The sequence below is a fragment of the Corallococcus sp. CA053C genome (assembly GCF_003611675.1).
GTDB lineage: Bacteria > Myxococcota > Myxococcia > Myxococcales > Myxococcaceae > Corallococcus.
The window spans coordinates 1-43,270 of sequence record NZ_RAWA01000032.1 but is presented as its reverse complement, the minus strand read 5'-3'; the positions used below and the strand labels follow the sequence as shown (position 1 = coordinate 43,270).

Annotated in this window: 34 protein-coding genes; 17 read left to right on the top strand and 17 right to left on the bottom strand. The window is 70.0% G+C overall.

From position 1 onward, the window contains the following. Positions 1-31: 31 nt before the first annotated feature. Together D7V97_RS06810 and D7V97_RS06805 are read right to left on the bottom strand one after the other, a co-directional pair. The gene (locus D7V97_RS06810) at positions 32-916 is read right to left on the bottom strand and encodes a hypothetical protein (protein WP_120609778.1); all 885 of its coding nucleotides are present in this window, start codon (positions 914-916) and stop codon (positions 32-34) included. 162 nt (positions 917-1,078) lie between these two features. Beyond that, positions 1,079-2,212: an aminotransferase class I/II-fold pyridoxal phosphate-dependent enzyme gene (locus D7V97_RS06805; protein WP_120609777.1), complete on the bottom strand. Its 1,134-nt coding sequence runs from the start codon at positions 2,210-2,212 to the stop codon at positions 1,079-1,081. A 170-nt stretch (positions 2,213-2,382) separates the two neighbouring features. Here D7V97_RS06805 and D7V97_RS06800 point away from each other — a divergent pair, with 170 nt between their 5' ends. Together D7V97_RS06800 and D7V97_RS06795 are read left to right on the top strand one after the other, a co-directional pair. Further along, positions 2,383-2,886: a peroxiredoxin gene (locus tag D7V97_RS06800; protein WP_120609776.1), complete on the top strand. Its 504-nt coding sequence runs from the start codon at positions 2,383-2,385 to the stop codon at positions 2,884-2,886. Between the two features lie 49 nt (positions 2,887-2,935). Continuing rightward, positions 2,936-3,979, top strand: coding sequence for an SDR family oxidoreductase (locus tag D7V97_RS06795; protein ID WP_120609775.1), 1,044 nt, complete (start codon positions 2,936-2,938; stop codon positions 3,977-3,979). A 28-nt stretch (positions 3,980-4,007) separates the two neighbouring features. Here the strand turns inward: D7V97_RS06795 and D7V97_RS06790 are convergent, their stop codons facing one another. Beyond that, on the bottom strand, positions 4,008-5,117 hold the full coding sequence (locus tag D7V97_RS06790) for an MJ1255/VC2487 family glycosyltransferase (RefSeq protein WP_120609774.1): 1,110 nt from the start codon (positions 5,115-5,117) through the stop codon (positions 4,008-4,010). 72 nt (positions 5,118-5,189) lie between these two features. Here D7V97_RS06790 and D7V97_RS06785 point away from each other — a divergent pair, with 72 nt between their 5' ends. Together D7V97_RS06785 and D7V97_RS06780 are read left to right on the top strand one after the other, a co-directional pair. Continuing rightward, entirely contained in the window at positions 5,190-5,477 is a 288-nt protein-coding gene (locus D7V97_RS06785; RefSeq protein WP_120609783.1) for a hypothetical protein, read from the top strand. 90 nt (positions 5,478-5,567) lie between these two features. Beyond that, entirely contained in the window at positions 5,568-6,467 is a 900-nt protein-coding gene (locus D7V97_RS06780; protein ID WP_120609773.1) for a LysR family transcriptional regulator, read from the top strand. A gap of 38 nt (positions 6,468-6,505) precedes the next feature. On the opposite strand, the gene rsmB is transcribed toward D7V97_RS06780, so the two are convergent. The 4 genes from rsmB to D7V97_RS06760 all read right to left on the bottom strand — a co-directional run bounded on the left by rsmB (position 6,506) and on the right by D7V97_RS06760 (position 10,425). Beyond that, positions 6,506-7,822: a 16S rRNA (cytosine(967)-C(5))-methyltransferase RsmB gene (gene rsmB / locus D7V97_RS06775; RefSeq protein WP_120609772.1), complete on the bottom strand. Its 1,317-nt coding sequence runs from the start codon at positions 7,820-7,822 to the stop codon at positions 6,506-6,508. Then, positions 7,819-8,793, bottom strand: a complete 975-nt coding sequence (locus tag D7V97_RS06770; RefSeq protein ID WP_199728725.1) for a type II 3-dehydroquinate dehydratase — start codon at positions 8,791-8,793, stop codon at positions 7,819-7,821. The genes rsmB and D7V97_RS06770 overlap by 4 nt, the downstream gene beginning before the upstream one ends. A gap of 67 nt (positions 8,794-8,860) precedes the next feature. After that, the gene (gene fmt, locus D7V97_RS06765) at positions 8,861-9,796 is read right to left on the bottom strand and encodes a methionyl-tRNA formyltransferase (protein WP_120609771.1); all 936 of its coding nucleotides are present in this window, start codon (positions 9,794-9,796) and stop codon (positions 8,861-8,863) included. Positions 9,797-9,834: 38 nt separating this feature from the next. After that, the gene (locus D7V97_RS06760; protein ID WP_120609770.1) at positions 9,835-10,425 is read right to left on the bottom strand and encodes a signal protein; all 591 of its coding nucleotides are present in this window, start codon (positions 10,423-10,425) and stop codon (positions 9,835-9,837) included. 104 nt (positions 10,426-10,529) lie between these two features. Here D7V97_RS06760 and D7V97_RS06755 point away from each other — a divergent pair, with 104 nt between their 5' ends. Continuing rightward, a complete protein-coding gene (locus D7V97_RS06755) occupies positions 10,530-12,125 on the top strand; it encodes a HEAT repeat domain-containing protein (RefSeq protein ID WP_120609769.1) in 1,596 nt (531 codons plus the stop codon). On the opposite strand, the gene D7V97_RS06750 is transcribed toward D7V97_RS06755, so the two are convergent. Next, positions 12,106-14,304, bottom strand: a complete 2,199-nt coding sequence (locus D7V97_RS06750) for an FUSC family protein (protein WP_120609768.1) — start codon at positions 14,302-14,304, stop codon at positions 12,106-12,108. The two genes, D7V97_RS06755 and D7V97_RS06750, sit on opposite strands and share 20 nt — an antisense overlap. Positions 14,305-14,647: 343 nt before the next feature. Between D7V97_RS06750 and D7V97_RS06745 the strand changes: the two genes are divergently transcribed. After that, a complete protein-coding gene (locus D7V97_RS06745; RefSeq protein WP_120609767.1) occupies positions 14,648-16,438 on the top strand; it encodes a M4 family metallopeptidase in 1,791 nt (596 codons plus the stop codon). A 56-nt stretch (positions 16,439-16,494) separates the two neighbouring features. Here the strand turns inward: D7V97_RS06745 and D7V97_RS06740 are convergent, their stop codons facing one another. Then, positions 16,495-17,529 carry an aldo/keto reductase gene (locus D7V97_RS06740; protein ID WP_120609766.1) on the bottom strand — a complete coding sequence of 345 codons (1,035 nt, stop codon included), beginning with the start codon at positions 17,527-17,529 and terminating at the stop codon, positions 16,495-16,497. Positions 17,530-17,757: 228 nt separating this feature from the next. On the opposite strand from D7V97_RS06740, the gene D7V97_RS06735 reads away from it, so the two are divergent. From D7V97_RS06735 to D7V97_RS06720, 4 genes are all read left to right on the top strand, one after another. Further along, on the top strand, positions 17,758-19,509 hold the full coding sequence (locus D7V97_RS06735; RefSeq protein WP_233582551.1) for an ABC transporter ATP-binding protein: 1,752 nt from the start codon (positions 17,758-17,760) through the stop codon (positions 19,507-19,509). Next, the gene (locus D7V97_RS06730) at positions 19,506-21,317 is read left to right on the top strand and encodes an ABC transporter ATP-binding protein (protein ID WP_120609764.1); all 1,812 of its coding nucleotides are present in this window, start codon (positions 19,506-19,508) and stop codon (positions 21,315-21,317) included. The genes D7V97_RS06735 and D7V97_RS06730 overlap by 4 nt, the downstream gene beginning before the upstream one ends. A 159-nt stretch (positions 21,318-21,476) precedes the next feature. Next, positions 21,477-22,256, top strand: a complete 780-nt coding sequence (locus D7V97_RS06725) for an SDR family oxidoreductase (protein ID WP_120609763.1) — start codon at positions 21,477-21,479, stop codon at positions 22,254-22,256. Between the two features lie 51 nt (positions 22,257-22,307). Beyond that, positions 22,308-23,186 (top strand): aldo/keto reductase, encoded by an 879-nt coding sequence (locus tag D7V97_RS06720; RefSeq protein WP_120609762.1) that lies wholly within the window; start codon positions 22,308-22,310, stop codon positions 23,184-23,186. A 73-nt stretch (positions 23,187-23,259) separates the two neighbouring features. Here D7V97_RS06720 and D7V97_RS06715 read toward each other — a convergent pair whose 3' ends face one another. The 3 genes from D7V97_RS06715 to D7V97_RS06705 form a co-directional block, all read right to left on the bottom strand. After that, positions 23,260-23,697, bottom strand: coding sequence for a hypothetical protein (locus tag D7V97_RS06715; RefSeq protein WP_120609761.1), 438 nt, complete (start codon positions 23,695-23,697; stop codon positions 23,260-23,262). Continuing rightward, the gene (locus D7V97_RS06710) at positions 23,670-25,130 is read right to left on the bottom strand and encodes a GNAT family N-acetyltransferase (RefSeq protein ID WP_158623296.1); all 1,461 of its coding nucleotides are present in this window, start codon (positions 25,128-25,130) and stop codon (positions 23,670-23,672) included. Before D7V97_RS06710 ends, D7V97_RS06715 begins: the two co-directional genes overlap by 28 nt. Before the next feature lie 78 nt (positions 25,131-25,208). Beyond that, positions 25,209-25,805: a TetR/AcrR family transcriptional regulator gene (locus D7V97_RS06705; protein ID WP_120609759.1), complete on the bottom strand. Its 597-nt coding sequence runs from the start codon at positions 25,803-25,805 to the stop codon at positions 25,209-25,211. Between the two features lie 84 nt (positions 25,806-25,889). On the opposite strand from D7V97_RS06705, the gene D7V97_RS06700 reads away from it, so the two are divergent. Together D7V97_RS06700 and D7V97_RS06695 are read left to right on the top strand one after the other, a co-directional pair. Then, entirely contained in the window at positions 25,890-27,467 is a 1,578-nt protein-coding gene (locus D7V97_RS06700) for an FAD-dependent oxidoreductase (protein ID WP_120609758.1), read from the top strand. Positions 27,468-27,544: 77 nt separating this feature from the next. Next, positions 27,545-28,906, top strand: coding sequence for a spondin domain-containing protein (locus D7V97_RS06695; protein WP_120609757.1), 1,362 nt, complete (start codon positions 27,545-27,547; stop codon positions 28,904-28,906). A 176-nt stretch (positions 28,907-29,082) separates the two neighbouring features. Here D7V97_RS06695 and D7V97_RS44020 read toward each other — a convergent pair whose 3' ends face one another. After that, entirely contained in the window at positions 29,083-29,289 is a 207-nt protein-coding gene (locus tag D7V97_RS44020) for a hypothetical protein (protein WP_147444713.1), read from the bottom strand. Between D7V97_RS44020 and D7V97_RS06690 the strand changes: the two genes are divergently transcribed. Then, positions 29,258-32,107: a hypothetical protein gene (locus D7V97_RS06690; RefSeq protein WP_120609756.1), complete on the top strand. Its 2,850-nt coding sequence runs from the start codon at positions 29,258-29,260 to the stop codon at positions 32,105-32,107. The genes D7V97_RS44020 and D7V97_RS06690 overlap by 32 nt on opposite strands. A 12-nt stretch (positions 32,108-32,119) precedes the next feature. Here the strand turns inward: D7V97_RS06690 and D7V97_RS06685 are convergent, their stop codons facing one another. After that, on the bottom strand, positions 32,120-33,520 hold the full coding sequence (locus tag D7V97_RS06685; RefSeq protein WP_233582550.1) for an LETM1 domain-containing protein: 1,401 nt from the start codon (positions 33,518-33,520) through the stop codon (positions 32,120-32,122). Positions 33,521-33,717: 197 nt separating this feature from the next. Further along, positions 33,718-34,599 (bottom strand): metal-dependent hydrolase, encoded by an 882-nt coding sequence (locus D7V97_RS06680; RefSeq protein ID WP_120609780.1) that lies wholly within the window; start codon positions 34,597-34,599, stop codon positions 33,718-33,720. A 222-nt stretch (positions 34,600-34,821) separates the two neighbouring features. Between D7V97_RS06680 and D7V97_RS06675 the strand changes: the two genes are divergently transcribed. From D7V97_RS06675 to D7V97_RS06660, 4 genes are read left to right on the top strand one after another with little or no spacing between them, the layout of a single operon-like run. After that, positions 34,822-36,675 (top strand): HSP90 family protein, encoded by a 1,854-nt coding sequence (locus D7V97_RS06675; RefSeq protein WP_120609779.1) that lies wholly within the window; start codon positions 34,822-34,824, stop codon positions 36,673-36,675. After that, the gene (locus D7V97_RS06670; RefSeq protein WP_120609755.1) at positions 36,672-37,784 is read left to right on the top strand and encodes a hypothetical protein; all 1,113 of its coding nucleotides are present in this window, start codon (positions 36,672-36,674) and stop codon (positions 37,782-37,784) included. The genes D7V97_RS06675 and D7V97_RS06670 overlap by 4 nt, the downstream gene beginning before the upstream one ends. Before the next feature lie 32 nt (positions 37,785-37,816). Then, positions 37,817-38,191 carry a hypothetical protein gene (locus D7V97_RS06665; protein ID WP_120609754.1) on the top strand — a complete coding sequence of 125 codons (375 nt, stop codon included), beginning with the start codon at positions 37,817-37,819 and terminating at the stop codon, positions 38,189-38,191. A gap of 16 nt (positions 38,192-38,207) precedes the next feature. Then, positions 38,208-38,678 (top strand): DUF6714 family protein, encoded by a 471-nt coding sequence (locus D7V97_RS06660; protein ID WP_120609753.1) that lies wholly within the window; start codon positions 38,208-38,210, stop codon positions 38,676-38,678. Between the two features lie 20 nt (positions 38,679-38,698). Here the strand turns inward: D7V97_RS06660 and D7V97_RS06655 are convergent, their stop codons facing one another. Both D7V97_RS06655 and D7V97_RS06650 read right to left on the bottom strand, forming a co-directional pair. Continuing rightward, the gene (locus D7V97_RS06655; RefSeq protein WP_120609752.1) at positions 38,699-39,163 is read right to left on the bottom strand and encodes a hypothetical protein; all 465 of its coding nucleotides are present in this window, start codon (positions 39,161-39,163) and stop codon (positions 38,699-38,701) included. A gap of 32 nt (positions 39,164-39,195) precedes the next feature. Then, positions 39,196-41,523 carry a Tex family protein gene (locus D7V97_RS06650; RefSeq protein WP_120609751.1) on the bottom strand — a complete coding sequence of 776 codons (2,328 nt, stop codon included), beginning with the start codon at positions 41,521-41,523 and terminating at the stop codon, positions 39,196-39,198. Between the last annotated feature and the right edge of the window lie 1,747 nt (positions 41,524-43,270).

Sequence of the window (43,270 nt, the reverse complement as noted above, 5' to 3'; positions counted from 1 at the left end):
CGCCGGAGGGGGGCGGGGGAAGCCGTGCAGTCTAGTACGCGTACGTGACGACGTCCTCGCGCACCTTGGAGACGATGCCGCCCCAGTTGCCGTTGGCGTAGTGGTTGTACGCCTCGCCGTCGTCACGCAGGGAGACGGTGTGGAAGCTCCACTTCGCCCGGCCGTCGCTGCACGCCGCCGTGCCCGTGTTCAGCGTGCCGCCGCAGAACCAGTCGCCGGGGTTGCAGTAGGACCCGTTGCCGCTGCCGGACACGCCACCCGTGGAGTGGTAGGCCACCGCCTCGTCGTCCTGGCCCGGGAGGATGCCGGAGTACAGCGTGCCCTTGGAGCCGGCGAACATGTAGAACCAAACGTTGCGCGTCGTGTTGTGGTTGAACATGGCGCGCGCCGTCGTGGTGACCAGGTCGCTCACCACCGGATCGCTCACCGCCCAGTCGCCGTGGTCCGCCAGCTCACTGCCGCCGCCCGCGCCGGACGCGATGTCCACCCACTTGATGTTCCAGCCCGTCTGCGTGGAGCCGTCCAGGTTGCCGCACTCGCCGTTCGCGTTGGGCGTGGCGTTCTTCTTCGTGCGTGCGCTGCCGCCGTACAGCGACAGGGCGTAGCCAATCTGCAGGTCACCGGCGCTGTGCGCGGCGATGTAGCACCAGTTGCTGCCCGTGCAGAAGCAGTCCAGCGCGTTGCGGATCCGGTAGTTCTCCGTGCCGATGCGCTGCGAGCCGTTCCAGTTGACCGCCTTCTTGTTCACGCCCGCCGCGGTGCTCGCCGGCCCCCAGTTGCTGAAGTCGTTGTAGTTGCCCGCCTGCGTGTTGCCGCCGTTCTTGCCGTGGATCCACAGGGTGTAGTTCGTCGCGGCGGCTTCGGTGCTCACCAGCAGCGTCACGGCGGCCACGGCCGCACCCATCAGCGTCTTCATCGAGGTGTGTCTCCAAGGGCCTCTCGCGCAGACGAGAGGGCTTTCGCACGGCCCCAGACCGAGCGAGGGGACGACCAGTCTAGAAGCCGATTTCCAAGAAAGCGATAACCCGACAGCCCTGCTGTCATGGGAAGAGCTGACGCACTGCGCCGGCCTGGAGCGTCAACCCAGGGCCTCGACGCCGCCGTCACGCACGAAGCGCTCCAGGCGCCCCAAGGCTTCCGGCAGGTTCGCGCGACCCAGGCCCAGGCGGAAGTGAGCGCCGGGGAAGCCATACACATCACCGGGCAACAGGAGCACACCCTCGCGGGCGATGAGCGCTTCGGTGAAGCGGGCCACGGGGAGTTCCCGCACGAGGCGCGGGAAGGCCACGCTGCCGGCGCGCGGGCGCACCCAGTGGAAGGTGTCCGCGTGGCGGGCGAAGAAGGCGTCCAGCAGCGCGAGGTTCGCGGTGAGCAGGCCCCGGCTGCGCGCCAGCACCTGCTCCTTCGCCTTGAGGGCGATGAGGGCCAACAGCTCGCTGGGGGCGCTGTTGCAGAGCGAGGTGTAGTCCTTGAAGGCGCGGCAGCGGGCCAGCAGGTCCGCGTCCCGGCTCGCGAGCCACCCCACGCGCAGCCCCGCGAGCCCGAACGCCTTGGACATCACGCCCAGGCTCACGCCCCGGGGAAAGCACGACGCGGCGGGCGGCAGCGTGTCCTGCGGGTCGTACTCCAGCAGGCGGTACACCTCGTCGGAGAAGAGCTGGATGCCGCGCGCTTCGCAGAGCGCGCACAGGGCCTGGAAGGTGGCGCGGTCCGGCAGCGCGCCCGTGGGGTTGTGGGGGAAGTTCACCACCACCACGCGCGTGTCGGGGCGCAGCGCGGCCTTCAGCGTGTCCAGGTCCAGCGCCCAGCCCGTGTCTTCACGCAAGGGCAGCAGCGTCACCTCCGCGCCGGTGGCGCGCGCCACCTCGTAGAGGGACTGGTAGCCCGGCCAGGTGACGACGGCGTGCGTGCCGGGGCCCAGTTGGACATTCATCGCCACGAAGAGGGCTTCCTGCGCGCCCGCGAAGGTGAGGATGTCGTCGGGCGTGAGGCCCGGGTACATCCCGGCGATGGCCTCGCGCAGCGCGGGCAGCCCGGGCGTCTCCGTGTAGCCCAGCGTCAGGTTGTCCCAACGCGCGCGGTCCTCCGGCGTCGCGAGCGCCAGCAGGTCCGCCATGCGCCAGCCCTCCACGTCGGAGGCGCACAGCAGGTAGGGCGCGGCGAACTCCCAGCGCGCGAAGTACCGCTCCAGTTCGAAGTCGGGGATGTGCATGACGTCCTTCACGGGAGGGCCGCCTGCCCGCCTGGGGGAAGGGCGAGCCATGGGCCTTTGCCGGACGGCCGAGCGGACGGGCGCGCAGCCGGGAGCCGCCGGTGGGCGATGCATAGCTTCCTGTCGCGACCCGTTGAAGCGCTTTCCCCGCTTTCCCATAGGGAGCCCGCATGGCCTCGACGAAGATCCCCCTCACGCTCCTGGACCCGGATGGCGGCTGGGTGAACGCCCCCGTCCATGTCTCGGAGCTCGATGGACTGCCCATCCTCCTGCACTTCTGGACCATGGACTGCGCCGACTGCGCCGCGCAGTTCGAGGCCGTGAACCAATGGATTGTCGACTACGGGCCGCGCGGCCTGAAGGTCATTGGCGTGGACGTCACCCATTCGGAGACGGAGCTGCGCGACACCAACAAGGTGGAGGGCTTCGCGCGCGAGCACGGCCTGCGCTACCCCATCGCGGTGGATGACGGCTCGATGGCGAAGGCCTACGGCGTGGACAAGCACCCGGCCTTCCTCCTCTTCGGTCCGGAGGGCCGGCTGACCAACCGCGCCACGGGCAAGGACGCGCTGCGCCGCATCCGCGCGCTGCTCAAGGACCTGCCCCAGCAGGGCCCCGCGCTGTCGGGCGAGGTGTCCGACGAAGAGGAAGCCCAGGCCCCGGCCGGGGCGTAGCGCGCGCCCGGGCCGCACCCTTCCACTTCTTCCCTTCTGGAGTCGCACCATGGCTGAACGACGTCACACCGAGCGAAAGGGCCTCTCCCTGGGCACGCTGGCCGCGGGCATGGGGGCCGCGGCCGTGGGCGTGCGACGCATGCTCCGGCCCCGCTTCAGCTTCAAGGACCGCACGGTGGTCATCACCGGCGGCTCACGCGGGCTGGGGCTGGTGATGGCGCGCCTGCTGTTGCAGGAGGGCGCGCGGGTGGCCATCTGCGGCCGCGACGGCGAATCGCTGGAGCGCGCCCGCGTGGAGCTGGAGCGCGGCGGAGGCGAGGTGCTGGCCCACCGCTGCGACGTGCGCGACCAGGTGCAGGTGGAGGCGATGGTGGGCGCGGTGCACGCGCACTGGGGCGCGGTGGACGTGCTCATCAACAACGCGGGCATCATCATGGTGGGCCCCCTGGAGTCCATGACGCTGGAGGACTTCGAGGAGGCCATCGACGTGCACCTGTGGGGGCCTCTGTACACGACGCTCGCGGTGGTGCCGGAGATGAAGCGGCGCGGCGAGGGCCGCATCGTCAACATCTCCTCCATTGGCGGCAAGGTGAGCGTGCCGCACCTGGTGCCGTACTCCGCCAGCAAGTTCGCGCTGGTGGGGCTGTCGGACGGGCTGCGCACGGAGCTGGCCCAGGACGGCATCCGCGTGACGACGGCGTGCCCGGGCCTGATGCGCACGGGCAGCCCGCGCAACGCCTTCTTCAAGGGCAACCACGAGAAGGAGTACGCGTGGTTCCACGTCAGCGATTCGACGATGGGCCTGTCGATGAGCGCCGAGCGCGCGGCGGGGAAGATTCTCGATGCGTGCCGGAGGGGTGACGCGGAGGCCCTGGTGGGCCTGCCCACGAAGCTCGCCACCGCGGGCCGGGCCCTGGCGCCCAACCTCACCGCGCTCCTGCTGGAGTCCTTCAACCGCTTGCTGCCCCAGGACAGCGACACGGACCGTCACAAGGGCAGCGAGAGCGAGACGCCCATCACGCGCTCGTGGCTCACGGAGATGAGCCGCCGCGCGGCGGAGCGCAACAACGAGAACGAGGTGTCCCTGCACTGAAGAAGGCCGGGACACCCGCGGCGCGCGACTACGCCTTGCCGTCCATCTCCGCGAGCTCCATGCGCCAGTGGCCGCGGTGCTCGTAGGCCTGCGCGAGCTGGTCGTTGAGGGCCGCGAGCATCTTCACGTTCCCGTCCTGCTCGTAGCCCTTCAAGGCCTCCGCGCAGGCGGGCACGCGCTGGAGGAACGTCTTCAGCGCGTCCAGGCTCAATTCCTTCACATACATCCCGTACCCCAGCTTCTCCAGGTACAGGGCATTGAGGACCTGTTCGAACTGGCCGCCCACGGGGATGCTCAAGAGCGGCTTGTGCAGGTAGACGGCCTCGCTCATCAGCGTGAAGCCGCCGCCGGCCACCACCGCGCGCGCGGTGCGCAGGTCGTCGATGAAGCCTGCCTCGCTGAAGGGCCGGTAGGTGAGGTTGCCCTCCACCACGTCCTCCTTGAGGTCGCGGCGCAGGCCGTAGACGCGGCACGGGACGCCGGACTGCTTGAGGATTTCGGGCAGGTGCGTGTTCGTCGTCGCCGTCTGGTAGACGAGCAGGTGCTCGCCCGGCTCCGACTTCGCCGCGATGATCTCCGGCCGGAGGATGGACGGCGCCAGCGTGGTGCGGCGCTTGCGCAGGGGCGGGTAGAAGAACGTCGTGGCCAGGTAGTGGAAGGCGCCGGGCAGCTTCGCCTTCACGATGGCGCGCGAGGCCTCGAAGCTCTCCTCGTGGCCGGCCAGCATGGCGGGGTCGTGCTGGCAGCGGTTGATGACCTGCATGTTGTCCACGCTGATGACGGGCAGCCGGTGGTTCTTCGCGAACAGGTAGCTGAACGTCTCGAAGTCGCTCACCACCACGTCCGGCTTGAAGCCCTCCACCAGGTCGAAGTACTGGCGCACGTTCTGCGGCCAGCCCTTCACGGCGCCCTGCAGGTTCTGCAGCACCGTCTGCCACTTCTTCACCGAGTTCCCCTCGTACGCGATGGTCAGGCCCCAGATGCCGTGCACGTTCTGGAAGCGCTGGGACAGGTAGCTCTGCGCCCGCCCTGACACCACGATGTGGACCTCGTGCTCCTTCGTCAGCGCCTCGAGCAGCACGCGCGAGCGCGTGGCATGGCCCATCCCTTCGCCGACGACCCCGTACAGGATTCGCATGGTCCGGAAGCATACGCTGTGGACGCCCTCCACCGCCCCGTTTGGCCCGCGTCGGTGCTACGCCTCGCGTCCATGTCCTCCCTCCCCTCCTCCCGGGGTGCCGCCCTGCTGCGCGCCGCGTCGCTCGGCCTGGTCGCCGGCCTGCTCCTGGGCGGGCTGGCCCTGCTGGCCCTGGGCGTGAAGGGCGTCTTCGTCCCCGCGGACTGCGCCGGCCTGTCCCCTCCCGAATGCCAGCTCAACCGGGAGACCGACCGCGACCTCGGCCGGGTCCAGACGCTCTCCGGCGGAGCGCTCGTCGCCCTGGGCTCCGCCCTCTTCGCCCTCACCCGCCCCCGTCCCCCAGATGCGCCCGAGCCCTGAACCCGGCGCACAAGCAGGCACAGACAATCCCCGTAGTGCTACTAATTACTACTGGCCCGGCCATTAGGTTTGAGGGTAGGAGACGGCCTTATGCAGCTCGAATCATTGAAGATGTTCTGTGACGTGGTGGAGACCGGCTCGTTCTCTCGCGCCGCGCAGCTCAACCATGTGACCCAGTCGGCGGTGAGCCAGCAGATCCGCGCGCTGGAGAACCGCTATGAGCAGAAGTTGCTCTCACGCAGCGCGCGGCAGGTGACGCCGACGCCCGCGGGCGAGCGCCTGTTCCGGGGCTGCAAGGAAATCCTCGCGCGCTTCGCGGAGGTGGAGCAGGAGATCCGCGAGCAGGCCACGGAGGTCCAGGGCGCCACCACGGTGTCCACCATCTACTCGGTGGGCCTGCACGAGCTGAACGCCGTGCAGAAGCAGCTCTTGAAGACGCACCCCAAGGTCAACATGCGCCTGAACTACCGGCGCAATGATCAGGTCTACGACGACGTGATTCTGGGCGCGGCGGAGATTGGCATCGTGGCCTACCCGCAGCCGCGCGCGGGCGTGGACATCCTGCCGTTCCGCGACGACAAGCTCGCCGTGGTGTGCGCGCCCAACCATCCGTTCGCCACCAAGGCGAAGGTGAGCGTCACCGCGCTGTCGGGCGTGCCCTTCATCGCCTTCGACCGCGAGGCCCCCACGCGCAAGGCGTTGGACCGCCTGTTCCGCGAGAAGAACATCGACATCAATCCGGTGATGGAGATGGACAACGTGGAGACCATCAAGCGCGCGGTGGAGATGGGCCTGGGCGTGGCCATCCTCCCGCTCGCCACGGCCCACGCGGAGATCAAGGCGGGCACGCTGGTGGCGAAGCCCTTCGCCGAAGGGCCCGTGTCGCGCCCCATCGGCCTGCTCATCCGCAAGGGCAAGTACCTGGACCGCGCGTCCGCCGCCGTGCTGGAGGCCTTCAAGCAGGCCGCCCTGATTCCGCACGACGACTGACGCATCACCGCACCACGAACAGCAACCCCGGCGCGCGCTCAGTACATCTTGCGCAGCCGGGCGGCGAAGAAGCCGTCGTAGCCCTCTGGACCCGGCAGCGTGCGCAGATACGCCTGGGCGAGCGGCAGCTTGAGGCCCGGCAGCACCGGCGGCTCCGCGGTCCACTCCGGGTGGCTGCGCAGGAACATCTCCACCTGGTCCTGTCCCTCCTGCGGCTCCGGCGTGCACACCGCGTACACGAGCAGGCCCCCGGACGGCACCGCTTCCTGGCAGTTCTCCAGGATGCGCCGCTGGAGCGTGGCCAGCCGCGACACGTCCTCCTCCTTGCGGCGGTAGCGCAGCTCCGGGTGCCGGCGCAGCGTGCCCAGCCCCGTGCAGGGCGCGTCCACCACCACCGCGTGGAACTCGCCCCAGGCTTCCGGGAACGGCTCCGACGCGTCGTGCGCGAACGCCTTCAGGCGGCCGGACAGCCCCAGCCGCTGGGCCTCCGCTTCAATCTTCCGCAGCTTGTTGGCGTGCAGGTCCACCGCCACCACGTCGTGCGTCTCCGCTTGGTGACAGGCCTTGCCGCCCGGCGCCGCGCACGCGTCCAGCACGCGCGCGGACTCCGGGATGTGGCCGTAGACACCGACGAGCTGCGCGGCCTCGTCCTGCACCTGCCACAGCCCTTCGGAATAGCCGTACAGGTCCTCCACCCGGCCCACGGGCGGCAGGATGATGCCCACGGGCGAGGACTCCGTGGGGCGCGCGTCCACGCCCACTTCCTTCAACTGGGCGAGCAGCGCGTCGCGCGTCACCTTGGACGTGTTGGCGCGCACCACCACCGCGGGCGGCAGGTTGTTGGCCACCAGCATGGCTTCGGCGCGCTCGCGGCCGAACTGGCGGATCCACCGCTCCACCAGCCAGCGCGGGTGGCTTTCGCGAATGGACAGGTACTCCACCGGGTCCTTCTGCGAGGGCAGCGGCGCGGACGGCAGCTCCGACAGCTTGCGCAGGATGGCGTTGGTGAAGCCCGCCGCGCGCGCGAGCCCCACGTCCTTCAGGGCCTGCACGGTCTCCGCCACGGCGGCGCGGGCGGGCACGCGGGTGTGGAAGAGCTGGTAGGCGCCCACGCGCAGCGCGGCCAGCACCTTGTCCTCCAGCGCATCCAGCTTGCGGTCCGCGAAGCGGGTGATGGCGTAGTCCAGCGCCATCTGCCGCCGGGTGGCGCCGTACGCCAGCTCCGTGACGAGCGACGCGTCGCGTGGGTCCTTGGGCGGGTGTTCGGAGAGCGCCGTGTCCAGCACGACGTTGAGGTAGGCGTCCGTGGCGCGCACGCGCGCGAGGATGTTGATGGCGAGGGTGCGGGCGTTCATCCTTCTTCCAGCCGGGTCATCAGATGCACCAGTTGCTCGTCCGTCATCCGCGTCGCGGGCAGATGGGACAGGGTGAGGCTCTGGAGGCTGTCCTCCAAGAGCTCGCGGTGGCCACTCTCCGCGGGTTCGCCACGCTGGACCTGCTGATACTTCGCGCGTGCCCAGGTGGCCAGCTCCGCTTCACTCATCCGTCCCGCCAGGCGGTCGGCGATCTTCTGGCGCACGAGCGCGCGCGTGAGCAGGTCCGACGCGGGGGTGGCCCCCGCCTTCGCCGCGCGCCCCAGCGTCTTGCCCGTCCGGCCCTCCGACTTCGCGTCGGACGACGAGGACGTCTTGCGGCCCAACGTCTTCAGCGGCCCTCCCGCCTCCGCCGTGCGCGCCAGCGAGCGCGCGGGCGCCGCCAGCCGCGTCAGGTCCGTCGCGCCACCCTTGAGCGGGTGCACGCGGCCCACCAGCTTGGGCGTGGGCCGGGGCGCGGCCTCCGTCGGCTCCGGCTCCGAACCGGCGCCCTTGCCCTTGCGGCGGCCCAGGGTCTTCACCGGCCCGGGGATGGCGGGGTGGAAGATGCCGCTGGAGAACGTCTCCAGCGCCTGGAGGTAGGGCTCGAAGCCGTGCAGCCCCAGCACCTGCATCGCGCACGCCTCGGCCACCACGGACTCGCGGGCGGGCGGCTTGAGCAGCACCTCGATGGCGGGCAGCCCCACCGCCTCCAGCGCCTCCTTCAGCGCGTAGGACGTGAAGAGGCCCGCCGGGTTGATGAGGATGCCCTCCACGTTCTTGCGCTCGGCGTGCAGCGTGTCGATGAGCACGCCCTCGTGGTTGGACTGGACGATCTTCAGCTCCAGGCCCAGCGCCTTCGCCTTCGCGCGCAGCGCGGCGTCCAGGTCCGACAGGCGTCCCCCGGCCGCGTCCTCGCGCTCGCCCAGCAGGTTGAGGTTCGGACCGTGCAACACCAGCAGCTTCATGCCCATCGACAAGACTCCCAGGCCTTCCAAGACCGCACGACGCGAAGATTCCACATGGCGCTCGGGGGCGCGCTCATGACGTGAACGGCTGACTGCCCGGCTGCAATTTGTGGCCGGAGAGGAAGTCCGCCGCGCGCATCACCCGCTTGCCCTCCGGCTGGACGTCCAGGAGGACGAGCGAGCCCTCGCCGCACGCCACCTCCAGGCCCTCTGGCCCCGCGGACAACACCGTGCCGGGCGCGCCCTTTCCCGCGGCGGGCCGCATGCGGTGCACCTTGAAGACCTTGCCTCCCAGCAACGTGTACGCGCCGGGCCATGGCGTGAAGGCGCGCAGCCGCCGGTCCAGCTCCACCGCGGATTTCGTGAAGTCCAGCTTCGCGTTCTCCTTGTCGATGATGGGCGCCAGCACCATGCCCTCGGACGGCTGGGGCGTGGGCGCCAGCTCCCCGCGCAGGTAGCGCGGCAGGGATTCCCGCAGGAGATCGCCGCCCAGCGCGGCCAGCTTCGGGTGCAGCGTGGCGCTCGTCTCGTCCGGGGCGATGGGCAGCCGCTTCATCGCCAGCATGGGGCCGGTGTCCAGGCCCTCGTCCATCACCATCAGCGTCACGCCCGTCTCCGCGTCGCCGTGCGCGATGGCCCACTGGATGGGCGCGGCGCCCCGGAAGCGCGGCAGCAGCGACGCGTGCACGTTGACGCAGCCCTTCACCGGCAGGGCCAGCAGGTCCTTGGGGAGAATCTTGCCGTAGGCCGTCACCACGCAGACGTCGGGCGCGTACTGGCGCAGCTCTTCTGAAAAGGGCGGCGTGCGCAGCTTCTGCGGCTGGAGCACGGGGATGCCCTTCTCCAGCGCGCGCTCCTTCACGGGCGGCGCGGCGAGGGCGTTGCCCCGGCCCTTGGGCTTGTCCGGCTGGGTGACGACGGCCACGACGTCACCCACGTCGAAGCAGGCCTCGAGCGACGCCACGGCGAACTCGGGCGTGCCCATGAAGACGATGCGGGGTCGGCTCATTGTGAGGGGAGTCCCTTGGGGAAGAGGAAGGGCGGCCTTCAGGCCACGGACTTGAAGGCACCGGACGGCGCGGACGCATCCACCGCCTGGCGCTTGCGCGCGCGCAGGGCCTCCAGCGTGGACAGGGCCTCGCGCACCTCGGGCGTGGTGCCCAGGGGCTTGAGCACCTGGAGCGCCTGCTCCAGCGCCAGGGCCTCGTCGGCCTCGCGCTGACGGATGCGGTCCACCGCCTCGCTGAAGCGCCCGAAAAAGGCCCTCAATTCGTCCTTGCGCCGCAGGGGGCGCAGGCGTGGATAGCGGCCGGCCGCGAGCGCCGCGACGTACAGGCTCATCACGTGGACGGGGCCCGCCACACGGTGCGTGAACAGCAACCCGAACAGGCCGAGCGCGATGCCCATGCCCACGGTGCCCGCGCCGGTGAGCCACCAGAGGGATTCGGTGCCTGACAGTCCGCCCTCCTCCGCCATCCCCTGGACCTGGAGTGCGAGCACACCGAACAGAAGCATGCTTCCCGCTCCCATCCCCGTCAGCAGCAGGATGTATTTGAGCTGGAACTCACGGTCGAGCAGGTAGGTCCGGCGCAGGAGGTTCGGACGCGACGCGTTACGACTGTCTTCGGCGAGGGCCATGTCGTTGACCAGCGTACCCCAGGAGTCGGTAGAGGTTTGCGTCCTTTGACGTGTCGGAACTACACCCGACAGCACGCGCTGACTTTTGGACGCAAAGGAGCCCCATGTCCCGCTCACTCGTCGCCCTGTCCCTCGCGGTGTCCTGCCTCACGCTTGGAGGCTGCAAGAAGGAGGACCCCACCTCGCCGGAGTACTGGCAGTCCAGCATGGAGGGGGCGAAGCGGCCGGATGACCGGGTGCGAGTGATTGAGTCGCTCCGCACGTCGGGCAACGTCAACGAACAGTTCCTGCCCATGCTCCACGCGAAGCTGTCGTCGGAGCGCAAGCCGGAGGTGAAGGCGGCGGTGGCGCGGACGCTGGGGGATTTGCACCACCCGTCCTCGCTGGAGCCGCTGACGGCCGCGTTGGATCCGTCCGCGAGCGACGCGTCCGAGCAGCAGGTGAACAAGGCGGTGGTGACGGCGCTGGGCAAGATTGGCGACGCGCGCGCGGTGCCGTCGCTGGTGCCGCTGTTGCGCAGCAAGGACAACTACACGCGCATCGAGGCCGTCCAGGTGCTGGGCGCGCTGAAGGCGAAGTCCGCGGTGGAGCCGCTCATCGCGATGGCCACCGACGAGGCAGCGGAGCCCTTCCTCAACAAGAAGGCCATTGAAGCGCTGGGGCAGATTGGCGACCCGCGCGCCATCCCCGCCCTGCTGCGCACGCTGACGAAGGAGCGCCGGGGCGTATCCTTCTACGTGGAGAGCAGCTTCGCGCTGTACCAGCTGGGCACGCCCGCCGCGGACGCGCTGCTGCCGGCGCTGGAGGGCAAGGACCCGGAGCTGCTGTCGTGGGCCAAGGCCCAGGGCGTCAACCCGGCCAGCTACCCGATGAAGGCCGCGCAGGTGCTGGGCGACCTCCGGGAGAAGCGCGCGGTGCCGTCGCTGGTGAAGCAGCTGTCGTTCACGCATTCGGATCCGCAGATTCAAGCGCTGGTGCGCATGCAGGCGGCGGACGCGCTGGGGCGGATGCGCGCCCCGGAGGCGGTGAAGCCGCTCAGCGCGCTCGTGGCCGAGCCGGACCCCACCGTGCGCGACGTCTACGTGCGCGCGCTGGTGATGGTGGGCAGCCGCGACGCGCTCCCCGCGCTGGAGAAGGCGGCGGGCAGCCCGGACTGGTACGCGCGCGAGGTGGCGCTCAAGGGCATCGCGCTGCTGGGGGATGCGCGGGAGCAGCCGGTGCTCGCGAAGCTCGCGGCCGCGGAGCCCGCGCGCACCGCGTCCGATTGCAAGGTGACGGGTGAGGAGGGCTGCGAGGACGCGGCGGCGCTGGGCAAGAAGCGCGCGGACCTGGTGCTGGGCCACGGCGCGGTGCTGGAGGCGGCGCAGGCGTGCGCGGGCAACGCGGGCTGCTGGTCGCAGCGGCTGCCCAAGGCGGACCCGGTGATGCTGGAGCGCGCGGCGCTGGAGCTGGGGCGCTCGGGCGCCGTGGACCAGGGGCCCACGCTGGCCACGCGGCTCACGGAGAAGAACACCGAGGCGCGCGCCACGGTCATCCAGGCAGTGGACTGGCTCACGGACGAGCCCGCCGCGGCGAAGAAGGTGCGCGAGGCGTCCCTGCCCGCGCTGCGCAAGCAGCTGGAGGACGAGAAGGGCAACTCCCACTTCGTGCGCGTCAACGAGGACCTGCGCCGGCTGCTGGTCAAGCTGGAACGGACCTGACGCCATCCTCTGACGCGCGCAGGGCGGGCGGCATGCGCTCCACCGCGTGGTGGAGCACGCCCAGCTGGCGCACCAGCCGTGACACCTGGGTGCGCGCCAGCGCGTCGGTGCCTTCCACCGGGGGCACCTCGCGCCGGAGGCCCCCGGGCACGCGGCGCGCCACCAGCGCCTGGGACAACTCCTCCAGCGCGTCCGACGCGTAGCGCACCACCGGGCCCAGGTCCGACGTCGGGTGCCACGCGCGGCTCGCCGCCAGCGCCGTCACCGCCGCGGTGAAGCGCCGCGCGAAGGTGATGAGCGCCATGCCCGGCTCCAGCTCCTTCGCGGGCCCCTTCCATTCACTGAGCAGCCGCTGGAAGGACGCCTCCGCGGACAGCAGCGCCACGCCCACCTTGCGCCGCGCCTCGCGCAAGTCGGACTCCGTGGGCACCGGCGTCCGCGCCACCTCCCGCAGGTAGTCCCGATCCGCCCGCAGCACGGAGGCCACCTCCTCCGGGAAGCGCGCGTGTTCAGGGCTGGGCCACAACAGCCGCATGCCCACCAGCGCCAGCGCGCCGCCCAGCAGCGTGTTGAGGATGCGCACGCCCGCGAGCTGCCAGTCCCCCGACTGGATTTCGGCGAGCAGCACCAGCGCCGGCGCGAGCAGCACCTGGAAGACGGTGAAGTTGAGGGGCCGCACGCTCACCGACACGCAGACGAGCACCACGATGGCCGCGAGCATCATCCACTTCGCGGGCAGCACGTGCACGAGCCCCATGGCCAGCACGCTGCCCACCAGCGTCCCCGCCACGCGTTGCAGCCCCTTCTCCGCCGTGAGGCCCGCGTAGGGTTGCAGCACGACGATGACGGTGATGGTCACCCAGTACCCGTGATTGAGCCCCAGGCCCTCCGCCACCGCCGTCGCCACCGTGGCGGTGATGCCCAGCCGCAGCGCGTGCCGGAAGATGACGGACTGGGGCGTCAGGTGGTCGCCCAGCACCGCCCACCAGGCGCGCTCATGGCCGGGAGCCGGGGCGAAGGGCTGCGTGTCGCGCTCGGGCAGGGGCGTGCGCTCCTCCAGCCGCGAAGCCACGTCCAGCGCCACCGCGCTGTACTCGCGCAGCCGTCCCAACAGGCCCGCGACGTGCGCGTACTGCGAGCGCGCCGGCTCCGGCCATCCGCCGTCGGCGGCGAGCAAACGCGTCACTCCTTCCGCGTCCCACGCGCTCGGCCCCGGCACCGAGCCCCGCGCCAGCGCGCCCACCACGCCCCGGAGGTCCACCGCCAGCGACCGCAGCGCGCGCTGCGCCTCCGTGCGGGCCGTGCGACAGGCCCCTTCACGCGGGGCTTCGTCCAGCGCCTCCGCCATCGCGGTGAGCAGCAGCGACAGCGCGTCCGCGTCCTCCAGCAACACCAGCAGGTGTTCGCCCCGGCCACTCTCCTCCTGGCGTCCCTGCCGCGTGGCGCCCAGCGTGGCGCGCGCCGTCTCCAGGGACTGCCGCATGCGCGCGGCCCGCTGCACCGCCTCCCACGTCCCCACGCGCGAGGGCCCTTCCAACGGCCAGCCCGCCACCGCCTCCGCGACGTTCGCCAGCTCCTCGTAGCAGGTGGCGATGGCGAGCCGCGCCGGGCGGTAGGGCCTCAGCGGCCAGAGCACCAGCCCCAGGAACATGGACCACAGGCCGCCCGCCACGAAGTACGCGGCCTGCATCAGCGCGGCCCCCGGCCCGTGCGACGGCAGCGCCAGCGACACCACGAAGAGGTTCGCCAGCAGCATCCCCAGGATGCCCGGTGTGTCGCCGAAGCTGCGCGCGAAGCCGCACGCCGTCACCCAGCAGAGCGTCAGCGCCACATCCACCCAGAAGGGGCTGGGCAGCGCGATGATCAACCCCACCACCGCGCCCAGCACCGTCATCGCGCCCATCGCGTGCGCGCGTGTGCGGTACGGCCCGCCCTTGTCCACCAGCGCCACGAAGAGCCCGGCCATCCCCGCCCAGGACGCCTGCGGCAGTTGCAGGAGCGCGGACACCGCCAGCGGGACGCCCAACGCCAGCCCCGTGCGCAGCCCCGCCGCCACCGCGGGCCGGCCCGGCTGGAAGCGGAAGAGGCCGGCGACGTGCCGGGGCAGGTGTCCCCGGGCGGAAGCCCCGCGCGGCGCCACCCAGCCTTCCGTCCCTGGCTCGCCTCCGTCCCCACGCATCCCACGTCCTTTCGTCAGGGGGCCCCTCACGAAAGGTGGGGTGCGCGGGCGCCGGAGACCGCCCCTGCCCGCCTGCATGCCTCCACGGCGGGCTCCAGCGACGGGCAGTGGGTGGACGACCGGTGCGGGAGGGCTCGAAAATGCTTCGAAATACAACCCGTGAGAGCCACCTACCTACCGGTTGGAATGTTCTTTGCGGGAAATGTGGGATGGCAACTTCATCAATTAAATCATGGGCTTGAGCCACAAATCGCCCTGTCGGATTCCCACGCACACGCAACCTTCGGGCGGCTGACCCGAGAATCAATTTGTTCGTCCCACTCCCCCGACCGAGACCTCCACCATGGCTCTTCGCACCGACCTCTCGAAGCCCGCCGTCATCCCCTCCCAGCGCACCGACGCGAAGCCCGCGAACACGGTGGCGAAGCCCACGGGCCCGGTGGGCATGAGCACCCAGTCCAGCTTCAGCGCGGGCGCGCCGAGCAAGGCGAAGGCGACCGTCGCGCTGAACGGCGTGGGCACGAAGGTGACGCCGGGTCCGGTGGACCTGAGCAGCCCCCAGGCGCAGCAGGCCGTGCAGCAGACGGTGGCGTACGTGAACCAGAAGAACCCGCAGCTGACCGGCATCACCGGCGGCACGTCGTTCTCGCCGCGCTCGGTGGAGCGGGATCAGCTGGGCATGACGCACGTGCGCATGGACCGCATGCACGAAGGCGTGAAGGTCTCCGGCGAGCAGGTCATCGGCCACCTGGACGCGAAGGGGCAGTTCGACAGCCTGACGGGCGACGTGTCCACCATCCCCGTGGGCCTGGGCAAGTCGCCCACGAAGCTCTCCGCGAAGGACGCGCTCGCGGTGGCGCAGAAGGACTTCAACGGCGGCACGACGCGCCCGCCCACCGTGGAGCGTGAAATCGTGAAGGGCCGCGACGGCCAGTACCGCGCGGCGTACCACGTGACGTTGACGGACACGTCCGTGACGGGCGGCAAGCAGCCCCGGTCGATGAACTACTTCATCGACGCGAACACCGGCGCGTCCATCAAGCAGTTCAACACCATCAGCCACTTCGACCGTCCGGGCGTCACCCGCGCGGGCGGCGCGGCGACCCCGTCGAAGACGCCCAGCACCACGCCCACGACGGGCGACAAGGGCCGCGCCACGGGCGTCGCGGACGACACGACGATGTACAGCGGCAAGGTGGACATCACCACGACGAAGAACAAGGACGGCACGTTCTCCCTGGAGGACAAGACGCGCGGCAAGGGCATCGTGACCTACGACGCGAAGAACGCGACGGAGGCGTCCGGCACCACGGGCTTCACCGACAAGAACGACGTCTGGGGTGAGAAGGGCGACCCGACGCGCGCCGCCACCGCCGTGGACGCGCACTACGGCGCGGAGATGACGTACGACTTCTACAAGGACATCCTCGGCCGCGACTCCATCGACGGCAAGGGTGAGAAGCTCGTCTCCTACGTGCACACCGACGTGAACCTGGTGAACGCGTTCTGGGACGGCTCGAAGATGCAGTACGGCGACGGCGACGGGAAGGACTCCGGCCCGCTCACCACGCTGGACATCGCGGGCCATGAAATCAGCCACGGCCTCACCGAGCGCACCGCGGGCCTGGAGTACGAGGGCGAGTCCGGCGGCCTCAACGAGTCCTTCAGCGACATCATGGGGACGGGCGTGGAGTGGTACGCCAGCCAGAAGAACAGCGGGGTGAAGTTCGACTGGTCCGTGGGCGAGGACGCGTGGACGCCCAAGAACGGCGACAACACGGACGCCCTCCGCTACATGAACGACCCGACGTCGGACGGCTACTCCGTCGACAACTACAAGAACTACCCGAAGCAGACGGAGGTGCACGGCTCCAGCGGCATCGCCAACAACGCCTTCTACCTGCTGACCGAGGGCGGCAAGAACAAGACGTCCGGCCTGGAGGTGAAGGACGGCATCGGCATGGAGAAGAGCCTGAAGATCTTCGGCCGCGCCCTCACCACGTACATGACGCCGCAGACGAACTTCTCCCAGGCCCGCGCGGCCACGGTGAAGGCCGCCACGGACCTGTACGGCAAGGACTCCACCGAAGTGAAGAAGGTGCAGGACGCCTGGACCGCCGTGGGCGTGAAGTAGTCACACCACGAGCACCGCGCTCGCCGTAACCAGGGCGAGCGCGGCTGCTCCGGGCGTCACGTCACCGGGAACGGATTGCGCTCGTTGAACTGCCGCTGGTGGAAGTACGGGTAGGGCCAGGGCACGTTGCTCGCGGCATCCAGCGTGGCCACCTGCGCGGGCGTGAGGTTCCAGCCGATGGCGCCCAGGTTCTGGCGCAGCTGCTCCTCCGTGCGCGCGCCGATGATGACGTTGGCCACGGTGGGCCGCTGGAGCACCCAGTTGAGCGCGACCTGCGGCACCGTCTTGCCCGTCTCCTGGGCGACGACGTCGAGCGCGTCCACGACCTTGTACAGGTACTCCTCCGGCACCTGCGGGCCGCCGCTCGCGGTGGCCGGGTTGTTGAGGCGGCTCGTCTCCGGACGCGGCTGGCCCCGGCGCAGCTTGCCGGTCAGCCGGCCCCAGCCCAGCGGGCTCCACACCACCGCGCCCACCTTCTGGTCCTGCGCGAGCGGCATCAGCTCCCACTCGTAGTCGCGGCCGACGAGCGAGTAGTACGCCTGGTGCGCCACGTAGCGCGCCAGGTTGTAGCGCTCCGACACCGCGAGCGACTTCATCAGGTGCCAGCCGGAGAAGTTGGAGCAGCCGATGTAGCGGATCTTCCCCGCGCGCACGAGGTCGTCCAGCGTGTTGAGCACCTCCTCCACCGGCGTCACCGCGTCGAAGGCATGAAGCTGGAACAGGTCGATGTAGTCCGTCTTCAGCCGGCGCAGGGCGGTCTCCACCGCGCGCGTGAGGTGGAAGCGCGAGGAGCCCACGTCATTGGGACCGGTGCCCATGCGGAACGTCGCCTTGGTGGAGATGATGGCCTGGTCGCGCCGCCCCTCCAGCGCCTTGCCGAGGATCTCCTCCGCGAGCCCGGCGGAGTAGCCGTCCGCGGAGTCGAACATGTTCACGCCCGCCTCCATCGCGATGTCCACCAGCCGCGTGGCCTCCTTCACGTCGCTGGAGCCGAAGCCCTTGAAGAACTCGCCCGAGCCGCCGAACGTGCCCGTGCCCAGGCTGAGGACGGGGACCTTGAATCCAGAACCACCGAGCTGCCGGTACTCCATGACATTCACCTCGTGACGGACGCGGAAACAGGCGGCCCACGTAACGAGGGGTGGCGCGACGCGCAACCGGGATTGCGCCCAGCGTCGACTGCGCGTCGTGCTTGATGCGGCCGGAGCGCGCGCCCAATATGCGCCCGCCTCCAGGCCCCCCAAGCTTCGGGCGGGGAGGCAGGGGTCCACCACGTGAGCACGTCAGCGCCGCCGTCATCGGGCCGTCCCGCGGGAGGCTTGGCCGCCGTCCTGCGGGCCCTGCGCTACCTGCGCCGCTACCGCCTGGAAGCAGGGGGCGCCCTGCTGTCGCTGCTGCTGGTATCGGTGGCGAACCTGGGCGCGCCGCAGATGATCCGCATCGCCATCGACCAGGGGCTCGCGCGCGGGGAGCGCCGCCCGGTGCTGCTGGCGGTGGGGGGCCTCGTCGCCATCGCGCTGGGGCGGGGGTTGTTCAACTTCCTCCAGGGCTACCTGGCCGAGCGCGCGTCGCAGGGCGTGGCGTTCGATTTGCGCGACGCGCTCTTCGCGCGCATCCAGCGGCTCTCCTTCAGCTACTACGACCAGGCTCAGACGGGGCAATTGCTCACGCGGCTCACCAGCGACGTGGAGGCGGTGCGCACCTTCGTGGGCAGCGGCGTGGTGCAGTTCGCGGCGGCGGCGGCGATGCTCGTGGGCTGCACGGGCCTGCTGCTGTGGTTGGATCCGGTGCTGGCCCTGGCGGCGCTCGCGTCCGTGTTCCCCATCCTCTTCGTGCTGCGCTCGTTCGTGACGAAGATGCGGCCCCTGTTCGGCCAGCTCCAGGCACTGCTGGGCACGCTCAACACCACGCTCCAGGAGGACCTGCGCGGGCTGCGCGTGGTGCGCTCCTTCTCCGGCGAGGCGCGGGAGGTGGAGCGCTACGGCCGGACGAACGACCAGCTCCACTCGCAGAACCTGCGGCTGGTGGACGCGCTGTCCAACAACTTCCCCTTCGTCAGCTTCTTCGCCAACCTGGGCACGTTGATGGTGGTGGGCGTGGGCGGCTGGCGCATCTTCCACCAGCAGCTCTCGCTGGGGGAGCTGGTGGCCTTCAACAGCTACCTGGCCTTCCTGTTGATGCCGCTGATGACGCTGGGCTTCCTCGCGGCCAGCCTGTCGCGGGCGAGCGCGTCCGCGCTGCGCGTCTTTGAATTGCTCGACACCGCGGTGGAGGTGACGGACCGCCCGGGCGCCGTGCCGCTGCCGCCCTTGCAGGGCCGCATCGAATTGCGCGACGTGCGCTTCCGCTACGCGGGCGGCGAGCGGGAGATTCTGCGCGGCGTGAGCGTGACGCTGGAGCCCGGGCAGTTGGTGGCGGTGCTGGGCACCACGGGCTCCGGCAAGAGCACGCTCATCAACCTGCTGCCGCGCTTCTACGACGTCACCGGGGGCGCGGTGCTGGTGGACGGACACGACGTGCGGGACGTGACGCTCGCCAGCCTGCGCTCGCAGATGGGCGTCGTGTTGCAGGACGCGCTGCTGTTCTCCGGCACGGTGCGCGACAACATCGCCTACGGCCACCCGGACGCGACCCAGGCGCAGGTGGAGGCGGCGGCGGAGGCGGCGCAGGCGGCGGAGTTCATCCGCGAGCTGCCGCAGGGCTACGACACGGTGGTGGGTGAGCGCGGCGTGGGGCTGTCGGGCGGACAGCGGCAGCGGCTGGCCATCGCTCGGGCGCTGCTCACCGATCCGCGCCTGCTCATCCTGGACGACAGCACGTCGGCGGTGGACGCGCGGACGGAGACGGCCATCCAGGGCGCGCTGGACACGCTGATGCGGGACAAGCGCAGGACGGCGCTCGTCATCGCCCAGCGGATCAGCACCGTGCGCGACGCGGACCTCATCCTCGTGCTGGACGAGGGGCGCATCGCCGCGCAGGGCCGGCACGAAGAGCTGCAGGCCACGAGCGAGCTGTACAACGACATCCTCGGGTCGCAGCTCCAACCCGCGCACCAGGAGGGAGCAGCATGAGGCGGCCAGGAGACATCGAGTCGCTAGCGGCGCTGGAGGCCGGGCGGGCGGTGCGGCGCGGCAAGGTGCTGCGGCGGCTGGTGGGCGAGCTGCGCCCGCATGCGCGCATGTTGGGGGTGGCGCTGGGGTTCATCCTGGTAGGCGCGCTGTGCCAGGCGGCGGGGCCGTACCTGGTGAGCCGGGCCATCGACCACGACATCGGCTCGGGGGACGGGCGCGGGCTCACGAAGACGCTGGCGGTGCTGTTCGTCGTCTATGCGGTGGGCGCGGTGGCGCAGCGGGCGCAGACGCGGCGGGTGGGCCACGCCGGGCAGCACGTGCTGGCGGACCTGCGCAAGCGCCTCTTCGAGCGGCTCCAGCACCTGCCGCTCGCGTGGTTCGACCGCCGGCCCCTGGGCGACCTGATGAGCCGCCTGTCCAGCGACGTGGACACGCTCAACCAGCTCTTCGCGCAGGGGCTGACGCAGCTGTTGGGGTCGCTGCTGGGGCTCGTGGGCGTGCTCGTCGCGATGCTGGCGTTCAACGTGCGGCTGGCGCTGGCGTGCTTCTCCATCATCCCGGCCATCCTGTTCACCACCTGGTTCTTCGCGGCGCGGGCGCGCAATGCCTACCGCAAGACGCGCCAGACGGTGGGCGACGTGACGGCCAACCTCCAGGAGGAGATTGGGGGCGTGCGGCAGGCGCAGGCGTTCAACCGCACGGAGAAGAACATCGAGCGCTTCCGCGACCGCAACGCCGCCAACCGCGACGCGAACGTGTCGGCGGTGGGCATCACCTCCGCGTTCTCGCCGGCCATCGACCTGCTGTCCACGCTGTCCATCGCGCTCGTGATTGGCTACGGCGGCATCCTGGTGCTCGCGGGCGAGCTCACCGTGGGAGGCGTGGCCGCGTTCCTCATCTACGTGGCGCAGTTCTTCCGGCCGGTGCAGTTGGCCGCGTCCGTGGCCACGCTGATGCAGGCGGCACTCGCGGGAGCGGAGCGCATCTACGCCATCCTCGATGAAGCGCCGGAGCCGCCGGACGTGCCCGGCGCGGTGGAGCTGGGGCCGCTCAAGGGCCAGGTGGTGTTCGAGGGGGTGTCCTTCGGCTACGACCCCGCGCGTCCCGTGCTGCGCGACGTGTCCTTCCGCTTGGAGCCCGGCCAGACGCTGGCGCTGGTGGGCCGCACCGGCGCGGGCAAGACGACCGTGGCCAGCCTCGTGCCGCGCTTCTACGACGTGACGGCGGGCACGGTGCGCATCGACGGGGAGGACGTGCGGCAGGTGACGCGCTCCAGCCTGCGCCGCCAGATGGCGATGGTGCTCCAGGAGCCGTTCCTCTTCAGCGGCAAGGTGGCGGACAACATCGCCTACGGGAAGCCGGGCGCCACCCGCGAGGACGTGGAGGCGGCGGCGAAGGCGGTGCACGCGCACGACTTCATCCGCGCGCTGCCGCAGGGTTACGACACCGTGATGGGGGAAGGCGGCGCCACGCTCAGCCAGGGCCAGCGGCAGCTGCTCGCGTTCGCGCGCGCGGTCATCGCGGAGCCCCGGGTGCTCATCCTCGACGAGGCGACGGCGAACATCGACACGCGCACGGAGGCGCTCATCCAGATGGCGCTCGGCCGGCTGCTGTCGGGCAGGACGAGCATCGTCATCGCGCACCGGCTCAACACCATCCGCCACGCGGACCTCATCCTGGTGCTGGAGCAGGGCGCCGTGGTGGAGCGCGGCACGCACGAGGAGCTGCTCGCGCAGGGGGGCGTCTACGCGGACCTCTACCAGCAGCAGTTCCACGACGTTCCCGAAAAGGCCCAGGCGCTCGGCTGAAGCACGACCGGGTTGCGCGGGCGGTGGCCCCCCGTTACCAGGCGGGCAGGGGTGCGTCCTCGCGGCTTCGTGAGGACCCGAGCGCTTCGCGGTCGGGGTCGCCATCTCCAGCATTCATCGCGACACGGCGCCCCTTTTCCCCTCTGGCAGGGAGCAGACATGGCAGGCAGTCGAGGAACAGCACTGGTGACGGGCACGTCCGCGGGAATCGGCGCGGTGTACGCGCAGCGGCTGGCGGCGCTCGGGTATGACCTGGTCCTCGTCGCGCGGCGCGAGGAGCGGCTCGTGGCGCAGGCGGCGGAGCTGAAGGCGGCGCACGGCATCCGCGCGGAGGTGCTGCGGGCGGACCTCACGGCGGACGGGGACATCCACCGGGTGGCCGCGCGCGCGGCGGGCGGGGACATCTCCCTGGTCATCAACAACGCGGGCATCGGGGGCTATGGGCCCTTCGCGCAGGTGGAGCCGTCGGCGCTGGAGGGGCTGGCGCACCTGCACATCCTGGCGCCCATGCTGGCCACGCGGGCGGCGCTGCCGGGCATGATTGAGCGGGGCCGGGGCGCGGTGATCAACGTCGCGTCCCTGCTCGCCTTCTCCGGCTCGCTGCCTCCAGTGCCCCTGCCCCACCGGGCCACGTACGCGGGCGCGAAGGCGTTCCTCGTGCACTTCACCCGTGCGCTCGCGGGCGAGCTGAAGGGCACACCAGTGCGCGCGCAGGTCGTCTGTCCGGGAATGACGGCCACCGAGTTCAACGGCGGCTATGCCGGCGCGATGTCTCCGGAGGATGTCGTCACCGCCTCGCTGGTGGCGCTGGAGCGCGGCGAGACGGTCTGCGTCCCCGGGCTGGAGGCCGCAGAGGCGCTCGTGGCCCTGGAGCAGGCGGAGCTGGGGATGCTGCGCGGCAGCAGCGTGAAGCTCGCCGGCCGCTACCGCACGCCCTGACGTTTCCCCTTCACACACACGACTCTTGAAGCACTTCCAGGAGGAAGACCCATGAGCGGCACTTCAACGCGTCCCGTGGAGAAGAGCGGCACCTTCAAGCTGGGCGGCGACCTGCCCGTCCACCGGCTGGGCTATGGCGCCATGCAGCTGACCGGCCCCGGCATCTGGGGCCCGCCCAAGGACCGGGCGGAGGCGGTGCGCGTGCTGCGTCGCGCGCTGGAGTTGGGCGTGGACTTCATCGACACGGCGGACTCCTACGGGCCGTACTACAGCGAGGAGATCATCGCGGAGGCCCTGCACCCGTACGCGAAGGGCGTGGTGGTGGCGACGAAGGCGGGCCTGGTGCGCACGGGCCCCGGCGAGTGGCACCCGGTGGGCGCGCCCAAGTACCTGCGCCAGCAGCTGGAGATGTCGCTGCGCCGGCTGAAGCTGGAGCGCATCGACCTGTACCAGTTGCACCGCATCGACCCGAAGGTGCCGGTGGAGGAGTCGCTGGGCGAGCTGAAGGCGCTGCAGAAGGAAGGGAAGATCCGCCACATCGGCCTGTCGGAAGTGTCGGTGGCGGAGATCGAGCGGGCGCGCAAGGTGGTGGACGTGGTGTCGGTGCAGAACCGCTACAACCTGACCGACCGCGTGCACGAGAAGGTGTTGGACTACTGCGAGAAGGAGAACCTGGGCTTCATCCCGTGGTTCCCGCTGGCGACGGGCGGGCTGGCGAAGCCGGGCGGCACGCTGGACTCGGTGGCGAAGAAGCACAACGCCACGCCCTCGCAGATCGCCCTGTCGTGGCTGCTGGCGCGCTCGCCGGTGATGCTGCCCATCCCGGGCACGTCCTCCGTGAAGCACCTGGAGGAGAACCTCGCGGGCGCGGAGGTGAAGCTGGGCAAGGAAGAGCTGGCCGCCGTGGACGCGCAGGCGTCGGGGCGCTGAAGCCGCTCCTGCGTCGAGCGAAGCGTCCCACTGGCACGACGGCCGGTGGGACGTCCGCGCCACGCAACCGGCCTCAAGTGACGAGCGCCCTCCGACCCCGAATCTTCGTGAAGGCGTGCTCGCTCAGATAGGCGTAGCTCTGGGGCGCGCGCAGCTCGGGCGAGATGTCTCCCAGGGGGAAGGGCTTCTGGAACACGTGGACCTTCCCGACGCGGATCGCGACGCCCCCCTCGCAGCGCGAGAAGTATCGGTCGTAGTCCTCCTTCAAGATGGCGCCCACGCGCGAATAGCGACGCCAGAGCTGCGAGGGAGGAGCCTCATCAATGCCAAGGATCTCGAAGAACCCGACGACCTGCTTCACCGGGCTCGAGGAGTAGACGACGACGTGTGACACCTCCCGGCGGAAGGCACGCTTCCGGAACTCGACCCGCTTGAGGCCATCCAGGATGGGCGTCGCATAGCGAGGTTGGATCGGCAGCAGGACTACAGCCCGAGGCGACGGCGGAGCCATTCACGACCTCCCTGCTGGACCGTGGTGATGGACTGCGGAGGGCCGTTGAGCACTCCGTTGCGACAGAGGTCACCCAGAAGAATTGGCTCCTTCAGGATGACGGCTTGTCGGAAGTGGATGGCGAGCACTTCGCCATTCGAGCACAGCGCTTCGATGTCGCGAAGGGAGAAGACCGTCCGCTTCCCCACCGTGGCGGCAATCTCGCGGGCATCGGCGGACACCAGCGTCTGCTCCGCGACGCCGATGACCGTCACGGCCTTTCGGGAGTGACTCAAATAGAAGAGCAGCGGGGCTCCTGGCCCGATCTGCCGGGTCAGCGCCCGGCACAGGTACACCTTGCGCAGCCCGTTACCGAAGGGGTGGGCTCCAGGCTCGAGCGACAGCTGCGAGTCCGCATCCGGGAAGAGCAGATGGTGGAACCGCGGCTCGATGGGGATGATGAAGGCAGGGGCTTCAAACCTCATCGCGGGAGGACCATGACGCACGTGGAACTCAAGTGGTGCGACCTGCTCGGACGTCTCCACGGCCCTCAGTTGCTTCACGAGGATGAGTTCACCGGTCTCCGTGCGCCCTTCCACCCGGAAGCCAAAGTCCTCGAACACGGCCATCAGGGCGCCCTGCCGCTCGTAGGCCGTCACGTAGACAAACGCGTGCCCGTTCTTCGAGGCATGCTCGAAGACGCTCTTGAGCAGGAGTTCGCCCAGGCGGCGTCCCTGATGCGCGGGCGCGACCTTGAAGGTGCAGAGCTTCAGGGTTCGACCCTTGAATCCCAGGACGCCCTCCTCATCCTTGATGAGGCAGAGCGCCGCCAGGTGATGCCCATGCCCCCGCACCACCCAGCATCGGCGGTGCTCCTCCTGACACTTGCGGAGCCATGAGTCGAACGGAGGGTAGTCACCCCGAAGGCTGTCGAAGAAGGGGTCCTCCACATCAACATCATGAGCGAACGTGAATTCAACCGCCGGCGGCGGCTGAGCGAACGTGTCGCGCAAGCCCTGCAGCATCCCCAGGGCTTCTTCCACCGTGGCAACGCGCTCGTTCAGGCCCACGCGCTTCGCCTTCCGGTGGATGCGGAGGTCTTCGGTCACCAAGACGCCCACCGCATTGGACCGCACGGCCGCCAGCAGCTGGTGATCCACCCAATCATTGGAGTGGACTTCCGGGCTCCCCAGGATCTCGGTCCAACTGGCCGGCACAGGCGGCGGAGCGGGAAGCAGAAGATATTTTCCGAGCAGCAGCTCCCGAAGCTGGCGGCGCCCTTCATCTCGGTCTCGCTCGACATCCACCTTCATGGCCGGATGGATGAAGAGCTGATAGCGAGCGTCTTCAATGGCTCTCAACAGGGTCGCGGCGGGCTTCGTCAGCTCTTCGATCTGCTCGGGCGACGTGGGTTCCAGCGGGATCAGGACATTCGTATCGATCAGGATTCTCATGGCATCCCCCCTCAGTGCTGTCATGAGCCGCCGAGCCTACTCACGCATCTGACACGCGTGGCCGCTGAGCCGCGTCCGTCACTTCCGCTTCACGTAGCGCAGGAGGAGCGTCACCAGCTCCTCCTGGAGCGCCCCTTCAGTCAGGGCGTTGGGGCGCTCCACCACCGCGCGGTGGATGACCGCGTGGGACACCGTGTCGATGATCCACAGGGCCAGCTCCGGGTCCGGGACATCGGTGGAGAACTTGCGGAACGCCTCCAGCATCGGCGCGTCCTCCGGGCTCCCCTGCCTTGAGCGGCGCGCGGGCAGCTCCTCCGTCAGCGCGTGGTGCAGCTTCGGGTTCACCGCGTGCGCCGCGAAGCCCAGCGCCACCAGCGTCCGGATGAGGTCCTCCAGATTCTTGAAGGTCCGCGTCGCCAGCACCTCCGCCGCGGCCTTGCGCTGCTCCTTCACGTGCCGGCGCGACACCTCCGCGACCAGCGCCTCCTTCCCCGGGAAGAACTGGTACAGCGACGCCACGTTGACGCCCGCGCGCTCCGCGATGCGGTTGGTCGTCAGCTTCGCGTACCCGTCGCGGACCAGAATGTCAGCCGTCGCCTGCACCAGCGCGTCCACCGTCGCGCGCGAGCGATCCTGAAGGGGCGTCTTCCGAGGGGAAAGCTTCGCGCGCGGCATGCCGGACTCCTGGGGCGGGAACGCAAGCTGACAACATAAGCACTTCCTTACATTCTCGTCTCCATCGCTTCCCAGGAGACAGCCATGACTCGCGCAACGCCCCAGGTATTGATTGTCGGTGCAGGACCCACGGGCCTCACGCTCGCCTGCGACCTCGCGCGCCGGGGTGTCGCCCTGCGCATCGTGGACGCGGCCCCAGGGCCCTTCGTGGGCTCCCGCGGCAAGGGGCTCCAGCCGCGCACGCTGGAGGTGCTGGAGGACCTGGGCGTGCTCGACGCAGTGCTCGCGGCCGGCAATGCCTATCCCCGCCTCCGCATCCACTGGCGCCGCTTCGTCGTGGGGCACTGGACGCTGGTTCCGCACGGGACCGCGACGCCAGACGTGCCGCACCCCAGCACCTGGCTCGTGCCGCAGGCTCGCACCGAGGGCATCCTGCGTGACCATCTGGAGTCGCTCGGCCACGCGGTGGAGTTTGGCACCGCGCTCACCGACTTCACCCAGGACGACAGTGGCGTCACCGCCACCCTCACCCGCGACGGTGCTTCGGAGATCGTGCGCGCGGAGTACCTCGTCGGCTGCGACGGAGGCCACAGCCGCGTGCGCAAATCGCTGGGCGTGGGCTTCCACGGGGAGACGCACGAGGCGGAGCGCATGGTCGTGGGCGACGTGCGCGTGGACGGATTGGACCGCGACCACTGGCACGTGTGGCCCTTCGCCAGGGGCGGCGCCGTGGCCCTGTGTCCCCTTCCCGGCACGGACCGCTTCCAACTCCTCCTCAACGTGAAGCCCGGCACGCCCTTGCCGGAGCTCACCGAGGCCGCCCTGCACCAGCGCCTCCAGGACGCGGCCCGTCCCGGCGCGAAGCTCCGCCTGCACGACGCAAGCTGGCTGTCCGTGTTCCGCCCCAACGTGCGCATGGTGGACCGCTACCGCGTGGGCCGCGTCCTGCTCGCGGGCGACGCCGCGCACGTCCATCCTCCCGCGGGCGGCCAGGGCCTCAACACCGGCGTGCAGGACGCGTACAACCTGGGCTGGAAGTTGGGCCACGTCCTCGAAGGCGCGGCGCCCGCCCTGCTCGACACCTACGAGGCGGAGCGGCTGCCCATCGCCGCGAGCGTGCTTGGGCTGTCCGGGAAGCTCCACCAGAAGCTGCGCCAGGGCGGCATGCGTCCACAGCGGCGCGGCGCGGAGACGCAACAACTGGGATTGCATTATCGCGGCGGGCCGCTCGCGCTCCAGTCGGAGGGTGACACGTCGCGGCTGCGCGCGGGAGACCGGGCCCCGGATGCGCCGTGCGTGGATGCCATGGGACACCCTTCGCGCCTGTTCGATGCCTTTCGCGGCCCCCACTGGACGCTGCTCGCCTTCGGGCCCCAGCACGAGGACGCGCCCGCGTGGGCCCGCTCGCGCTTCGGTGACGCCGTGCACGCCTTCCACCTCCGCACCGGGGGCAACTCCCGCGACGTGGGCACCCTGCTCGACGCTGGCGGACACGCGCACCAGGCCTACGACGTCAGCACGGGCGCGCTGGTGCTGGTGCGCCCGGACGGCTACGTGGGCCACGTCTCCCGCCCCGGGAGCCGCGAGGCGCTGGAGCACTTCCTGGCGCCGCTCCTGCCCGCGCGCGTACGGGCCGGACAGGCGGTTGGATTTCTTCCGTAACCGCCCTTTCCTGGGGCGCGTAGTGACGGCAAGCCCGTGACGCCTCGCACTTCCGCGAGGCCCTGGAGAACCCCGCCATGTTCAATCGCTCCCTTCGTGGAGGCGCTGCCTCCGTTGCCGCGCTCGGCCTGCTCACGCTGTCCGCCTGTGGTTCCGACCCCCAATCCACGCGGCTGCGCGTGCGCATCGAGAACGTCGCGCCCTTCCAGCAGCTCAAGTCCGGCATGTTCAACACGAAGCTGAGCGGCACCGCGCCGGGCCCGCTCGCCCCGGGCGACGTCTACGAGTTCAGCTTCACCGCGGGCGCGAACCATCGCCTCTCGTTCGTCTCCATGTTCGGCCAGTCCAACGACTGGTTCTTCGGCACGGACCCCAAGGGCATCGCGCTGTTCTCGAACGGCACGCCAATCTCCGGCGACATCACCTCGCAGGTGCTCCTGTGGGACGCGGGCACGGAGGTGGACGAGGAGCCCGCCGTGGGTCCGCACACCGGCCCGAAGCAGGCGTCGTCCACGGACGGCCCGGGCGCGCTGGACCCCAACCCCCTCGTGCGGCGCCTGGGCACGCCGGCACGCCTCACCAGCGGCCAGACGTTCAACATGCCCGCGGTCGCGTCGATGATCCGCGTGAGCGTGGCATCCAACGCGGAGACCCGGCAGTTCACCGTGCGCATCGAGAACGTGTCCGACGACCGCGTCACCCTGAGCACCAGCGAGGGCATCAAGCCCGTGCGCATCTCCCCGGGAGTGTGGACGGTGAGCGCCGGCAACGAGCCGCTCTTCACCGAAGGCCAGAAGGACCGGGGCCAGGGCCTGGAGGCCATCGCGGAGATGGGTGACAACTCCAAGCTGACCGCAGTGCTCGCGCCGCTCAATGGCGTGGCCACGCCGCTGTCGCCGGGCGTCTACGCGCTGCACACCGCCGCCGCGCCGCTGTTCACCGTGGGCGCGAAGGACCGCGGCCAGGGCCTGGAGGCCATCGCGGAGATGGGCGACATCTCCAAGCTGTCGAACGCCGTGTCCATGAGCCCGCCCGCCGGTGTGCGCGTGTCCGGCACCTTCAACACGCCCGTGGACGCGTCCGCCCCCGGCCCCATCACCCCGGGCCACGCGTACGAGTTCGACGTGGACGCCATGCCGGCCGACCGGCTGGCCTTCGCGGTGATGTTCGGCCAGTCCAACGACTGGGTCTTCGGGCCGGATGAGCAGGGCATCGCGCTGTTCGACGCCGACGGCATGCCGGTGACGGGCGACGTGACCTCCAAGGTCTACCTCTGGGACGTGGGCACGGAGCTGGACGAGGAGCCCGCGGTGGGTCCGCACCAGGGCCCGCCGGAAGGAGCCCTGGAACGCGACAACACCGTGCGCAGGGTGCCCGTGACGCAGTACGCGCCCCCCGTGTCCCAGCACCTGCGCGTCACCGTCACCGAGGTCCCGTAAGAAAGAATGCAAAACAATTCCGGGGCCCACGTCCTCCTCCATGAAGAGGTCACGCGGGCCCCGAGTCTTCTGGGGGGCGAGGCCCGCGGGACCTCCTTGACCTGGTGATGGGGCCAGGACCGAAGGGGGAGCAACACGATGGGCGGTGTCACAGCATCCACGTCGTCACGGGTACGTCAGGAAGTGCCGGGGACCCGCACGTCCGGGGTCACTTCACGCACGCCGACGGCGCCCGAGACCCAGACGCAGAAGACGCCGACGAAGCCGGCGACGACGAAGCCCACCACGAAGCCCCGTGACAGCTTCGAGCCGGCCCGGTCCACCACCTCGAAGACCCCGACGACCCGACCCGTGAAGTCGGGCGGGGGCGACGACGACGTCATCGTCGTCAAGACCACGGCCCCCACGCCCGAGCACGCGCAGGCGGACGAGCTGTTCTCCGTCTCCAACGACGAGCGGCTGGTGTCCACGGTCCGCGAGCGCGCCACCAGGCCCGGGAAGCCCATCGACGCGAAGACCCCGCCCCGCCTGCGGCAGGCCTACCAGGAGTTCATCCAGTCCCGGGGGCTGTCCGACTCGGAGTCCAACCAGCGCGAGTTCACGCAGCTGCTGGACGCACGGCGCGCCTATGCCTCGCGCAACGGGCTGGGGGCGATGAACGCCGACAACGAGCGGCGCTTCCTCGCGGAGACCGCCCTGTCGCGCCTGAGCATCCGCGCGCAGACGGGCAAGTCGCTCGTCCTGGGCGACGGGGACCGGTGGATGATCTCCGCCCTCTCCGACCCGAAGGTGTCCCTCTCTCCGGCGGACCAGAAGCTGCTGGAGAAGTGCGAGTGGCGGGACCAGGGCCTGCGCACCACGATGCCCGAGGCGCGCGCCAAGGCCGTGGAGACGGAGGCCCAGCGCGAGGCGGCGTTCCGCGCGACGCCGGGTCGGCCGTACAAGACCGTGCTCAACGCGGAAGACGTCTTCCAGGGGGATGTGCAGAGCAACGCCTTCACGCTGGCGGCCCAGGCCGGAGGCTACTCCGCGGATGAGACGCGCCTCGCCATGGAGCAGCTGAAGCAGGAGGGCAGACCGCTCTTCTGCAACCGCCTGGTGGAGGGCGAGCCGCTCATCATGGAGAAGAAGCAGGCCACCTCCCTGTTCAAGCGCGGCGGGCAGGAGTTCATCACCTACTCCATGGCCCCCGAGGGCGCGCTTGCGCTGCGCGATGCCCGCTCCGCGCTGGCCGGGGGCTACGCCTCCGTGAAGGACTACCGGGACGCGTTCAACAACACCCTGGCCACCCGGTTCGCCAACCTGGGCGCCGAGTGGGTGAAGAACGAACAGGCCGCGGACACGGAGCTGGGCAAGTCGCAGAACCCCATCCTGGGGCCGCTGATGCGCGGCAAGTACGACGCCATGCGCGAGCTCGTCCAGTTGGGCACGAACGGCCTCCAGGTGGGCGAGATGTTCGTGACGACGGCGAAGCTGGCCGTCCAGAAGGGCGACCTGCTCGCGAACATCAAGAACGACCCGGAGTCGGTGCGCTACTTCGACGAGGAGAGCGCGCGCTTCGGATCCACCTTCGACGCGCTGTCGAAGACCTACGCGGAGAAGGAGGACACCCTCGCGGGGCAGGTGGCCCGTGGGTTCGTCGCGAGCATCCCCAAGGCCCTGGTGTCCACCATCCCGGGCGCGGCGCTCGGCTACACGGCGCTGAAGGACTTCCACAGCCCTCCGAACGAGCTGGCGAAGGACCTCACCATCGACCTGCTCTCCATCGTGACAGGCCCGCTCCTGGGCGGCGCGGCCCAGTCCGTGGAAGGCACCATCAGCAGGGTGGCCCCCAAGCTGGTCGACTCGTCGCTCAAGCAGTTCGTGGTGCAGGAGGTGGTGGACCGGGGCCTCTCCTCGGTGGCGGGCGCCACGCAGGAGGTCGCCACGTCGATGGGGCCCGCCCTGATGCAGCAGTACCTGGGGAAGGACGGCAAGCCCCTGTCGGAGGCCGATCAGCGCAAGGTGTCCGAGCAGCTCACCGACGCCGCCTTCCGGCGCGCGGTATGGACCGGCGCGCTGACGGGCCTGCTGATGCCGTCCCGTCCCTCGCGCGACATGGACGCCGCCGTCGTCAACCAGAAGGGCGCCACGATTGAAGGCCCCGTCTACAAGACGAAGTCCGCGGATCAGCAGTCGCGCCTCTACGCCTCCGTGCTCGTCCCGGAAGCGAACGGCAAGAAGCACGTGGAGTTCGTCGAGGTGAGCCCGGACAACCCCCGGGTGAAGGAGGCGCTGAAGCAGCAGCCCGCGAAGGTCACGTCCCAGGTGGACGCGGACACGGCGCTCGCCATCTCGCGCTACCAGTACCGACTCAACGACGCGGGCCGCAAGGAGCTGGCGGCGAAGGCCAACACCTTCGCCGCGGCGAAGGTGCGGCTGGACGCGGAGACGGCGCGCCTCCGGAACACCGAGACGACGACGACCACGAAGCCGACGACGCCGACGGTCACGAAGCCGCTGGAGCCCACCACCACGAAGTCGCTGGAGCCTTCGAAGAAGGTGGCCCTGCGGGAGACAAAGGAGGGCGTGGTCCTGGACGGGGCGAAGGTGCCCATCACGGACCGCACGCTGGAGTACCCGGAGCTGCGCTTCACCCCGTCGGACCTGGGCCCGGTGGGGCGCTTCACCGAATACCTGACGGAGAAGGGCCTCAAGACGTCCGGCTCCGCGCAGATCGCGGAAGGCAACTCGCGCATCGTGCTGGAGCACCCGGCGTTCCCGGACAAGGTCATCAAGGTCTACAGCAAGAACAAGATCCCCGACTACAACACGCAGGTCCCCTACCTCCTGCAGCGCGAGCTGGCGCTGGAGTCCTTCCTCAAGGACAGCGGCGTGCGCGTGGCGAAGATCGACCGCGACCCGGCGCTCCTCAGCCGGGGCATCGTCGTGCAGGAGAAGGTGAAGGCCCTGCCCTACGCCGAGGTGCGCGACACGCTGCCGCCCGCCGTGCGCGAGCAGCTGGACGCGCGCCTCCAGGGGCTCAAGGACCGCTACAACGACGCGCTGTTCAAGGACTACGCGGCCCGCTCCGGCAAGCCGCTCACCACGCGCGAGGCGCCCAACAAGCCCATCACCCCCGCGGGGTTCGACCTGAACATCGGCAACGTGTTGCTGGACACGTCCAAGCCGACGCCCGAGCTCGTCATCATCGACTGGTAGGGGCGCGGCGGATCACCCCGCCTCGCGCTCCACGGAGTCCTCGTTGTCGAGGTCCACGACGGCGGGCTCGTCCTGGAAGGCGCTGGGCAACAGGCTGAAGGGCAGCACCTTCGCCAGGGCCGCCAAGAGCAGGATGCCTCCGGGCGCCGCGAAGATGGCGAGCGCGGGGATGGCCTTCGCCACGTCGATGAGCTGGGCGCGCATGCGCTGGCGCTCGTCGTCGGTGAGCTTCTGGCGCCGCGCCGCCTTGGTGAGCAGCACCGCCAGGTCGCCCGTCTCGCGGGCCTCCTGCATCAGCCGGTGGAAGTTCTTCTCCACCGTCTCCTGCATGCCGGTGATGAGGTCCTCGCCCATGGCGCCCGCCGCGTCCGACACGGTGAAGACATCCACCAGCGAGCGGTGCCGCGCGTAGAACTCCGCCATCTCCAGCTCCAGCCGGCGCAGCTCCGTCTGGGGCACGTGCAGCGCGCGCGCCAGCTTGTCGATGAAGAGCCGCTCCCGCCGCGTCCGCTGTCCGTCCACCAGCGCCGCCAGCAGCGTCTGCTCCAGCAAGAGGTGGCGCATGTCCACGCTGCGCACCTGGCGCACCACGTCCCGCACGTCGCGCTTGCGCTCGAAGGACTGGCGCACCGCGGCCTTCACCTCGCCCTCCAGCGCGTGCGGCAGGCGCAGCCCCTCCACCTGCCGGAGGATGGCGCGGCGCGCGGGAGGCCCCGGCTCCCGGTCCACGCACGCAAGCCCGGTGAGCACATCCACCAGCAGCGCCTTCTGCCGCGCCGCGAAGTCCAGCCGCCGCTCCGCCCCCACGCGCGACAGGCGCCCGCTGGAGAACAGGTCGATGGCCTGCCGGAAGAACAGCTGCGCGTCCGCGTACTGGGCGCCGTTGTGCAGCACCAGCCCGTACACCGGGTCCCCGGCCAGCGACGGCGCCCGCTTGTCGAGCGCGTCCTCCACCCGCCCCACCATGCGCCGGGGCACCGGCAGCCCCGCCGCCAGCCGCGCGTCCAGCGCCAGTGCCAGGTCCAGCTCTCCGGCGAGCACCGCGAAGAGCACCAGCAGCTGCTCCATCCGGGGGGCCTCCGGCGCATCCATCACCCGCGCCAGGTCCAGCGCCATGCGCGACAGCGTGCGCACCACGGCGTGGAACAGCGCGTGCTCCGTGGCGCGCGCCGGGGCCTCGAAGGGCTCTCCGCCATCCACCGGCGAGGGCAGCGGCACGGGCGTGCCATAGACGAGCCCCGAGGCGCGGAGCGTGCGGCGCACGAAGGCACGGCCCCGGGCACGGCCGGACATCGTCGAGGCGGGGGGCAGGGGTGGAGACAGCTCCGGCGTGGGCGCGAGCGCATGCGCGGCGACCACGTCCGTCAGGAGCGCGGCCAGCCAGGTCCCCCGTCCGAAAACCAGCACCGACACCGGTACACCCCACGAGACGCGCGGCCCGGACCCCTCCGGTGCGCGATGAGGCCGGGAATAACCCAGTCGCCTTCGGGATGCCACCCGACCCCGGTCGGCGCCGCGCGTCGTCCAACGAAAGCAGGCCCTGGTGGAAAAAAGGCCGCGCCCGGCCACCGGAAGTCGGCGGGCGGGCGCGGAGGGTGAAGGCGCGAGGACTACAGCGGGGTGGACTTGCCGGGCTCCAGGGCGAGGACCTTGACGGTGCCCTTGACCTTCTTCACCTCGGCGGTGAGCGCGTCCGGCGTGCCGGTGAGCGCCGGGAAGGTGCCGTAGTGCATGGGCACCACGGTCTTCACCTTGAGCAGCCTCGCGGCGATGGCCGCCTGGGCCGGGTCCATCGTGTAGTGGCCGCCGATGGGGAGCAGGGCCACGGTCGGCTTGAACTGCTCGGCGATGAGGGCCATGGACTGGAAGGCCCCGGTGTCACCCGCGTGGTACAGGGTGGGGCCGTTGGCGATCTCCACCACGAAGCCCACGGGCGACCCGGCGTACTGCGACGGGCCCTTGGGGTCCGCCTGGTAGCTGCTGGAGTGCACCGCCTCCACGATGTGGATGGTGGCGTCCTTCACCTGGAAGGTGCCGCCCACGTTGCCGCCCTGGTTCTGCGCCTCCGGCAGGCCCAGCAGCCCCACGAGTTCGAAGGAGCCGTACACCTTCGCGTTCGTCTTCTGGGCCAGGGCCTTCGTCTCGCCCACGTGGTCGAAGTGACCGTGGGAGACAAGGATGGCGTCCACCGCCTCCGGCCAGGTCGCGCCCTGGGGCGCCTTGGGGTTGGTGAGCCACGGGTCGAACGCCAGCACCGCGCCGCCCGGCGTCTTCACCACGAAGGCGGCGTGGCCCCACCACGTCACCTCCGTCTTGCCGCTGGCGGCCTCGGCGCCTGCCTTGGCGCCCGCCGCGCCCTTGCCGGGCGCCGCCTTGGAGGTCGCCGCCGCTGCCTTGGGAGAGGCCGGAGCCGCCGGCGTGCCCTGCGCGAACGCCGCGCCCGTCACACCCAGCACCGCACCCACCACCACTGCCTTCAGGTTCGTCCGCATCATTGTCTGCTCCAGGAGGGAGGAAAGAGACGACATGTCGCCGTGCCGCCCGGGGGCGCCGCACGTTCCGGAGGCCGCTTATCACCCTCCGAGGAGGCAGGAGGGGGCTGGTGTGTCCGGTTGCCGTCAGGAGGACAGAACCACACGGGCGCCGGGGACGCACGTACGGCTTCGGGATTGAAACCCCCGGGGGCGATGGCGCGCGCTACGCTCGACTCCAGCGTGGACCATCGATTCCAAGTCAGCCTCCGCGGGGTCATCGACCTCCTGTCCCACCACCTGTACAGCTCGCCCGGGGTGTACGTGCGGGAGCTGCTCCAGAACGCCACGGACGCTATTCGCGCCCGTCAGCAACTGGACCCGAAGGCCTCCGGTTCGGTGGGGCTGGAGCTGCGGGAGAAGCAGGACGGCGGGCCCCCCACCCTGCTCTTCACCGACGAGGGCGTGGGGCTGACGGAGGAGGAGATCCACCGCTTCCTCGCCACCATCGGCGAGTCCTCCAAGCGCGAGCTGCTGGAGGCGCGGCGCAACGACTTCATCGGCCAGTTCGGCATCGGCCTGCTGTCGTGCTTCATGGTGTGTGACGAGCTGTTGATGGTCACGCGCTCCGCCAAGGGGGACGGGCGCACGCTGGAGTGGCGGGGCCGTCACGACGGCACCTACGACGTGCGCGTCTCCGAGCACCCGCTGGACGCCCCCGGCACGCACGTCTACCTGGTGGCCCGCGCGGACATGACGGAGTGGTTCACGCCGGAGCGGGTGCGCCAGCTCGCGCGCCACTACGGCGGCCTGTTGCCCTTCCCCGTGCGGCTCACCGCGGGCGGCGTGACGGAGCATCTCAATGCGGACGGTCCGCCCTGGCGCCGCCTGTACGAGACGCCCGGGGACAGGCGGCAGGCGCTGCTCGCGTACGGGCGCGAGGTGTTCGGCACGGACTTCCTGGATGTGATTCCGCTGCGCTCGGAGGCGGGCGACGTGGACGGGGTGGCGTTCGTGCTGCCGGCGTCGCCGCACTTCAATGCCAAACAGAAGCACCGCGTGTACCTGAAGCACATGCTGCTGTCGGAGAGCGCGGAGAACCTGGTGCCGGAGTGGGCGTTCTTCGTGAAGTGCGTGGTGAACGCGAACGGCCTGAGGCCCACCGCGAGCCGCGAGTCCTTCTACGAGGACACGGTGCTGTCGCAGGCGCGCGAGGCCCTGGGGAGCTCCCTGCGGCGCTACCTGATGGAGCTGGCGCGCGACGAGCCCCGTTCATTGCAGCGGCTGATCGCGCTGCATGGGTTGTCGGTGAAGGGGCTGGCGCTGGATGACGACGCGTTCTACCGGATGATCATCGACTGGCTGCCCTTCGAGACGTCGCTGGGAAAGATGACGCTGGCGGACTACCGGCGCTCGTGGCCGGTGGTGCGGTACACGCCGACGCTGGACGGGTTCCGGCAGGTGGCGCGGGTGGCGGCGGCGCAGGGGCTGTGCGTGTTGAACGCGGCGTACACGCACGACACGGCGCTGCTGGAGAAGCTGCCGCACGTGATGGCGGACGCGCAGGTGGCGCCGTTCTCGTCGGCGGACCTGCCGCAGACCTTCGAGGAGCTGACGCTGGACGAGCGCGAGGCCGTCTATCCGCTGCTGCGCCTGGCCGAAGGGGTGCTGGCGCCGTTCCGCTGCGGGGTGGAGGTGAAGAAGTTCTTCCCGGCGGAGGTGCCCACGCTCTACAGCGCGGACGCGGAAGGGGCGTTCCGGCGGGACGCGGAGCGGGCGCGCGAGGAGTCGGACGACCTGTACGCGGGGGTGCTGGACGGGGTGCTCGCGGGCACGGGGGGACAGGAGCGGGCGCTGCTCTGCCTCAACCTGCACAACCCGGTGGTGCGGAGGTTGGCGGCGGTGGAGAACCGGGAGCTGCTGAAGCTGTCGGTGGAGATGCTCTACGTGCAGGCGCTGCTGTTGGGGCAGCACCCGCTGAACGCGCAGGAGATGGCGCTCCTGAACCACGGCTTGCTGGGGCTCATCGCGGCCCGGCTGGATGAAGGCGGCGGCGGGAGTGGTTCGTCGGGTTCCGGGTCGCGAGGGGTGCACTGATGGAGGACTGGCGCCAGCAAGTGGATGCGTTGCAAGCGCGGGCGGACGAGCTGCCCGAGGGTGACGCGAAGGTGCGCACGCTGGAGGAGGCGGTGCGGCTGGTGGACGTGCACGGGGACGTGCCGCTGGGGTACGCGCTGAGGGATGCGCTGATTGACGCAGCGACGTTCGGAGGGTTCCCGGACAAGGCGCTGGTGGCGTTCGCGTGGTGCCGGGGGCAGCAGAAGAAGGACCCGCAGCGGTTCGACCCGGAGGACATGCTGTGGAAGCAGAAGTGGGTGGTGGGCCGGCTGGACGAGTTCCCGCACATCAGCCGCAAGCAGATCTCCGACGCGCTGGATGACGTGGACCAGTGTTTCGCGAAGCTGGACGCGGGCCGGCGCGCGGCGCTGAAGCTGCGCTACCAGATGGCCAGGGACATGGGGGACACCGCCCAAGCGGAGCACCTGTGGGAGCAATGGCTGACAGCGCCGAGGGACCACCTGACGGACTGCCGCGTCTGTGAATTGGACGATGAGCTGGACCACCACGTGGACCGGGGCGAGTGGGAGCAGGCGGTCCAGAAAGCCAAACCCATCCTGGACGGGCGCCAGTCCTGCGCGGAGATTCCACACCTGACGTTGGGCACGCTGCTGTATCCGTTCTTCAAGCTGGAGCGGCTGGAGGAGGCGCGGGCCTGCCACGTGCGCGGCTACGCGATGGTGGCGAAGAACCGCGAGTTCCTCGCGACGGTGGGAGAGCACCTGGAGTTCCTGGCGCTGACGGGCAACCTGTCGCGAGGGCTCACGTTGCTGGAGAAGCACCTGGGCTGGGCGCTGGAGCACTCCAGCCACCGGGACCGGTTCACCTTCTACGCGGCGTCGTCATTCCTGTTGGGACAGGTGACGGCGGAGGGCCGTGACGAAGTGAGCCTGCGGCTGCCCAAGGCGTTCCCGCTGCACGCGGTGGACGGCGGCTACGCGACGCGGGCGCTGCAGGACTGGATGGAGACGCAGGCGCACGACATCGCGGCACGGTTCGATGCGCGCAATGGGACCGCACGGTTCACGGAGCTGCTGGCGCGCAACGCGGTGCTGGCGAAGGAAGCACGGCCGTTTCCGTTGGACTGAGCGGCACTTCGCGGCACGGAGGCGAGGACGCCATGAAAGCATCTTCCAAGCTGTTCCTCGCCACCCTGTGGTTCGTGCTCTTCACCGCCTCCAGTCACGCGGGGGAGGAAGTCCTGCTACCCCCGGGCGACTGCACCAAGGATGTCTATCGGGCCCTGAATCAAGCCACGGGTGCCGCATGCAAGACCGAAGGAATGAGCTGCAATGCAGCCATGAGCTGTCAGGAACTAACGGTCCGCTGGAACAGGTTCGCGAACTGCATCCAAGCCCGGAGGGTGTTGATGGACCGCTGTTTCCGGGGTGGCGACCTGGCGCACAAGAGCGTCCTTGCCACCTATGCGACAGGTCAGGCCCGCTGCACGGAACTCATCGGCATCAGCTGCCGCCCCACCGAGCAATGCCACTGAGAAAGCTGGCAAGGTCATGAACGCGCGCGAGGAGCAACTCCGACGACACATCGAGAACGCCTTTGCGGACGTTCCCAGGCCGGCTGACGACCGCATCGCCTATGCCCCAGGCGCATGGGAGACCCCGGAGCTCATCAGGGACTTTCGGGGCCGACACTGGAAGGACATTCCGGTGGAGCGAATCCGCCAACATGCGGCGCATCTGTCATTGCTCAGCCCGGAAGCGCTTCCCTACTACCTCCCAGCCTATCTTCTGGCCGCCCTCACGGACCTCGACGTCCGCGACTTCCTCCTGTCCCAGTTGAGCATTCCGGATGAATCGCATCCAGACGTGCGCAAATACTTCCAGCAACGGTTCGGCTTGCTCTCCTCCGCCCAGAGGAACGCCATCCAGATGTTCCTGCGATGGGGGCGAGACGAAGCGTCAGGCCCTGCTGCACGCCAGCACTGGGCCCGGGCACTGGAGACCTATTGGGCCTCTTCCTGAGGACAAAGTGCTCATAAGACTCAAGGCCCGACATCCATCGTCGTGTCACGCTTGAGCCCCAGGGCCTTGATGGCCTTGAGGTAGGCCATGGACCTCATCTCCGGGCACCGCAGGACTGCATCTTGAAACACCATCGGCGGCGCGTATTCGTGTGCATCGATGTAGTGAGCGATCATCGTCGGTGCGACGTAGACACGCGCCAGGCCCGGGACGAAGACGTTCGCCTCTCCGATGGAAACCGTCATGCCCTGATAGGTGACGGACCCAGGCCCTCCCGTGAACCGACAGAGCGGGCACGGATGACGTCCCGCGAAGACTGCCGGCGCCCAGGGCTGCACGCACAGCCGGATGAGTGCCGCGAAGAACTCTTCTCCCACAGCCCCTTTCGTGAAGGCGTGCCCGCTGTCGAGCCATCCCACAGCGAGCAGCGACGATTCCCACCTTTCGAAGTAGGAGCATGGAGCGAGATCCTGAAAGAACGACATGTCACGCTCCTCTCCAGCGGAAGGGTGCTTCTTCAGCGCTTCAGCTTCGAGAACGGGTTGTTGAACGGCTCCGGCTTCTTCTGCGCCGGGGCCTGGGTCGCGGGCTTCTGCGCGGGCCGCTGCGGCGGCGGACTTCCCTGCCGCTCCGTCATCCGTCCCTGCCCCGTCGCCCCGCCCACCGCGGGCTTCCCCGACGCCTGGGGCGCTCCGCCCTCCTGCAGCGCCTTCACGGACAACGCCAGACGCTTGCGCACCAGGTCCACGGTCAGCACCTTCACCGTCAACCGGTCGCCCACCTTCGCCGCCTCCGACGCATCCTTGATGAAGCGCGTGGACAGCTGCGACACGTGCACCAACCCGTCCTGATGCACGCCCACGTCCACGAACGCTCCAAACGCCGTCACGTTCGTCACCGTGCCCTGCAACACCATCCCCTCCTTCACGTCCTCCAACGAGCGCAGATCATCCCGCGTCGCGTGCGCCGTGAAGTCACCACGCGGATCCCGACTCGGCTTCTCCAGCTCCGCCAGGATGTCCTTCAGCGTCAGCTCTCCCAGTTCCGGCCCCAGGTAGCGCTTCGCTTCAATCTTGCGCACCAGCGCGGCGTTGCCCACCAGCGAGGCCACGTCCACGCCCAGGTCCTTCGCCATCCGCTCCACCACCGCGTACTGCTCCGGGTGCACCGCGCTCGAATCCAGCGGCTCCGGACCGCGCACGCGCAGGAAGCCCGCCGCCTGTTCGAACGTCTTCGGCCCCAGGCCGCTCACCTTCAGCAGCTCCCGCCGCGTCGTGAAGCGCCCCTTCGCCGCCCGGTGCGCCACCAGCTTCTTCGCCAACGACGGCCCCACGCCGGACACGTGCTCCAGCAGCTGCGGTGACGCCGTGTTCACGTCCACGCCCACCGCGTTCACGCACGAGTCCACCACCTCGCCCAGCTTCTTCTTGAGCAGGCCCTGGTCCACGTCGTGCTGGTACTGCCCCACCCCGATGCTCTTCGGGTCGATCTTCACCAGCTCCGCCAGCGGGTCCTGCAACCGCCGCCCAATCGACACCGCCCCGCGCAGCGACACGTCCAGCTCCGGGAACTCCTCCCGCGCCACCTCCGACGCGGAATAGATGGACGCCCCCTGCTCGCTCACCGACACCACCGGAATCGTCAGACCCTGCGCCTTCAACGTGTCCCGCGTGAAGATTTCGGCCTCGCGGCTGCCCGTGCCGTTGCCCACGGCAATCAGCTCCGGCTTGTGCTTGCGCACCACCGCCTCCAACAACTTCGCCGCCCGCGCCCGCTCGTCCGCGCTGCGCTCCGAGTACAGCGTCGTCGTCTCCACCACCGTCCCCGTCACGTCCATCATCGCCAGCTTGATGCCCGTGCGAAGCCCCGGGTCCAACGCCAGCACCGCCCGAGCCCCGGCAGGCGGCGTCAACAGCAGGTGCCGCAGGTTCTCACCGAAGACACCGATGGCGCCCTTGTCCGCGCGCTCCTTCAGCTCCGCGCGCAGCTCCGACTCCAGCGACGGCCCCATCAGCCGCTCCCACCCGTCCTCCACCGCCGCGCGCAATTCACCCGCGAACAACGACTGCGGCCGAGTCACCACCTTCGCGGTGAACAGCCCCTTCACCTCGTCGTCCGGAAGGCCCAGCTTCACCTTCAGCACACCCTCCTCTTCGCCGCGCAGCAGCGCCAGCACGCGGTGGGACGGGGCCTGGGACAGCGGCTCCTCGTGGCCGTAGTAGTTCTCGAACTTGGTCGTCTCGCCCTTCTTCGCCGGCACCACGTCCGAGCGCAGCGTGCCCCGCCGCGTGCACAGGTCGCGGGCCTCGCGGCGCAGTCGCGCGTCCTCCGCCACGCGCTCGGCGCAGATGTCGCGCGCGCCCGCCAGCGCCGAGGCCACGTCCGTGACACCCTTCTCCGTGTCCACGTAGGGCTTCACGCGCGCGTCCACGCTCTCCCCACGCTGCCCCTCCTGCTTCCACACCAGGTCCGCCAGCGGCTCCAGCCCCTTCTCCCGGGCGATGGCCGCGCGCGTCCGGCGCTTGGGCTTGTACGGCAGGTACAGGTCCTCCAGCTCCGCGCGCGTGCGCGCCGCCTGGAGCGCCTTCGACAGCTCCGGCGTCAGCTTCCCCTGCTCCTCGATGCTGCGCAGGATGGTGTCGCGCCGCCCATCCAGCTCCGTGCGCTCCTCGGCGCGGTCGAGGATGGCCTGGATCTGGACCTCATCCAGGCCCCCCGTGGCCTCCTTGCGGTAGCGCGCGATGAAGGGGACCGTGCCCCCCTCCTCGTGCAGCGCGAGGGTCCGGTCCACCTGCTCCGGCTTGATGCCCAGCTCCTGGGCCAACGCGGCGGCATAGACGTGCATGGGCCCGTCTATACCCCGGTCCGCGCGCGTCTCCCAGTGACGCGACGCCGCCTCCCCTGCCCTACTTCCGGACGAGTCGAATGTCGTCCAGCGCCACGTTGTACCCCGTGCTCGCCGCGTTCTTCCCCACCACCGTGAACGTGAACGCCTTGGGCTCCAGGTCCGTGAACGTCACCGTCCCCAGCTCCACCTCCGCGTACGCCGTGCCGCTCGCGTACTCGTCCCGCGTCCCGCCTACCACCACGCCGCCCACGTCCAGTTGGTACTGCCCGCGCGCGGCGTTGCGCTTGGTCCGCACCTGCACCGCGAACGTGCCCACCGTGCGCGGATAGAGCGTGTACGTCACTTTCGCGCCCACGGCGCCCGTGTTGTGGTAGCGCAGCCCGCCCAGCTCGGCGCCCGTCTCCACGGCCGTGGAGGACACGTCCCCGGCGCTCGTCGGCTTCAGGTTCTCCGCCTGGTACACCAGCACCTGCGCGTCGTGCTCCACCGAGCGCCCCAGGCGCTTCAGCACCTGGTCCACGTAGAGCGACTGCGGCACCAGCTCATTGCCGGACGTCGCCACCTCCGCCAGGTCCGCGGGCGCCGTCTTCGTCGTCACCGACACGTCCACGGTCGTCGCGCTGCCGCGCATGCCAATCACATAGCCCTGCCCATACTGCTGCGAGCGCACGACGCTGGTGCCACCGTACGCCGGAGCCTTCGCCCCGTTGGTGTTCCAGAACACGCTCTGCGTCGTGGTGACGCCGTGGCTCGTCGTGCCGTAGGGCGTCCGGTCCGCCGCCTCGAAGCGCTCCTGGTAGAGCGTCGCGTTGTCCACGAGGTTCGCCGCGCTCAGGTGCATGTGGAAGTCAGACACCTTCTCGCCGTTGGACGCCCGGTTGTTGAACAGCACGTTGCCGGTGGTGTGCATGGAGCGGAAGTCGAAGTTGTGCCGCCCACCAAACGCCACGCTGTCCTTGATGAGGCTGTCACTGCTCCGGATGGAATACAGGTAGCCGTTTCCGCCACCGCCCTTGTACTGGGGCTTGTCCATCTCACACGCATCCACGGTGACGTTGCGCGAATAGTTCAGGTCGATGCCGTTGGACAGCAGGTGCACGTCCTGCGTGTTGGACGGCGGCCGGTAGGAATTGACGCCGCGGATCCACCCGTCCACCACGTGGTTCATCATCACCGCCGTCGCCTCGTGCATCGCGTACGCGCCCGTGCCCGGCACCGTGTAGTCCTCCTCGCCCGTCCCCGCGGTGGGGTTCTCCCGCATGCCGATGGACAGGTGCTCGATGCCCACCTCCGACAGGTGCGCGGGGACGCGGTACACGCGCGCCGCATCGCGCATCAGCAAGCCCTGGCGCAGCGGGATGTCCAGCGTCAGCGTCCGCGTGGCCGCGTCCACCGCCACCACCTGCCGGTAGAAGGACGGCCCGGGCAGCGACGTCCACGTGGTGCCCATGTTGAGCTCCTCGCTGCGCGCCGCCGTCAGGTCCGCCCGCACCACCACCCACGTCCCCACCGCGTAGCCCGTGACGCTCGCCACCTGCACCCGCGTCGCCTGGTGGGGCGCGTCCTGCGTCAGCGCCGTCGTCCCCGTCGCCCCGGACGTCCAGGACACGGAGGACTCGCGCGGCGCCACCATCACCACCCGCTTGCTGCGCATGTCCGTCGCCGCGTTGTAGAGGAACGTCGCCGTGGCGCCCGCCCCCCGCAGCACCTGTCTCTTATACAATCTGACGCTGCCGACGAACTC

Bases quoted from the DNA above. Each gene is read 5' to 3' on its own strand.
- D7V97_RS06810 (WP_120609778.1), bottom strand. From the start codon at position 916: ATGAAGACGCTGATGGGTGCGGCCGTGGCCGCCGTGACGCTGCTGGTG.
- D7V97_RS06805 (WP_120609777.1), bottom strand. From the start codon at position 2,212: ATGCACATCCCCGACTTCGAACTGGAGCGGTACTTCGCGCGCTGGGAG.
- D7V97_RS06800 (WP_120609776.1), top strand. From the start codon at position 2,383: ATGGCCTCGACGAAGATCCCCCTCACGCTCCTGGACCCGGATGGCGGC.
- D7V97_RS06795 (WP_120609775.1), top strand. From the start codon at position 2,936: ATGGCTGAACGACGTCACACCGAGCGAAAGGGCCTCTCCCTGGGCACG.
- D7V97_RS06790 (WP_120609774.1), bottom strand. From the start codon at position 5,117: ATGCGAATCCTGTACGGGGTCGTCGGCGAAGGGATGGGCCATGCCACG.
- D7V97_RS06785 (WP_120609783.1), top strand. From the start codon at position 5,190: ATGTCCTCCCTCCCCTCCTCCCGGGGTGCCGCCCTGCTGCGCGCCGCG.
- D7V97_RS06780 (WP_120609773.1), top strand. From the start codon at position 5,568: ATGCAGCTCGAATCATTGAAGATGTTCTGTGACGTGGTGGAGACCGGC.
- rsmB (WP_120609772.1), bottom strand. From the start codon at position 7,822: ATGAACGCCCGCACCCTCGCCATCAACATCCTCGCGCGCGTGCGCGCC.
- D7V97_RS06770 (WP_199728725.1), bottom strand. From the start codon at position 8,793: ATGGGCATGAAGCTGCTGGTGTTGCACGGTCCGAACCTCAACCTGCTG.
- fmt (WP_120609771.1), bottom strand. From the start codon at position 9,796: ATGAGCCGACCCCGCATCGTCTTCATGGGCACGCCCGAGTTCGCCGTG.
- D7V97_RS06760 (WP_120609770.1), bottom strand. From the start codon at position 10,425: ATGGCCCTCGCCGAAGACAGTCGTAACGCGTCGCGTCCGAACCTCCTG.
- D7V97_RS06755 (WP_120609769.1), top strand. From the start codon at position 10,530: ATGTCCCGCTCACTCGTCGCCCTGTCCCTCGCGGTGTCCTGCCTCACG.
- D7V97_RS06750 (WP_120609768.1), bottom strand. From the start codon at position 14,304: ATGCGTGGGGACGGAGGCGAGCCAGGGACGGAAGGCTGGGTGGCGCCG.
- D7V97_RS06745 (WP_120609767.1), top strand. From the start codon at position 14,648: ATGGCTCTTCGCACCGACCTCTCGAAGCCCGCCGTCATCCCCTCCCAG.
- D7V97_RS06740 (WP_120609766.1), bottom strand. From the start codon at position 17,529: ATGGAGTACCGGCAGCTCGGTGGTTCTGGATTCAAGGTCCCCGTCCTC.
- D7V97_RS06730 (WP_120609764.1), top strand. From the start codon at position 19,506: ATGAGGCGGCCAGGAGACATCGAGTCGCTAGCGGCGCTGGAGGCCGGG.
- D7V97_RS06725 (WP_120609763.1), top strand. From the start codon at position 21,477: ATGGCAGGCAGTCGAGGAACAGCACTGGTGACGGGCACGTCCGCGGGA.
- D7V97_RS06720 (WP_120609762.1), top strand. From the start codon at position 22,308: ATGAGCGGCACTTCAACGCGTCCCGTGGAGAAGAGCGGCACCTTCAAG.
- D7V97_RS06715 (WP_120609761.1), bottom strand. From the start codon at position 23,697: ATGGCTCCGCCGTCGCCTCGGGCTGTAGTCCTGCTGCCGATCCAACCT.
- D7V97_RS06710 (WP_158623296.1), bottom strand. From the start codon at position 25,130: ATGAGAATCCTGATCGATACGAATGTCCTGATCCCGCTGGAACCCACG.
- D7V97_RS06705 (WP_120609759.1), bottom strand. From the start codon at position 25,805: ATGCCGCGCGCGAAGCTTTCCCCTCGGAAGACGCCCCTTCAGGATCGC.
- D7V97_RS06700 (WP_120609758.1), top strand. From the start codon at position 25,890: ATGACTCGCGCAACGCCCCAGGTATTGATTGTCGGTGCAGGACCCACG.
- D7V97_RS06695 (WP_120609757.1), top strand. From the start codon at position 27,545: ATGTTCAATCGCTCCCTTCGTGGAGGCGCTGCCTCCGTTGCCGCGCTC.
- D7V97_RS44020 (WP_147444713.1), bottom strand. From the start codon at position 29,289: ATGACGTCGTCGTCGCCCCCGCCCGACTTCACGGGTCGGGTCGTCGGG.
- D7V97_RS06680 (WP_120609780.1), bottom strand. From the start codon at position 34,599: ATGCGGACGAACCTGAAGGCAGTGGTGGTGGGTGCGGTGCTGGGTGTG.
- D7V97_RS06665 (WP_120609754.1), top strand. From the start codon at position 37,817: ATGAAAGCATCTTCCAAGCTGTTCCTCGCCACCCTGTGGTTCGTGCTC.
- D7V97_RS06660 (WP_120609753.1), top strand. From the start codon at position 38,208: ATGAACGCGCGCGAGGAGCAACTCCGACGACACATCGAGAACGCCTTT.
- D7V97_RS06655 (WP_120609752.1), bottom strand. From the start codon at position 39,163: ATGTCGTTCTTTCAGGATCTCGCTCCATGCTCCTACTTCGAAAGGTGG.
- D7V97_RS06650 (WP_120609751.1), bottom strand. From the start codon at position 41,523: ATGCACGTCTATGCCGCCGCGTTGGCCCAGGAGCTGGGCATCAAGCCG.